Source organism: Streptomyces sp. NPDC059861 (assembly GCF_042731435.1).
Classification (GTDB): domain Bacteria; phylum Actinomycetota; class Actinomycetes; order Streptomycetales; family Streptomycetaceae; genus Streptomyces.
This window is the reverse complement of the sequence record NZ_JBHWJQ010000010.1, coordinates 57,544-115,214: the sequence shown is the minus strand read 5'-3', so window position 1 is coordinate 115,214 and position 57,671 is coordinate 57,544. Positions and strand designations below refer to the sequence as shown.

General features: G+C 71.2%; 45 protein-coding genes, 1 tRNA gene and 2 pseudogenes (2 of these 48 only partly in view). 24 read left to right on the top strand and 24 right to left on the bottom strand.

The features are described 5' to 3' along the window. On the bottom strand, nt 1-2,590 hold the 5' portion of the coding sequence (polA, locus tag ACFV6X_RS11820; RefSeq protein ID WP_385381199.1) for a DNA polymerase I. 137 nt of this gene lie to the left of the window's left edge; only the first 2,590 of its 2,727 coding nucleotides appear in the window; the start codon lies at nt 2,588-2,590; the stop codon falls past the left edge of the window. 250 nt (nt 2,591-2,840) lie between these two features. On the opposite strand from polA, the gene ACFV6X_RS11815 reads away from it, so the two are divergent. The 7 genes from ACFV6X_RS11815 (at nt 2,841) to ACFV6X_RS11785 (ending at nt 12,177) form a co-directional block, all read left to right on the top strand. Continuing rightward, on the top strand, nt 2,841-5,120 hold the full coding sequence (locus ACFV6X_RS11815) for an FdhF/YdeP family oxidoreductase (protein ID WP_385381196.1): 2,280 nt from the start codon (nt 2,841-2,843) through the stop codon (nt 5,118-5,120). A gap of 92 nt (nt 5,121-5,212) precedes the next feature. Continuing rightward, nucleotides 5,213-5,701, top strand: coding sequence for a PaaI family thioesterase (locus tag ACFV6X_RS11810; protein WP_385381193.1), 489 nt, complete (start codon nt 5,213-5,215; stop codon nt 5,699-5,701). 784 nt (nt 5,702-6,485) lie between these two features. Then, nucleotides 6,486-7,715, top strand: a complete 1,230-nt coding sequence (locus ACFV6X_RS11805; RefSeq protein ID WP_385381190.1) for a branched-chain amino acid ABC transporter substrate-binding protein — start codon at nt 6,486-6,488, stop codon at nt 7,713-7,715. Nucleotides 7,716-7,830: 115 nt separating this feature from the next. Next, nucleotides 7,831-8,760: a branched-chain amino acid ABC transporter permease gene (locus ACFV6X_RS11800; RefSeq protein ID WP_365451781.1), complete on the top strand. Its 930-nt coding sequence runs from the start codon at nt 7,831-7,833 to the stop codon at nt 8,758-8,760. A 23-nt stretch (nt 8,761-8,783) separates the two neighbouring features. Further along, nucleotides 8,784-10,595: a branched-chain amino acid ABC transporter permease gene (locus tag ACFV6X_RS11795; protein WP_385381395.1), complete on the top strand. Its 1,812-nt coding sequence runs from the start codon at nt 8,784-8,786 to the stop codon at nt 10,593-10,595. A 5-nt stretch (nt 10,596-10,600) separates the two neighbouring features. Continuing rightward, nucleotides 10,601-11,464, top strand: a complete 864-nt coding sequence (locus ACFV6X_RS11790) for an ABC transporter ATP-binding protein (RefSeq protein WP_385381188.1) — start codon at nt 10,601-10,603, stop codon at nt 11,462-11,464. Then, the gene (locus tag ACFV6X_RS11785) at nt 11,461-12,177 is read left to right on the top strand and encodes an ABC transporter ATP-binding protein (RefSeq protein WP_385381185.1); all 717 of its coding nucleotides are present in this window, start codon (nt 11,461-11,463) and stop codon (nt 12,175-12,177) included. Before ACFV6X_RS11790 ends, ACFV6X_RS11785 begins: the two co-directional genes overlap by 4 nt. Nucleotides 12,178-12,324: 147 nt before the next feature. On the opposite strand, the gene ACFV6X_RS11780 is transcribed toward ACFV6X_RS11785, so the two are convergent. Then, nucleotides 12,325-12,993 carry an ANTAR domain-containing response regulator gene (locus tag ACFV6X_RS11780; RefSeq protein ID WP_385381182.1) on the bottom strand — a complete coding sequence of 223 codons (669 nt, stop codon included), beginning with the start codon at nt 12,991-12,993 and terminating at the stop codon, nt 12,325-12,327. Between the two features lie 99 nt (nt 12,994-13,092). On the opposite strand from ACFV6X_RS11780, the gene ACFV6X_RS11775 reads away from it, so the two are divergent. Beyond that, a tRNA-Leu gene (locus ACFV6X_RS11775) sits at nt 13,093-13,167 on the top strand. Between the two features lie 106 nt (nt 13,168-13,273). Beyond that, nucleotides 13,274-14,017, top strand: a pseudogene (locus ACFV6X_RS11770) (helix-turn-helix domain-containing protein); the annotation flags it as partial. Between the two features lie 52 nt (nt 14,018-14,069). On the opposite strand, the gene pyk reads toward ACFV6X_RS11770, so the two are convergent. Together pyk and ACFV6X_RS11760 are read right to left on the bottom strand one after the other, a co-directional pair. Further along, complete coding sequence (gene pyk / locus ACFV6X_RS11765) at nt 14,070-15,497, bottom strand: pyruvate kinase (RefSeq protein WP_385381179.1); 1,428 nt, start codon at nt 15,495-15,497, stop codon at nt 14,070-14,072. A 202-nt stretch (nt 15,498-15,699) separates the two neighbouring features. Beyond that, entirely contained in the window at nt 15,700-16,419 is a 720-nt protein-coding gene (locus ACFV6X_RS11760) for an SIMPL domain-containing protein (RefSeq protein ID WP_385381178.1), read from the bottom strand. Nucleotides 16,420-16,563: 144 nt separating this feature from the next. On the opposite strand from ACFV6X_RS11760, the gene ACFV6X_RS11755 reads away from it, so the two are divergent. Next, nucleotides 16,564-18,360: a bifunctional metallophosphatase/5'-nucleotidase gene (locus tag ACFV6X_RS11755; RefSeq protein ID WP_385381175.1), complete on the top strand. Its 1,797-nt coding sequence runs from the start codon at nt 16,564-16,566 to the stop codon at nt 18,358-18,360. A gap of 38 nt (nt 18,361-18,398) precedes the next feature. Here the strand turns inward: ACFV6X_RS11755 and ACFV6X_RS11750 are convergent, their stop codons facing one another. From ACFV6X_RS11750 to ACFV6X_RS11720, 7 genes are all read right to left on the bottom strand, one after another. After that, the gene (locus ACFV6X_RS11750; protein ID WP_385381174.1) at nt 18,399-19,874 is read right to left on the bottom strand and encodes a lysine N(6)-hydroxylase/L-ornithine N(5)-oxygenase family protein; all 1,476 of its coding nucleotides are present in this window, start codon (nt 19,872-19,874) and stop codon (nt 18,399-18,401) included. Beyond that, a complete protein-coding gene (locus ACFV6X_RS11745; protein ID WP_385381171.1) occupies nt 19,871-21,229 on the bottom strand; it encodes a pyridoxal phosphate-dependent decarboxylase family protein in 1,359 nt (452 codons plus the stop codon). Before ACFV6X_RS11745 ends, ACFV6X_RS11750 begins: the two co-directional genes overlap by 4 nt. Nucleotides 21,230-21,413: 184 nt before the next feature. After that, a complete protein-coding gene (pepN, locus tag ACFV6X_RS11740; protein WP_385381168.1) occupies nt 21,414-23,897 on the bottom strand; it encodes an aminopeptidase N in 2,484 nt (827 codons plus the stop codon). 119 nt (nt 23,898-24,016) lie between these two features. Beyond that, a complete protein-coding gene (locus ACFV6X_RS11735; RefSeq protein WP_385381165.1) occupies nt 24,017-24,553 on the bottom strand; it encodes a two-component system response regulator in 537 nt (178 codons plus the stop codon). A gap of 138 nt (nt 24,554-24,691) precedes the next feature. Beyond that, nucleotides 24,692-25,042: a chorismate mutase gene (locus ACFV6X_RS11730; RefSeq protein WP_385381163.1), complete on the bottom strand. Its 351-nt coding sequence runs from the start codon at nt 25,040-25,042 to the stop codon at nt 24,692-24,694. A gap of 58 nt (nt 25,043-25,100) precedes the next feature. Then, the gene (locus ACFV6X_RS11725; protein ID WP_385381160.1) at nt 25,101-25,544 is read right to left on the bottom strand and encodes a GNAT family N-acetyltransferase; all 444 of its coding nucleotides are present in this window, start codon (nt 25,542-25,544) and stop codon (nt 25,101-25,103) included. 95 nt (nt 25,545-25,639) lie between these two features. Next, nucleotides 25,640-26,434: a S1 family peptidase gene (locus tag ACFV6X_RS11720; RefSeq protein WP_385381157.1), complete on the bottom strand. Its 795-nt coding sequence runs from the start codon at nt 26,432-26,434 to the stop codon at nt 25,640-25,642. A 164-nt stretch (nt 26,435-26,598) separates the two neighbouring features. Here ACFV6X_RS11720 and ACFV6X_RS11715 point away from each other — a divergent pair, with 164 nt between their 5' ends. Continuing rightward, the gene (locus tag ACFV6X_RS11715; RefSeq protein ID WP_385381154.1) at nt 26,599-27,516 is read left to right on the top strand and encodes a hypothetical protein; all 918 of its coding nucleotides are present in this window, start codon (nt 26,599-26,601) and stop codon (nt 27,514-27,516) included. 274 nt (nt 27,517-27,790) lie between these two features. After that, nucleotides 27,791-27,969, top strand: a pseudogene (locus tag ACFV6X_RS11710) (hydroxyacid dehydrogenase); the annotation flags it as partial. Nucleotides 27,970-27,972: 3 nt separating this feature from the next. On the opposite strand, the gene ACFV6X_RS11705 reads toward ACFV6X_RS11710, so the two are convergent. Together ACFV6X_RS11705 and ACFV6X_RS11700 are read right to left on the bottom strand one after the other, a co-directional pair. Further along, nucleotides 27,973-28,890 carry an SDR family oxidoreductase gene (locus ACFV6X_RS11705; RefSeq protein ID WP_385381152.1) on the bottom strand — a complete coding sequence of 306 codons (918 nt, stop codon included), beginning with the start codon at nt 28,888-28,890 and terminating at the stop codon, nt 27,973-27,975. Between the two features lies 1 nt (nt 28,891). Then, on the bottom strand, nt 28,892-29,677 hold the full coding sequence (locus ACFV6X_RS11700) for an SDR family oxidoreductase (RefSeq protein ID WP_385381149.1): 786 nt from the start codon (nt 29,675-29,677) through the stop codon (nt 28,892-28,894). A gap of 87 nt (nt 29,678-29,764) precedes the next feature. Here ACFV6X_RS11700 and ACFV6X_RS11695 point away from each other — a divergent pair, with 87 nt between their 5' ends. The 4 genes from ACFV6X_RS11695 (at nt 29,765) to ACFV6X_RS11680 (ending at nt 33,346) form a co-directional block, all read left to right on the top strand. Continuing rightward, nucleotides 29,765-30,520, top strand: coding sequence for an enoyl-CoA hydratase family protein (locus ACFV6X_RS11695; RefSeq protein ID WP_385381146.1), 756 nt, complete (start codon nt 29,765-29,767; stop codon nt 30,518-30,520). A 71-nt stretch (nt 30,521-30,591) separates the two neighbouring features. Further along, a complete protein-coding gene (locus tag ACFV6X_RS11690; RefSeq protein WP_385381392.1) occupies nt 30,592-31,452 on the top strand; it encodes a CoA transferase subunit A in 861 nt (286 codons plus the stop codon). Next, complete coding sequence (locus tag ACFV6X_RS11685; protein ID WP_385381144.1) at nt 31,449-32,288, top strand: CoA-transferase; 840 nt, start codon at nt 31,449-31,451, stop codon at nt 32,286-32,288. Before ACFV6X_RS11690 ends, ACFV6X_RS11685 begins: the two co-directional genes overlap by 4 nt. Then, a complete protein-coding gene (locus tag ACFV6X_RS11680) occupies nt 32,288-33,346 on the top strand; it encodes an NAD(P)H-dependent flavin oxidoreductase (protein ID WP_385381141.1) in 1,059 nt (352 codons plus the stop codon). The genes ACFV6X_RS11685 and ACFV6X_RS11680 overlap by 1 nt, the downstream gene beginning before the upstream one ends. Nucleotides 33,347-33,402: 56 nt before the next feature. On the opposite strand, the gene ACFV6X_RS11675 is transcribed toward ACFV6X_RS11680, so the two are convergent. Genes ACFV6X_RS11675 through ACFV6X_RS11665 form a run of 3 tightly spaced genes read right to left on the bottom strand, consistent with a single transcriptional unit; the run spans nt 33,403 to nt 36,015 of the window. Then, complete coding sequence (locus ACFV6X_RS11675; protein ID WP_385381138.1) at nt 33,403-34,560, bottom strand: acetyl-CoA C-acetyltransferase; 1,158 nt, start codon at nt 34,558-34,560, stop codon at nt 33,403-33,405. Nucleotides 34,561-34,595: 35 nt separating this feature from the next. Beyond that, nucleotides 34,596-35,210, bottom strand: a complete 615-nt coding sequence (locus tag ACFV6X_RS11670; RefSeq protein WP_385381135.1) for a TetR/AcrR family transcriptional regulator — start codon at nt 35,208-35,210, stop codon at nt 34,596-34,598. A gap of 16 nt (nt 35,211-35,226) precedes the next feature. Beyond that, the gene (locus ACFV6X_RS11665) at nt 35,227-36,015 is read right to left on the bottom strand and encodes an SDR family oxidoreductase (RefSeq protein ID WP_385381132.1); all 789 of its coding nucleotides are present in this window, start codon (nt 36,013-36,015) and stop codon (nt 35,227-35,229) included. A 72-nt stretch (nt 36,016-36,087) separates the two neighbouring features. Between ACFV6X_RS11665 and ACFV6X_RS11660 the strand changes: the two genes are divergently transcribed. Together ACFV6X_RS11660 and ACFV6X_RS11655 are read left to right on the top strand one after the other, a co-directional pair. Beyond that, entirely contained in the window at nt 36,088-37,227 is a 1,140-nt protein-coding gene (locus tag ACFV6X_RS11660; RefSeq protein ID WP_385381129.1) for an acyl-CoA dehydrogenase family protein, read from the top strand. After that, nucleotides 37,227-38,183: an acyl-CoA dehydrogenase family protein gene (locus ACFV6X_RS11655; protein ID WP_385381126.1), complete on the top strand. Its 957-nt coding sequence runs from the start codon at nt 37,227-37,229 to the stop codon at nt 38,181-38,183. Before ACFV6X_RS11660 ends, ACFV6X_RS11655 begins: the two co-directional genes overlap by 1 nt. Here the strand turns inward: ACFV6X_RS11655 and ACFV6X_RS11650 are convergent. The 5 genes from ACFV6X_RS11650 to ACFV6X_RS11630 form a co-directional block, all read right to left on the bottom strand. Further along, the gene (locus ACFV6X_RS11650) at nt 38,167-39,801 is read right to left on the bottom strand and encodes a cytochrome bc complex cytochrome b subunit (RefSeq protein ID WP_385381123.1); all 1,635 of its coding nucleotides are present in this window, start codon (nt 39,799-39,801) and stop codon (nt 38,167-38,169) included. The two genes, ACFV6X_RS11655 and ACFV6X_RS11650, sit on opposite strands and share 17 nt — an antisense overlap. A 141-nt stretch (nt 39,802-39,942) precedes the next feature. Beyond that, nucleotides 39,943-40,668: a vWA domain-containing protein gene (locus ACFV6X_RS11645; RefSeq protein ID WP_385381120.1), complete on the bottom strand. Its 726-nt coding sequence runs from the start codon at nt 40,666-40,668 to the stop codon at nt 39,943-39,945. Nucleotides 40,669-40,814: 146 nt separating this feature from the next. Further along, nucleotides 40,815-42,278, bottom strand: a complete 1,464-nt coding sequence (locus tag ACFV6X_RS11640; protein ID WP_385381117.1) for a glutamate synthase subunit beta — start codon at nt 42,276-42,278, stop codon at nt 40,815-40,817. Continuing rightward, nucleotides 42,271-46,866: a glutamate synthase large subunit gene (gene gltB, locus ACFV6X_RS11635; protein ID WP_385381114.1), complete on the bottom strand. Its 4,596-nt coding sequence runs from the start codon at nt 46,864-46,866 to the stop codon at nt 42,271-42,273. Before gltB ends, ACFV6X_RS11640 begins: the two co-directional genes overlap by 8 nt. Before the next feature lie 372 nt (nt 46,867-47,238). After that, a complete protein-coding gene (locus ACFV6X_RS11630) occupies nt 47,239-47,970 on the bottom strand; it encodes a VIT1/CCC1 transporter family protein (protein ID WP_365455198.1) in 732 nt (243 codons plus the stop codon). Nucleotides 47,971-48,217: 247 nt separating this feature from the next. Between ACFV6X_RS11630 and ACFV6X_RS11625 the strand changes: the two genes are divergently transcribed. Genes ACFV6X_RS11625 through ACFV6X_RS11600 form a run of 6 tightly spaced genes read left to right on the top strand, consistent with a single transcriptional unit; the run spans nt 48,218 to nt 55,189 of the window. Beyond that, nucleotides 48,218-49,270: an ADP-ribosylglycohydrolase family protein gene (locus ACFV6X_RS11625; protein WP_385381111.1), complete on the top strand. Its 1,053-nt coding sequence runs from the start codon at nt 48,218-48,220 to the stop codon at nt 49,268-49,270. Then, on the top strand, nt 49,267-50,610 hold the full coding sequence (locus tag ACFV6X_RS11620) for an ADP-ribosylglycohydrolase family protein (RefSeq protein ID WP_385381109.1): 1,344 nt from the start codon (nt 49,267-49,269) through the stop codon (nt 50,608-50,610). The genes ACFV6X_RS11625 and ACFV6X_RS11620 overlap by 4 nt, the downstream gene beginning before the upstream one ends. 8 nt (nt 50,611-50,618) lie before the next feature. Next, nucleotides 50,619-51,794 carry an ADP-ribosylglycohydrolase family protein gene (locus tag ACFV6X_RS11615; protein ID WP_385381106.1) on the top strand — a complete coding sequence of 392 codons (1,176 nt, stop codon included), beginning with the start codon at nt 50,619-50,621 and terminating at the stop codon, nt 51,792-51,794. Beyond that, nucleotides 51,782-53,149 (top strand): ADP-ribosylglycohydrolase family protein, encoded by a 1,368-nt coding sequence (locus tag ACFV6X_RS11610; RefSeq protein ID WP_385381103.1) that lies wholly within the window; start codon nt 51,782-51,784, stop codon nt 53,147-53,149. The genes ACFV6X_RS11615 and ACFV6X_RS11610 overlap by 13 nt, the downstream gene beginning before the upstream one ends. Nucleotides 53,150-53,168: 19 nt before the next feature. Beyond that, nucleotides 53,169-54,365, top strand: a complete 1,197-nt coding sequence (locus ACFV6X_RS11605; RefSeq protein WP_385381101.1) for a CaiB/BaiF CoA transferase family protein — start codon at nt 53,169-53,171, stop codon at nt 54,363-54,365. Continuing rightward, nucleotides 54,362-55,189 (top strand): HpcH/HpaI aldolase/citrate lyase family protein, encoded by an 828-nt coding sequence (locus tag ACFV6X_RS11600; RefSeq protein WP_385381099.1) that lies wholly within the window; start codon nt 54,362-54,364, stop codon nt 55,187-55,189. The genes ACFV6X_RS11605 and ACFV6X_RS11600 overlap by 4 nt, the downstream gene beginning before the upstream one ends. 66 nt (nt 55,190-55,255) lie before the next feature. On the opposite strand, the gene lgt is transcribed toward ACFV6X_RS11600, so the two are convergent. From lgt to trpA, 3 genes are all read right to left on the bottom strand, one after another. After that, on the bottom strand, nt 55,256-56,287 hold the full coding sequence (gene lgt, locus ACFV6X_RS11595; protein WP_385381097.1) for a prolipoprotein diacylglyceryl transferase: 1,032 nt from the start codon (nt 56,285-56,287) through the stop codon (nt 55,256-55,258). An 85-nt stretch (nt 56,288-56,372) separates the two neighbouring features. After that, a complete protein-coding gene (locus ACFV6X_RS11590) occupies nt 56,373-57,146 on the bottom strand; it encodes a DsbA family protein (RefSeq protein WP_385381094.1) in 774 nt (257 codons plus the stop codon). A gap of 109 nt (nt 57,147-57,255) precedes the next feature. Continuing rightward, a protein-coding gene (gene trpA / locus ACFV6X_RS11585) for a tryptophan synthase subunit alpha (protein WP_385381091.1) crosses the window boundary here: on the bottom strand, nt 57,256-57,671 show its 3' portion. The gene runs 403 nt beyond the window's last position; 416 of the gene's 819 nt are visible here — the last part of the coding sequence; its start codon lies off the right edge, out of view; it ends in the stop codon at nt 57,256-57,258.

Sequence of the window (57,671 nt, the reverse complement as noted above, 5' to 3'; positions counted from 1 at the left end):
CGACTTCGTCGTGCACCTGGAGGAGCAGACGGGATCTGAGGCCCGACTCGCGCAGGGCCCCGTCCACCTTGAGCATGGCGATCTTGACGATGTCTGCCGCCGTGCCCTGGATGGGCGCGTTGAGGGCCATCCGCTCGGCCGCCTCGCGCCGCTGGCGGTTGTCGCTGTTGAGGTCGGGGAGGTGACGCCGGCGCCCGAAGAGCGTCGCCGTGTACCCCGTCGCCCGTGCCTCGTCGACGGCGCGGCGCAGGTAGTCCCGCACGCCGCCGAACCGCTCGAAGTACGCGTCCATCAGGGCGCGGGCCTCCGCCGCCTCGATGTTCAGCTGCTGGGAGAGCCCGAAGGCCGACAGCCCGTACGCCAGGCCGTACGACATCGCCTTGATCTTGCGGCGCATCTCCGCGTCCACGGCCGTCCGCTCGACCGCGAACACCTGCGAGGCCGCCGTGGTGTGCAGGTCCTCGCCGGACGTGAACGCCTCGATCAGACCGGCGTCCTCGGACAGGTGGGCCATGACGCGCAGCTCGATCTGGCTGTAGTCGGCCGTCATCAGCGACTCGTACCCCTCGCCGACGACGAAGCCGCGCCGGATGGCCCGGCCCTCGTCCGTGCGGACCGGGATGTTCTGCAGGTTGGGGTCCGTCGACGACAGGCGGCCGGTCGCGGCGACCGTCTGGTTGAACGTCGTGTGGATCCGGCCGTCCGTCGCGACGGTCTTGATCAGGCCCTCGACCGTGACCCGCAGCTTCGCCTGCTCACGGTGCCGGAGCATGATCACCGGCAGTTCGTTGTCGGTCTGGGTCGCCAGCCAGGCCAGCGCGTCGGCGTCGGTGGTGTAGCCGGTCTTGGTCTTCTTCGTCCTGGGGAGCGCCAGCTCGCCGAAGAGGACCTCCTGGAGCTGCTTGGGCGAGCCGAGGTTGAACTCGTGCCCGGCCGCCGCGTGCGCCTCCTTCACGGCCTGCTGCACGGCACCGGCGAACATCTGTTCCATGGCTTCCAGGTGGATGCGGTCGGCCGCGATGCCGTTGCGCTCCATCCGGGCCAGCAGGGCGGAGGTCGGCAGCTCCATGTCGCGCAGCAGGTCCGCCGCGCCGACCTCCTCCAGCCGGCCCTCGAAGACCTCGCCCAGGTCGAGGATCGCCCGGGCCTGGATCATCAGCGCCTCGGCCTCGGCACCGTCGTCCGCGCCGAAGGCGAGCTGCCCGTCGGCCGCGGCGGCGGGGGAGAGCTCACGGTGCAGGTACTCCAGGGACAGCGCGTCCAGGTCGAAGGAGCGGCGGCCCGGCTTGACCAGGTACGCGGCGAGCGCGGTGTCCATGGCGACGCCCTCGATGGTCCAGCCGTGCTCGGCGAAGACCCGCATCGCGCCCTTGGCGTTGTGGAAGACCTTGGACCGGCCGGCGTCGGCCAGCCAGGCCGCGAAGGCCTTCTCGTCGGCCTCGTCCAGCTCGGCCGGGTCGAACCAGGCGGCCGCTCCCCCGGGCGCGGCGAGCGCGACCTCGGCGACCGAGCCCGTGCCCAGGGCCCAGGTGTCGACGGTGGCGACGCCGAGCGCGCCCGTGCCGTGTTCGGTGAGCCACGGCGCCAGCTCGCCCGTGCCCAGCACCGCGCCGTCCAGTTCCACGCCCTCCGTGACGACCGGCGTCGTCTCGGCCTCCTCGGCACCCGGGTCGACGCCGAAGAGCCGCTCGCGCAGCGAGGGGTTCCTGATCTCCAGGGTGTCCAGCACCATCGCGACGGTCTTGCGGTCGTACGGCACGCGCGCGAGGTCGGTGACCGCCCTGGGCAGCTCCACCTGCCGCTCCAGCTCGGTGAGCCGGCGGTTCAGCTTCACCGCCTCCAGGTGGTCGCGCAGGTTCTGCCCGGCCTTGCCCTTGACCTCGTCGACGCGCTCGACCAGCTCCGCGAACGAGCCGAACTGGTTGATCCACTTCGCGGCCGTCTTCTCGCCGACGCCGGGAATGCCGGGCAGGTTGTCCGACGGGTCGCCGCGCAGCGCCGCGAAGTCGGGGTACTGCGCGGGCGTCAACCCGTACTTCTCGAAGACCTTCTCCGGGGTGAACCGGGTCAGCTCCGAGACGCCCTTCGTCGGGTAGAGGACCGTCGTGTGCTCGGAGACGAGTTGGAAGGAGTCGCGGTCGCCGGTGACGATCAGCACCTCGAAGCCCTCGGCCTCGGCCTGCGTGGCGAGCGTGGCGATGACGTCGTCCGCCTCGTACCCCTCGATCGCGAAGCGCGGGGCGTGCATCGCGTCCAGCAGCTCGCCGATCAGCTCGACCTGGCCCTTGAACTCGTCCGGGGTCTTGGAGCGGTTCGCCTTGTACTCGGTGAACTCCTCGGAGCGCCACGTCTTGCGGGAGACGTCGAAGGCCACCGCGAAGTGCGTGGGCGCCTCGTCGCGCAGCGTGTTGGCCAGCATGGACGCGAAGCCGTAGATCGCGTTCGTCGGCTGGCCCGTCGCGGTCGTGAAGTTCTCCGCGGGCAGCGCGAAGAACGCGCGGTAGGCCAGTGAGTGCCCGTCCATGAGCATCAGGCGCGGGCGGCTGCCGCCGGGGTTGCTGTCGGTCTGCTTCGCTGCTGTCTCTGCCACGTCCCCGATCCTGCCACGCCGCACCGACAGTCGGCCCCGGCCTCCCGGCGTGACCCGGGCGCCGGGGAGCGCGCTCCCCGGGCGGACGGGCACCGTCCGGTTCCGCCCTCGTGGTCACCCGGCGCCGCGGTGGGCAGTGGTCGCGCGAGCCGTGCCGTTGCCCTCGGCCCGGACCGGCCTCCCCCGTCGTCACTGCCCCGTGCGAGGATCGGAGACGTAGCTCACACGTGTAGGCGAAGGAGAGCGGGCGATGGCAACGAAGCCGCCCAAGGCCGACCCGGTTCAGGATGCGCCGCAGGTCGCCGGGCCGCAGCACGCGGCGGCCGGGCTCCCGGCCATCGGGCACACCCTGCGCATCGCCCAGCAGCAGATGGGCGTCCGTCGGACCGCGCTGACGCTCCTCAGCGTCAATCAGAAGGACGGCTTCGACTGCCCCGGCTGTGCCTGGCCGGAGCCGGACCACCGGCACAAGGCGGAGTTCTGCGAGAACGGCGCGAAGGCGGTCGCCGAGGAGGCCACCCTGCGCCGCGTCACCCCGGAGTTCTTCGCCGCGCACCCGGTGACGGACCTCGCGACCCGCAGCGGCTACTGGCTCGGCCAGCAGGGCCGGCTCACGCACCCCATGTACCTCCCCGAGGGTGCGGACCACTACGAGCCGGTCTCCTGGGAGCGCGCCTTCGACATCGTCGCCGACGAGGTCACCGCCCTCGGCTCCCCCGATGAGGCGGTCTTCTACACCTCTGGACGCACCAGCAACGAGGCCGCGTTCCTCTACCAGCTCTTCGCGCGCGAGCTCGGCACGAACAACCTGCCCGACTGCTCGAACATGTGCCACGAGTCGTCCGGCTCGGCCCTGTCGGAGACCATCGGCATCGGCAAGGGCAGCGTCCTGCTGGACGACCTGTACAAGGCCGACCTGATCATCGTGGCCGGCCAGAACCCCGGCACGAACCACCCGCGCATGCTCTCCGCCCTGGAGCGGGCGAAGGCGAACGGCGCGCGGATCATCAGCGTCAACCCGCTGCCCGAGGCCGGCCTGGAGCGGTTCAAGAACCCGCAGACGCCCAAGGGGCTGACCAGCGGATCCTCGCTCACGGACCTGTTCCTGCAGATCCGCATCGGTGGCGACCAGGCCCTGTTCCGCCTCCTCAACAAGCTGATCGTCCAGACCGAGGGCGCCGTCGACGAGGAGTTCGTCCGCGAACACACCCACGGCTACGAGGAGTTCGCCGCCGCCGCCCGCGCCGCCGACTGGGACGAGACGCTCAGCGCGACCGGCCTCGAACCGCGGCGGATCCAAGAGGCTCTCGACATGGTGCTCGCCTCCGAGCGCACCATCGTCTGCTGGGCCATGGGCCTGACCCAGCACAAGCACTCCGTGCCCACCATCCGCGAGGTGGTCAACTTCCTGCTGTTGCGGGGCAACATCGGCCGCCCCGGCGCCGGCGTGTGCCCGGTGCGCGGCCACTCGAACGTGCAGGGCGACCGCACGATGGGCATCTTCGAACGCCCGGCGCCCGCCTTCCTGGACGCCCTGGAGCGGGAGTTCGGCTTCGCTCCCCCGCGCGAGCACGGTTTCGACGTCGTACGGGCGATCCGCGCCCTGCGCGACGGCGAGGCCAAGGTCTTCTTCGCCATGGGCGGCAACTTCGTCTCCGCCTCCCCCGACACCGACGTCACCGAGGCGGCGATGCGACGCGCCCGGCTCACGGTGCACGTGTCGACGAAGCTCAACCGCAGCCATGTCGTCACCGGCGCGCGGGCCCTGATCCTGCCCACCCTGGGCCGCACCGAGCGCGACCTCCAGGGCGGCGGCGAGCAGTTCGTGACCGTCGAGGACTCCATGGGCATGGTGCACGCCTCCCGCGGCCGCCTGGAGCCCGCGAGCGCCCATCTGCTGTCCGAGCCGGCGATCGTCTGCCGTCTGGCCCGCCGGGTGCTGGGCGAGGACAGCGCCACGCCGTGGGAGGAGTTCGAGAAGGACTACGCCACGATCCGCGACCGAATCGCGCGCGTGATCCCCGGCTTCGACGACTTCAACGCGCGCGTGGCCCGCCCCGGCGGCTTCGCCCTGCCGCACGCCCCGCGCGACGAGCGCCGCTTCCCGACGGCCACCGGCAAGGCCAACTTCACCGCCGCGCCCGTGGAGTACCCGAAGCTGCCCGAGGGCCGGCTGCTGCTGCAGACGCTGCGCTCGCACGACCAGTACAACACCACGATCTACGGCCTCGACGACCGCTACCGCGGCATCAGGAACGGCCGCCGGATCGTCCTCGTGAACCCGGAGGACGCGCGCGAACTCCAGGTCGCCGACGGGTCGTACGTCGACCTGGTCGGCGAGTGGAGGGACGGCGTGGAGCGGCGGGCGCCCGGCTTCCGGGTCGTGCACTACCCGACCGCGCGGGGCTGCGCCGCCGCCTACTACCCCGAGACCAACGTCCTCGTCCCGCTGGACGCCACGGCCGACGTCAGCAACACCCCGGCCAGCAAGTCGGTCGTCGTCCGTCTGGAACAATCGGCGACCGACTGAGCGTTTGCTCAGCAGGGCGCGTCCGGTCACGACGCGCCCGACCGAGGCGCGTCCGACAACGAGGACGACGAGACGAAACGGAGCCGGTCCCGATGGGCGAGCAGCACCAGGTGAAGTTCCCGCAAGAGGTCATCGACGAGTACGCGGCACTCGGCGTGGACCTGCCCGCCCTGTTCTCCGCCGGGCATCTGGGCACGCGGATGGGCGTGCAGATCGTGGAGGCCTCGGCGGACCGCGTCGTCGGCACGATGCCGGTCGAGGGCAACACGCAGCCGTACGGCCTGCTGCACGGCGGCGCGTCAGCCGTGCTGGCCGAGACCCTCGGCTCGGTCGGCTCCATGTTGCACGGCGGCATCACCAAGATCGCCGTGGGCGTCGACCTGAACTGCACCCACCACCGGGGCGTCCGCTCCGGCCTGGTGACCGGCGTGGCCACGCCCGTGCACCGGGGCCGCTCCACGGCCACGTACGAAGTCGTGATCAGCGACGAGGACGGCCGCCGGGTGTGCACCGCCCGGCTGACGTGCCTTCTGCGGGATGTCAGGCCGGGGGATGGCGAGCACATCCGCGCTGCGGACTGACCCCACATCCGCTCCGGGCCGTCCCTCCTGAGGCACACCGCCCTCGCGGCGGAGAATCCGGCCAAGCAGGAACGTCAAAGTGACCCCCCGGCCGATGAGTTGATGGACCGTCAGCATCACGAGGGCCGCGCGAGAGGTAGCGCGACGGCGCGACGGCCGGGGGCCGCGCCGTCGAGCAGCGTCGAGCCGGGCCAGGACAAGCGCGCGGGATCCCCTCCCAGACCGGCCGCGCCACCGACCGACACCCCAGGCCCATCGGTGGCATTTTCCCCGCACGCTTCCCCCAACCGGGCAGGAATGCGCATCAGAACAAGATCACTGCGAGGGTCACCGACCGCGGAAAGCGCTGCGGAATGTCGGACTCCCTTTCACGGATGTAACGCTGCGTAATACGCACGCAATCAACGGACAGCCCTTCACCCTCACCCACGACTACGGGCACGACCCTTTCAGGCATCGCCCAAGTAGCCTGCAGCAACGAGTTGTTGCCATGACCAAAACCCGTAAACACTCCTGATAGAGGACGGGGGAGTCCTGCGCGTCTCAGAATGCGGACAGGGCGAATCGGCCAGAATTCCGCGCATCTACCCGCTCAGTACCGCTCTGCATCACGTCGTGTCATAACAAGAGCGTCACAGCCTTGGTCAGGCACTCCTCCATGTTCCCCGCACGCGCTTAGAGTCACCGCCAGTCACCGAGCTACAGGATTCGAAGTCACTTCGACCCAGCGCTCGACTCGGCGCGTTCCATGGGGGGCCGCCGTGCCAGGGAAAGGACCTGATTCGTGCGTCAACGTTCGATCATTGCCATAACCGCCGCAATCGCGGCGGGATCGCTGACACTCACGGCTTGTGGGTCGCGTGACGACGACGGCGGCAGCAGCAACGGCGACAAGACCACAGTTGTGATCGGCCTCGACGCCCCGCTGACCGGCGACCTGTCCGCACTGGGCCTCGGCATGAAGAACTCCGCCGATCTGGCCGCCAAGACGGCCAACAAGCAGGAGTTCGTCAAGGGCGTCGAGTTCAAGATCGAGGCGCTCGACGACCAGGCACAGCCCTCCGTCGGCCAGCAGAACGCCCAGAAGTTCATCAGCAACAAAGAGGTCCTCGGCGTCGTCGGCCCGCTGAACTCCAGCGTCTCGCAGCAGATGCAGAAGCCGTTCAACGACGCCGGTCTGACCCAGGTCTCCCCGGCCAACACCGGCACCGAACTGACCCAGGGCGACGGCTGGAAGACCGGTGACTCGGTCCGCCAGTTCAAGACCTTCTTCCGCACCGCCACCACGGACGAGATCCAGGGCGCCTTCGCGGCCGACTACCTCTACAACAAGGCCAAGCTCAAGAAGGTCTACCTGATCGACGACCAGAAGACCTATGGCGCCGGCCTCGCCGCCTCCTTCAAGGCGAACTTCACCAAGTTCGGTGGCCAGATCGTCGGAACCGACCACATCAACCCCGACGACCGTGACTTCAACGCCGTGGTCGCCAAGATCAAGAAGACCGGCGCCCAGGCCCTCTACTACGGCGGCGAGTACCCGGCCGCCGGCCCGCTGAGCCAGCAGCTCAAGGACAGCGGCCAGAACATCCCGCTCATGGGAGGCGACGGCATCTACTCCGGCGAATTCCCGAAGCTGAACAAGAAGGCCGAGGGCGACCTCGCCACCTCCGTGGGCAAGCCGGTCGAGCAGCTCGACTCCGCCAAGACGTTCATCAAGGACTACGAGGCGGCAGGCTACGAGGACGCCTACGAGGCCTACGGCGGCCTCACCTACGACGCCACCTGGTCGATCATCGAGGCCGTCAAGCTGGCGGTCGAGGGCAACGACGGCAAGGTCCCGTCCGACGGCCGCAAGGCAGTCCTGGACGCCATGGCCAAGGTCAAGTTCGACGGCGTCACCGGCACCATCTCCTTCGACGAGTTCGGTGACACCACGAACCACACGATGACCGCGTACAAGGTCAAGAGCAACGCCTGGGCGCCGGAGTTCAGCGGCGAACCCAAGCTCGGCTGACGAAGGACGAGTCAGAGAACCCTTCACACTCACACATTGATCCAGGCCGCGCGGGAAGTGCCTACCAGCGCTCCCGCGCGGCGCCATATCCGAACCACTCCACGGAGGCCCTGCGGTGAACGAACTGCCGCAACAGCTGGCCAATGGACTCATCCTCGGCGCGATGTACGGACTCATCGCGATCGGCTACACGATGGTCTACGGCATCGTCCAGCTCATCAACTTCGCCCACGGCGAGATCTTCATGGTCGGGGGCTTCGGGGCCCTCACCGTCTGGTTGGTACTCCCCGACGGCTTCGGCCTCGGGGCCGCAGTCCCGCTCATGATCATCGGCGGTGTCCTCGTATCGGTCGCCGTCGGCACGGCGGCGGAACGCTTCGCCTACCGACCGCTGCGTACTGCGCCACGGCTGGCACCCCTCATCACCGCCATCGGCCTGTCCATCGCCCTCCAGCAGGCCGTGTGGATGTGGTACCCGGACGCGAAGAAGGACGTCCCCTTCCCGCAGTTCCACGGCGGCCCCATCGACATCCTCGGCGCCAACATCCAGCGCGGCGACCTCTTCGTGGTCATAGCCGCCCCGCTGTGCATGCTCGCCCTCGGCCTGTTCGTCACCAAGACGCGCTCCGGGCGCGGCATGCAGGCCACCGCCCAGGATCCCGACACTGCCAAGCTGATGGGCATCAACACCGACCGCATCATCGTCATGGCGTTCGCCATCGGCGCCGCGTTCGCCGCCATCGCGGCCGTCGCCTACGGCCTCAAGAACGGTCAGGTCGGCTTCCGCATGGGCTTCCTGATGGGCCTGAAGGCATTCACCGCGGCCGTGCTCGGCGGTATCGGCAACATCTACGGCGCCATGCTCGGCGGCATCGTCCTCGGCGTCGCCGAGGCCCTGGCCACCGGTTACGTCGGCGACATCCCCGGCATGGAACTCTTCGGCGGCGGTGCCTGGAAGGACGTGTGGGCGTTCAGCCTCCTCATCCTCGTCCTGCTGTTCAGGCCACAGGGTCTGCTCGGCGAACGCGTCGCGGATCGGGCGTGATACCCATGACCACCGAGATCCCCATGGACAAGGCCACCGACACCGACAAGGTGTCCACCGCGGATGCCACCCCGATCATCCCGCTGCCGCAGGCCGCGGCACGCGGACTGACCGTCGTCGGCTCCGCCGTCGCCCTCATCGGCACCTTCCTCGCCTGGACCTGGACCGAGGAGTTCCCGGGCAACCTGACCGTCACCGGCTACCCGGGCGGCCTTCAGGTCCTCACCCTCGTCGGCTCCCTGCTGACCCTGCTGTTCGCCCTCTCCGGCTACGGCATCCGCGGCCTGGGATGGCTCACCCCCGGCGGCAAGAACAGCCCCGTCCTGCTCGCCGCCTTCGGCGTGTTCGGCACCACCGGCTACTCGATGGGCGCGATCAGCCAGGAGCTCGGCGGCCTGGTCAACCTGGAGCCAGGCGCCTGGATCGCCGGCATCGGCGCGCTCGTCGCCGTGATCGGCGCTCTCGGTCTCCCGGTCGACCAGCCCTACGGCCCCGGCGAGCCGACCCCGAACCTCTGGGGCCGGATCCGTCACTCCATCACCGCCCCCGACCCCCGCCGAGCCAAGGAACTGCCCTCCTGGGTGGAGATCCTGATCATCGCCGCGGGCTTCGGCGTCGGCCTGTACGTCTTCGCGTACGGCATCAGCACCGAATACTCCGAGCTGTTCATCGGCTTCCTGATCGTCGCGGCGTTCGGCTTCACCGCCGTCACCCGCGCGGGCCTGCTCAAGCGGCTGTCGGCACTCACCGCCAAACACCGCAACGTCACCCTCGCGGCAGCGTTCGCCGCGGCGATCTGCTTCCCCTTCACCCAGTCCAACGATCAGTTCGCCCTCATCGGCGCGAACATCCTGATCTTCGCCACGGTCGCCCTGGGCCTCAACGTCGTCGTCGGCCTCGCCGGCCTCCTCGACCTCGGATACGTCGCCTTCCTCGGCGTCGGCGCCTACGCCGCCGCCCTGGTCTCCGGCTCCCCCGCGTCGACGATCGGTGTGAAGTTCCCCTTCTGGGCGGCCGTTCTCACCGGTGCCCTCGTCTCGCTGATCTTCGGCGTGGTGATCGGTGCCCCGACCCTGCGACTGCGCGGCGACTACCTCGCCATCGTGACGCTCGGTTTCGGTGAGATCTTCCGCATCACCATGAACAACCTGAACGGCAACAGCGGCCCGGACGTCACCAACGGCTCCAACGGCATCCCCCAGATCCCCGACCTGGAGATCTTCGGATTCAACCTCGGAGTCCCGCACAACGTCCTCGGCCACGAACTGACCCGCTCGGCCAACTACTACCTGCTGATGCTGCTGTTCACGGCGATCGTCGTGATGGTCTTCCGCCGCTCCGCGGAATCCCGCATCGGCCGCGCGTGGGTCGCCATCCGCGAGGACGAGACCGCCGCCACCGCGATGGGCATCAACGGCTTCCGCCTGAAGCTCCTGGCGTTCGCGCTGGGCGCCGCCCTCGCCGGTCTCGCGGGCACCGTCCAGGCGCACGTGTCGTACAGCGTCACACCCGAGCAGTACCAGTTCGCCGGCTCCGTGCCGCCGAACTCGGCCTTCCTGCTCGCCGCCGTCATCCTCGGCGGTATGGGCACCATCAGCGGCCCACTGATCGGCGCCGCGCTGCTCTACCTGATCCCGGCCAAGCTCCAGTTCATGGCGGAGTACCAGCTGCTGCTCTTCGGCATCGCGCTGATGCTGCTGATGCGCTTCCGTCCTGAGGGCCTGGTCGCCGACCGCAGGAAGCAACTCGAATTCCACGAGACCGGACAGCTCGACGTACCGGAGGACAAGCCATTGCCCGAAGGCGCGACCGGCGTCGCGAAGGCAGGGGCGTGACCGCCATGACCACCACCACGACCGCACCCACCACCACGGTGCTCGACGCGAGCGGTGTCACCATGCGCTTCGGCGGTCTGACCGCCGTACGCGACGTGGACCTGACAGTGAACACCGGAGAGATCGTCGGACTCATCGGCCCCAACGGCGCCGGCAAGACGACCTTCTTCAACTGCCTGACCGGCCTGTACATACCGACCGAGGGCAAGGTCGCGTACAAAGGCACGGTCCTACCGCCCAAGCCCCATCTGGTCACCCAGGCCGGCATCGCCCGTACGTTCCAGAACATCCGGCTCTTCGCCAACATGACCGTTCTGGAGAACGTGCTGGTCGGGCGGCACACCCGAACCAAGGAAGGCCTCTGGTCGGCCCTCCTGCGCCTGCCCCGCTTCAAAAAGGCCGAGCAGGAGTCCCGGGCCCGGGCCATGGAGCTCCTGGAGTTCACAGGTCTCGCCGCCAAGGCCGACCACCTCGCCCGCAACCTGCCCTACGGCGAGCAGCGAAAGCTGGAGATTGCCCGGGCGCTGGCGAGCGAGCCCGGCCTGCTCCTCCTGGACGAGCCGACCGCCGGCATGAACCCGCAGGAGACCCGGGCGGCCGAGGAGCTCATCTTCGCGATCAGGGACATGGGCATCGCCGTCCTCGTCATCGAACACGACATCCGGTTCATCATGAACCTCTGCGACCGGGTGGCCGTGCTGGTCCAGGGCGAGAAGATCGTCGAGGGCCCCGCCGAGGTCGTCCAGGCCGACGAGCGTGTCATCGCCGCCTACCTGGGCACGCCCTTCGAGGGCGCGCCCGGCGAAGCAGAGGCCGCCGAGGTAGAGGCCGCCGAGGCGTCGAGCAGCACGGAAGGGGACGACAAGTGACCGCATTGCTCGAGGTCGAGGACCTCAGGGTCGCTTACGGCAAGATCGAGGCCGTCAAGGGCATCTCGTTCAAGGTGGACGCGGGCGAGGTCGTCACCCTTATCGGCACGAACGGCGCCGGCAAGACGACGACCCTGCGGACCCTGTCGGGTCTCCTCCAGCCACTGTCGGGCCAGATCAAGTTCGACGGCAAGTCGCTGAAGAAGGTCCCCGCACACAAAGTCGTCTCGCTGGGGCTCGCCCACTCCCCCGAGGGGCGGCACATCTTCCCCCGCATGACGATCGAGGACAACCTCCGCCTCGGTGCGTTCCTGCGCACCGACAAGGAAGGCATCGAGAAGGACATCCAACGCGCCTACGACCTCTTCCCCATCCTCGGGGAGCGCCGGAGGCAGGCGGCGGGCACCCTCTCCGGCGGTGAGCAGCAAATGCTCGCCATGGGGCGGGCACTGATGTCCCGACCGAAGCTGCTCATGCTCGACGAGCCGTCCATGGGTCTGTCGCCGATCATGATGCAGAAGATCATGTCCACCATCAAGGAGCTCAAGTCCCAGGGCACCACCATCCTGCTCATCGAGCAGAACGCCCAGGCCGCGCTCTCCCTGGCCGACCACGGACACGTCATGGAGGTCGGCAAGATCGTCCTGTCCGGGACAGGGCGGGACCTGCTGCACGACGAGTCCGTACGAAAGGCGTACCTCGGCGAGGACTGACCCGCCCGATGCCGCCGTCCCAGGCGCAGACAGTGATGCGGCCCTGCCGGTTGACCGGCAGGGCCGCATCACTGTCTCCAGGTCCCCGCGGCGCATCGCTGATGTCGTGCGCCACCACGTCGCCGCGCCTCATGCCGTCTCGGGCGCTCAGCCCTTCTCGGGGGACTTGGCCGCCTTCTTCTCGGCGGCGTCCTCGATGACCGCCTCGGCGACCTGCTGCATGGACATCCGCCGGTCCATGGACGTCTTCTGGATCCACCGGAACGCGGCCGGCTCGGTCAGCCCGTACTCGGTCTGGAGGACCGACTTCGCACGGTCGACCAGCTTGCGCGTCTCCAGCCGCTGGCTGAGGTCGGCGACCTCCTTCTCCAGCTCCTTCAGCTGCGTGTACCGCGAGACGGCCATCTCGATCGCCGGTACGACGTCACTCTTGCTGAACGGCTTCACCAGGTACGCCATGGCGCCGGCGTCCCGGGCGCGCTCGACGAGGTCGCGCTGCGAGAAGGCGGTGAGCATGAGGACGGGCGCGATGGACTCCTCGGTGATCTTCTCCGCCGCGGAGATGCCGTCCAGCTTGGGCATCTTCACATCGAGGATCACCAGATCGGGGCGGTGCTCCCGGGCCAGCTCCACGGCCTGCTCACCGTCACCGGCCTCGCCGACCACCGTGTAGCCCTCCTCCTCCAGCATCTCTTTGAGGTCGAGCCGGATCAGGGCCTCGTCCTCGGCGATGACGACACGGGTCGTCAGCGGAGGCACGTGCGACTTGTCGTCGTCGGGCACGTCAACGGGCTGGGGCGACTCGGGGGCGGTCACGGGGGCTCCTTGTCGAGGGCAGGGTGCTGCTCCCAAGAGCCTACCTAGCTGCGGTATGGTGGACGCGCTGAGGGTCGAGGGAAACCTTCGATTCTGCGAGCCCCGGTAGCCCAACTGGCAGCAGGCAATGGATTCAAAACCCATACAGTGTCGGTTCGAATCCGACCCGGGGCACTTTTCCTTCGATTTCAAGGTCACTACTCGAAAGCGGATGTCCACATTCTCGTGAACATCCGCTTTTTGCTGCATCTGGTGACGTGCGGTCGCGCAGAGTGGCCACATGTACGACATGGGCACACGTAAGCGGGCACTCGCTCTCGTGGCACAGGGCCGCAGTCTCAACTCGGTAAGCCGTGAGACGGGCATCTCCCGCGCGGCGATCCGCTCTTGGCAGGACCGCTTGGAGCCACTGCCCCGCATGGTGCCACCGGACCCGGGACCGCCCGCCGACGAACGCGCATACGCATACCTCCTCGGCCTCTATCTCGGCGACGGCTGCATCAGCGCCCACCCGAAAGGCGGTTACTACCTCCGCATCGTGTGTGCGAACGCATGGCCCGGACTTGTCCAGGAGTGCCGGGAGGTCATTCCGAAGGTACGGCCCGGGGTCGGCGTATACACCGTCCCCAAGCAGGGTTGCGTGACGGTGACCAGCTACCACCGGCACTGGCCCACACTCTTTCCCCAGCATGGCCCTGGCGAGAAGCACAAGCGCCCCATCGTCCTCGCGGCCTGGCAGCAGGGAATCGTCGATATCCATCCCTGGGAATTCGTCCGCGGCCTCATTCACTCGGACGGCTGTCGCGTCACCAACTGGACGACGCGCATCGTCGGCGGCGAGCGCAAGCGCTACGAGTATCCGCGCTACTTCTTCACCAACGTCTCCGACGACATCCGCCGGCTGTACACCGACACCCTCGACAAGCTGGGCGTCGCATGGACCTACTGCGCCCGGCACGGGACGCCGTACAACATCTCCGTCGCCCGCAGGGCCTCCGTCGCGCTGCTCGACGTCCACGTGGGCCGGGCCCCAAGCACTGACCGTCAGATGCGCGCAGGGTCCCGTACGGCGCCGTCTAGGAGGTCTCGCCGATGTGGTGCACCCGGACGAGGTTCGTGGTTCCCGGCATTCCAGGGGGCGAGCCGGCCGTGATGACGACCGTGTCGCCGGGCTCGCAGCGGGCGTACTTGGTCAGCAGTTCGTCCACCTGGGCGATCATCGCGTCCGTCGAGTTGGCGTGCGGGCCGAGGAACGTCTCCACTCCCCATGTCAGGCTCAGCTGCGAGCGCGTCGCGGGCTCCGGGGTGAAGGCGAGGAGCGGGATCGGGGAGCGGTAGCGGGAGAGGCGGCGGGCGGTGTCGCCGGACTGGGTGAACGCGACCAGGAACCGGGCGCCGAGGAAATCTCCCATCTCGGCCGCCGCGCGAGCGACCGCTCCGCCCTGGGTGCGGGGCTTGTTCAGCTCGGTCAGGGGGGAGAGCCCCTTGGCGAGGATGACCTCCTCGGCCGCCTCGACGATCTTCGCCATCGTCCGGACCGTCTCGATGGCGTACTTCCCGACGCTGGTCTCCCCGGAGAGCATCACCGCGTCCGTACCGTCGATGACGGCGTTGGCGACGTCGCTGGCCTCGGCGCGCGTCGGCCGGGAGTTCTCGATCATCGAGTCCAGCATCTGGGTCGCCACGATCACCGGCTTGGCGTTGCGCTTGGCCAGCTTGATCGCGCGCTTCTGGACGATCGGGACCTGTTCGAGCGGCATCTCGACGCCGAGGTCGCCGCGGGCCACCATGATGCCGTCGAACGCCGCCACGATGTCGTCGATGGCGTCCACCGCCTGCGGCTTCTCCACCTTGGCGATCACGGGGAGGCGGCGCCCCTCCTCGTCCATGATGCGGTGGACGGCCTCGATGTCCCGGCCGCTGCGGACGAAGGAGAGGGCGATGACGTCGAAGCCGGTGCGCAGGGCCCAGCGCAGGTCGGCCTCGTCCTTGTCGGAGAGCGCGGGGACGGAGACCGCGACGCCGGGGAGGTTCAGCCCCTTGTTGTCGGAGACCATGCCACCTTCGACGACCTCGGTGTGCACGCGGGGCCCGTCGACGTCAGTGACCTGCAGGCACACCTTGCCGTCGTCGACGAGGATGCGCTCGCCGGGGCTGACGTCGCCGGCCAGGCCTTTGTAGGTCGTTCCGCAGGACTGCCGGTCGCCCCGTGCGCCGTCCTCGACGGTGATGGTGAAGGAGTCGCCGCGTTCAAGGAGTACAGGCCCCTCGGTGAAGCGGCCGAGCCGGATCTTCGGGCCCTGAAGGTCGGCGAGCAGCCCGACGCTGCGCCCCGTCTCGTCGGAGGCCTTGCGTACGCGCTGGTAGCGCTCCTCGTGCTCGGCGTGTCCGCCGTGGCTGAGGTTGAATCGGGCGACGTCCATTCCGGCGTCGACCAGTGCCTTGATCTGGTCGTACGAGTCGGTGGCGGGGCCCAGGGTACAGACGATCTTTGCTCGGCGCATGATTCGAGCCTAGGCCTTACCGGCGGGTAGACAATTGGCCGAGCATGACTACTCAACCACCTTTGCGTGAAGGGGTGTTGACAAGTGTTGAATTGTGCAAGGCGGCGCTCCGATGAGCATTTCGCAGCCCATGCCCCGTTCGCGGTCGTGCATTGACCATGCACCGGTCAGGTATTCACTCGGGTCGATTTTCCGAATCGCCTCACAGTTGTGGCGGCACCATGGTGAATCGGGCGTTGACCTGGGCGTGCACGTGTTGCCGCTGGGGTTCGAGGTCCAGGGGTGCCGCGCCGGTGTCCTCGGCGGCCGCGGCGTAGGCCACGGAACGCATACGTCCGTTGGGTGCCGCCGGATATGGCTGCGGGTTCTCGGCGCCGATGTCGGCGAGTTCCACGAGGGCCGACAGGGTCGTACCGAGCGCGTCGGCGTATTCGCGGGCGCGTTGCACCGCCTCGCGGACGGCCTGTCGACGGGCCTCGCGGTGGGCGGGCGAGTCGGGGCGCAGCGCCCACCAGGGGCCGTCGACGCGGGTGAGGTCGAGGTCGGCGAGGCGGGAGGTGAGTTCGCCGAGGGCGGTGAAGTCGGTGAGTTCGGCGGTGACGTGGACGACGCCGTGGTAGGTGCGGATGCGTTCGCCGCGGCCGTGCTTGGTGAGTTCCGGGGTGATGGAGAAGGCGCCGGTCTCCACGCGTTCGACGGCGTCGCCGTAGGACTTGACCAGGTCGAGGGCGCCGGCGTTGCGGCGGGTGAGGTCGTCGAGCGCGGAACGCCGGTCGCGGCCGCGGGCGGTCACGGTGATGCCGATGCGGGCGATCTCGGGGTCGACCTCGAGGCGCGCCTCGCCACGGACGGCGATGCGGGGGGCGTCGGGGGTCCCGTAGGGGACGGCGGGGTGCTGGGGTTCCTCGGTGGGTGAGGTCATACGTCCCACTCTGTCATCGCGCGTGGGGGGTGTGGCCCTGGCCGGTCATCAGATCGCAACGTCCGGGGTCTGTCGGTGGTGGTCATGTCCGGGTCAGAATCTACGCGCGTTGTTGTCGTTCCACGCCGACTGGGAGTTCTGCACATGCCGTTGAACCGCCGGAAGTTCCTGAGGAAGTCCGCCGTGGCCGGGGCGGGGGTGGCGGTCGCCGGCGCGGCGACGGCACCCGCGCAGGCGGCACCGGCTCACGGGAAGCGCCCCAGGCGGTACTCCTTCACCGTCATGGGCACCACCGACCTGCACGGCCACATCTTCCACTGGGACTACTTCAAGAACGCCGAGTACTCCGACACCGCGGGCAACGTCCAGGGCCTGGCCCGGGTCTCGACGCTGGTGAACCAGGTGCGTGAGGAGAAGGGCCGCCGCAACACGCTGCTGCTGGACGCCGGCGACACGATCCAGGGCACCCCGCTGACGTACTACTACGCGAAGGTCGACCCGATCACCGCCAAGGGCGGCCCCGTGCACCCCATGGCACAGGCGATGAACGCCATCGGCTATGACGCGGTGGCGCTCGGCAACCATGAGTTCAACTACGGCATCGAGACGCTGCGCCGGTTCGAGCAGCAGTGCCGCTTCCCGCTGCTCGGCGCCAACGCCGTCGACGCGAAGACGCTGCGGCCCGCCTTCCCGCCGTACTTCATGAAGACGTTCCGCGTACCGGGCGCCCCGCCGGTCAAGGTCGCCGTGCTCGGGCTGACGAACCCGGGCATCGCCATCTGGGACAGGGCGTACGTTCAGGGCAGGCTGGTCTTCCCCGGCCTGGAGGAGCAGGCGGCGAAGTGGGTGCCGAAGCTGCGTTCGATGGGCGCCGACGTGGTGGTCGTCTCCGCGCACAGCGGCTCCTCGGGCACGTCGTCGTACGGCGACCAGCTGCCGCACGTGGAGAACGCCGCAGCCGACGTGGCCCGGCAGGTGCCCGGCATCGACGCGATCCTGGTCGGCCACGCGCACGTGGAGATCGAGGAACTGCTGGTCACGAACGAGAAGACCGGCAGGACGGTCGTCCTGTCCGAACCGCTGTGCTACGCCGAGCGGCTCACGCTGTTCGACTTCGAGCTGGTCCTCGACAAGGGCGGGTGGCAGGTCGAGTCGGTCAAGGCGTCGCTGCGGAACTCCAACACGGTCGAGGACGACCCGAGGATCACCCGCCTGCTGTCGGACGAGCACGCGAAGGTCGTGGAGTACGTCAACCAGGTCGTCGGCACCGCGACCGAGACCCTGACGACGGTCGACGCCCGCTACAAGGACGCCCCGATCATCGACCTGATCACCAAGGTGCAGGAGGACGTGGTCAAGGCGGCGCTGGCGGGCACCGCCCACGCGTCGCTGCCGGTGCTCGCGCAGGCGTCGCCGTTCTCCCGGACGTCCCAGATCCCGGCCGGCGAGGTGACGATCCGGGACCTGTCGAGCCTCTACGTCTACGACAACACGCTGGTCGCCAAGCTGATGACGGGGGCGCAGCTGCGGGCGTACCTGGAGTACTCGGCGGAGTACTACGTGCAGACGGCGGCCGGCGCGCCGGTCGACGTGGACAAGCTGACCAACGCGGGCGGCCGCCCGGACTACAACTACGACTACGTGTCGGGGCTGACGTACGAGATCGACATCGCCCGGCCGGCCGGGTCGCGGATCCGGAACCTGGCGTTCGGCGGTGCCGCGCTGGACGACGCCCAGCAGTTCGTGCTGGCGGTGAACAACTACCGCGCCAACGGCGGCGGCGCATTCCCGCACGTGGCGTCGGCGCAGGAGCTGTGGTCGGAGTCGACGGAGATCCGCACCCGGATCGCGGAGTGGGTGACCGCCAAGGGCGTACTGGACCCGAAGGACTTCGCGTCGGTGGACTGGAAGCTCACCCGGGACGGCACGCCGGTGCTCTAGGCCCTGACGACGACAGGGCCCAGACCTTTCCGGGAACGTCAGGTCCCGTCCCGCAGGGGGGTGAGCGTGCCCGGGTGCCGGGCGGGCGGGACCTGGGAGCGCTGCTGCTCCAGGCCGAAGCTGGTGAACGCGGTGCGGTGCGGCAGCGGGTACGGCTCCTTGCCGGTCAGCGCGTTGAGGATGGTGGCGCTGCGCCAGGCGGCGAGGCCCAGATCGGGGCTGCCGACGCCGTGGGTGTGCAGCGAGGCGTTCTGGACGAAGGCCGTGCCGGTGACGGAGGGGTCGAGGACCAGGCGGAACTCCTCGTCGATCCGCGGGCGCTCGTGGCTGTCGCGGCGCAGATAGGGGTCGAGGCCGGCGAGGAGCCGGCTCAGGGGGCGTTCGCGGTATCCGGTGGCCAGGACGACGGCATGGGTGGTGAGCCGGGAGCGGGTGCCCTGCTGGACGTGTTCCAGGTGCAGTTCGACCTGGGTGGTGGCGATCCGGCCGGCGGTACGGACGCGGACGCCGGGGGTGAGGACGGCGTCCGGCCAGCCGCCGCCCAGGTTGCGCCGGTAGAGCTCGTCGTGGATGGCGGCGATGGTGCCCGAGTCGATGCCCTTGTGGAGCTGCCACTGGGAGGTGACGAGCTGCTCGCGGACCGGCTCGGACAGGGCGTGGAAGTAGCGCGAGTAGTCGGGGGTGAAGTGCTCCAGGCCGAGCTTGGAGTACTCCATGGGTGCGAACGCCTCGCTGCGGCCGATCCAGTGCAGCCGCTCGCGGCCGGCGGGGCGGTGCCGCAGCAGGTCGAGGAAGACCTCGGCGCCGGACTGTCCCGACCCGACGACGGTGATGTGCTCGGCGGCGAGCAGGGCGGCGCGGTGGTCGAGGTAGTCGGCGGCGTGGATCACGGGCACGCCGGGTGCCTCGACGAGGGGCGCGAGCGGGTCGGGGACGTAGGGCTCGGTGCCGATGCCGAGGACGATGTTCCTCGTGTAGGTGCGGCCGAGGGACTCGGCCTCTCCGTCGGTGTCGAGCCGGGTGAAGTCGACCTCGAAGACGTCGCGGTCGGTGTTCCAGCGCACGGCGTCGACCTGGTGGCGGAAGTGCAGTCCGGGGAGGCTCTCGCTGACCCAGCGGCAGTAGGCGTCGTACTCGCTGCGCCGGATGTGGAAGCGCTCGGCGAAGTAGAAGGGGAAGAGCCGCTCACGGGTCCTGAGGTAGCTGAGGAAGGACCAGGGGCTGGCGGGGTCGGCGAGGGTGACCAGATCGGCGAGGAACGGGACCTGGACGGTGGCGCCGTCGACGAGCAGGCCGGGGTGCCAGTCGAAGGCGGGGCGCTGTTCGTAGAAGACGGCGTCGAGTTCGGCGAGGGGGTGGGCGAGTGCGGCGAGGGAGAGGTTGAACGGGCCGATGCCGATGCCGACCACGTCACGCGGGGCCTGGGCTTCGTGGGATGCCGCATGGGCGGCGGCGTACGGGCTCACGTGTGCGGTGGCCTGTGGTGTGGTCGGCGGGTTCGTCGGGCGGGTCATCGGGGGGTGTGTCCTTCCACCAGAGACAGGAGGGCGGCCAGGTCGGCCGGCCGGGTACGGGGGTTGAGAAGGGTGGCCTTGAGCCAGAGCCGGCCGTTCAGCCGGGCGCGGCCGAGGACCGAGTGTCCGTGGCCGAGGAGATCTCGGCGTACGGCGGCCACGGCGTCGTCGGTGGCGCCGGTGGGCCGGAACAGGACCGTGCTGATGGTGGGCCGGTCGTACAGCTCGAAGCCCGGGTGCGCGGCGATCAGCCGCGCCAGCTCGTCGGCGCACTCGCACACCTGGTCGACGAGCGCTCCGAGCCCGCTCCGGCCGAGACCGCGCAGCGTGACGGCGATCTTGAGGATGTCGGGCCGGCGGGTCGTGTGCAGGGAGCGGCCCAGCAGGTCGGGGAGGCCGGCCTCGGTGTCGTCGTCGGCGTTCAGGTACTCGGCGCGCTGGTGCAGGCCGGCGAGGTCGCGGGCGTCCCGGACGGTGAGCAGGCCGGCGGCGATCGGCTGCCAGCCGAGTTTGTGCAGGTCGAGGGTGACGGTGTCGGCGGCGTCGAGCCCGCTGAGCCGGTGGCGGTGCCGCTCGCTGAACAGCAGCCCGCCCCCGTAGGCGGCGTCGATGTGCAGCCGGGCCCCGTGCGCCCGGCACAGGGCGGCGATCTCGGGCAGCGGGTCGATGAGCCCGGCGTCGGTGGTGCCCGCGGTGGCGGCGACGAGCACCGGGCCGGACAGATGTGCGAGGGTCTCGTCCAGGGCGGCCGGATCGAAGGTGCCGGCCGGGGCCGGGACGGTGACGGGTGCGGGCAGGCCGAGCAGCCAGGCGGCGCGGGGGAGCGAGTGGTGGGCGCCTGCCGCGGTGACGAGCTGGACGGTACCGCCGTGTGCCTCGCGGGCGAGCAGCAGGGCGAGCTGGTTGGACTCGGTGCCGCCGGTCGTGACGAGGCAGTCGGCGGCGCCGGTCTGCGCGGCGAGCGCCCGTGTGACCAGGGCCTCCAGGGCGGAGGCGGCCGGGGCCTGGTCCCAGGAGTCCAGGGAGGGGTTGAGGACACTGGCGGCGAGGTCGGCGGCGGTGGCGAGGGCGAGCGGCGGGCAGTGCAGATGGCCCGCGCACAGCGGGTCGGCCGGGTCGGCGGCGCCCTCGGCGAGCGCGTGCACGAGGGCGCGCAGGGCGTCCGGGTCGCCCTTGTCCGGCAGTACGTCCCCCAGCGTGTCCCGCATCCGCGCGGTGACCGCCTCCGGGCCGCCCGCGGGGAGCGGGCCGCCGCGTGCCCGGCCGCCGGCGGACAGCGCGTCGAGCACGGTGTCGAGCAACGGCCGCAGGGCGCCCGGGCCGTCGGGGCCTGAGGCGAGGGGCGGCGTGGGCATGTACCCAGCTTGTACGTGGATGGGGCGACGCGCCCGAAACGTACTGGCAGAACGACCCGAAAGAGGGTACGTACGAGGCGTGTGCGTGTTCCCCCGCGGCGCGGGACCGCCCCTGTCCCGCGCGGCCGGGCCGGCTGTCGCCGCCGGCCGGCGCGGGGGGTGCTGGATGGCCGGCGCCGGGGGGCTAGATGGCCTCCCTCACCCGCAACGCGCGTGCCAGGTCGTCGAGTTGGTCGGCGAGCCTCCGGCGCAGCGCCGGCACCGGCTCCGCGTCGCGCAGGCACTCCTCGCCCAGGCGCAGGGTCTCGGTGTCGACGGCGTGGGCGGGGAAGGCCCAGTTGCCCACGGCCTCGGCGATGGCGGGGCCGCGGCGGGCCGCGAGGGCGACGGCGTCCTCGTAGTAGCGCGGCACGTACTCCCGTACGAGGTCGGCCTGTTCGGGCTGCCAGAAGCCCTGGGCGGTGGCCGTGAAAAGGTAGTTGGACAGCTCGTCCCGCGCGAACATCGCCTCCCACGCCGTCCGCTTGGCCTGCGGGTCGGGCAGGGCGGCGCGGCAGCGGGCGGCGCCCTCCTGCCCGGTGGCGCTGGGGTCGCGGTCGAGCTCGGCGGCGATGGCGGCCTCGTCCGTCGCACCGAGCGCGGCGAGCCGGCCGAGGATGCGCCAGCGCAGCTCGGGGTCGAGCTCGGGTCCGCCGGGGACGATGCCGTCGTCGAGCCAGGCGGCGATGGTGTCGGGGTGCGCGGCGACGTCCACGAAGTGGCGTACGGCGAGCAGGCGCAGGCCGGGGTTGTCGCCGTCCTCGGTGCGGCGCAGCAGGTCGCGGCAGAGGGAGGAGAGGGCGCTCTGGGCGGCGGGGCGGCTCTCGGGGGTGAGGTAGCGGCCGGCGATCTGGCGGGTGGCGAAGCCGAGGACACCCTGGACGAGGGCGAGGTCGGTCTCGTGCGGGAGGTGGGCGCGGGCCGTCTCCAGGTAGGTGGTGGGTGGGAGTTCGGCGTCGCGTACGGCGTCCCTGAGGGCGTTCCACACCACCGCCCGGGTGAGGGGGCCCGGCAGGCCGGACAGTTCGTCGCGCACCGTCCGGAAGGACCGCGGGTCGAAGCGGACCTTGGCGTAGGTGAGGTCGTCGTCGTTGAGGAGGAGCAGCGCGGGGCGCTTGCCGATGGGGTGGCCGTCGGGGTGCGGGACGTCGAGGTCGAGGCGTTCGCGCAGGACGAGGCGGCCCTCGTCGCCCAGATCGTGGTCGTAGAGGCCGACGGCGATGCGGTGCGGGCGGCTGCCGGTGTGGTCGACGGTGAGGGTGCAGATGCCGTTGTCGCCGGTGGTGACCCGCGGGGTGAGGGTGTCGACGCCGGTGGTGCGCAGCCAGGACCCGGCCCAGGCGTGCACGTCGCGTTCGGTGGTGGCGGCGAGGGAGTCGATGAAGTCGGCGAGGGTCGCGTTGCCGAACCGGTGCCGGGCGAAGTGGGTGTTGATGCCGGCGAGGAAGTCCTTCTCGCCGAGCCAGGTGACGAGCTGGCGCAGGGCGGAGGCGCCCTTGGCGTAGGAGATGCCGTCGAAGTTGAGCAGGGCGGAGGCGGTGTCGGTGACGGACTCGGGGGCCACGGGGTGGGTGGAGGGGCGCTGGTCGGCGTCGTAGCCCCAGCCCTTGCGGGCGACGCCGAACTCGGTCCAGGTGCCGCAGAAGCGGGTGGCCTCGCCGAGAGTCTGGTAGCCCATGTACTCGGCGAAGGACTCGTTCAGCCAGATGTCGTCCCACCACCTGAGGGTGACGAGGTCGCCGAACCACATGTGGGCCATCTCGTGGGCGATGACCGTCGCGCGGTTCTGCCGCTCGGTGTCGGTGACGGCGGACCGGTAGACGTACTCGTCGCGGAAGGTGACCAGGCCGGGGTTCTCCATGGCGCCGACGTTGAACTCGGGGACGAACGCCTGGTCGTAGGAGTCGAAGGGGTACGGCTCCTCGAACTTCTCGTGGTAGCGGTCGAAGCAGGCGCGCGTGACGTCGAGGATCTCCTCGGCGTCCGCGTCGAGGTGGGGCGCGAGGCTGCGACGGCAGTGGATGCCGAAGGGCAGGCCGCGGTGTTCGGTGCGCACCGAGTGCCAGGGGCCGGCGGCGACGGCGACGAGGTAGGTGGAGATCGGCGGGGTCGGCGCAGCCCTCCACACGCCGCCGGTGTGTGCGGTGATGCCGTTGGCGAGGACGGTCCAGCCCGCCGGTGCCTTCACCGTCACCTCGAAGACGGCCTTGAGGTCGGGCTGGTCGAACGCGGCGAAGACGCGCTGCACGTCGTCCAGGAACAGCTGGGTGTAGACGTACGTCTCGCCGTCGGTGGGGTCGGTGAAGCGGTGCATGCCCTCGCCGGTGCGGGAGTAGCGCATGACGGCGTCGACGCGCAGTTCGTGGTCGCCCGCGGTGAGGTTCTTCAGGGGCAGGCGGTTGCCGTCGAGGGTCTCGGGGTCCAGGGGCTGTCCGTCGAGGGTCACCGAGCGCAGTTCGGCCGGCTTCAGCTCGACGAAGGTGTCGGCGTCCGTACGTGCGGTGAACCCGATCACCGTGAGGGAGTCGAAGGTCTCGTCACCGGTGGTCAGGTCGAGGTCGACCCCGTAGTGACGGACGTCGATGAGCTGGGCACGGGCTTGCGCTTCGTCGCGCGTGAGTACGGACATGGATCACATGCTGCCTGATGCCGGTGACAGCAGGACAGGGGCGGGCGGTTTCGCCGGGCTGTGCGCGGTCCTGCGTGCCGGCGGGCGGCGGGTCCACGGCGGTCCCCCGCGTACGAGGCCTATGTGCGGTCCTGCGCCGGTGCGGGCCCGCGCCGGTCTCGCTGCACGGGCAGGCGGGCGCCCGGTTTCCCCGGGTCGGCGCGGGTCTCCGTCTCCACCCGCGGCTCCCTGAGGGCGCGCAGCTCGCGCACCTCGCGTTCCAGTGCCTGGTGGCGCTGGTGGGCGTCGTACAGGTAGCGGACCTTGGTGCGCAGCGCCCAGGGGTCGACCGGCTTCATGAGCAGGTCGGCGACGCCGAGTCCGAAAGCGGTGGAGGTCAGTTCGTGGTCCGGGCCGTAGCCGGTGAGCAGGACGACCGGGATGTGCTGGGTCTGTTCCAGGCGGCGCAGGTAGCGCACCACGTCCAGCCCGCTGACGCCGGGCATGCGCACATCGAGCAGCAGCAGGCCGACGTGGCCGCGGAGCACCTGTTTCAGGGCCTCGTCGCCGCTGGTGGCGCGGCCCAGGTCGTAACCGAGCGGGGCCAGGGCGCTCTCCAGCGCGTACAGCGTGTCCTCGTGGTCGTCCACGATGAGGATCTTGGTGTCCGATCCCATGCCCGAACTCCCTCCGGCGTGGACACCAGAGTATGCGAGGCACTGACGGACAGTGGCCGCCCGTTGACGATCAGTGCACGGCGCGGAGCGGGCAGCCGGGACCGCGCACTGGTCCGTACCAGGAGGTGTTCGCCGAGGTCAATCGGTTGCCGGGGCGGCGCCGTTCACGGTGTCCTCGGCGATGCGCTCGTGGTGCCTGATCACTTCGCCGATGATGAAATTGAGAAACTTTTCAGCGAATCCAGGGTCCAGCTTGGCGCTCTCGGCGAGAGAGCGGAGCCGGTCGATCTGCCGCGCCTCGCGGGCCGGGTCGGCGGGCGGCAGCCGGTGCAGGGCCTTGAGCCGGCCGACCTGCATGGTGCACTTGAAGCGCTCGGCGAGCATGTGGACGACGGCCGCGTCGATGTTGTCGATGCTGTCGCGCAGGCGGGAGAGTTCCTGGCGGACGGCCGGATCGACGTCGTCGGGGGTGGTGTTGCGCGTGCTCATGGGCGTCCACCCTACGCGGCGGGCGGCTGTTCGGCCTCGATGAAGCAGGCGTCCCGCCTCAGGCTCCGATGACCTTGTGCAGATACACGTCCGCGTGCCCGCCGGGAACGCCGGGCAGCCGCCCCGCCTCGCGAAAGCCGAGCTTCTGGTAGAACGCCGGGGCCTGGAAGGTGTACGAGGAGACGATCATGTCGGTGCAGCCGCGCCGTACGGCCTCCTCCTCGGCGGCCCGCATCAGCTTGCTCCCCCACCCCGCGTGCCGCAGGTCCTCGCCGACCCACAGCAGTTCCACGCCGCACAGGCCGCCCCAGGTCCACCCGGTCAGTCCGCCGAGCAGTTCGCCGTCGCCCGCGGTGACCCGGACGCTGAACTCCTCGGGCTGCGCGGCGCCGGTCGCCGCCGTGTTGAACGCGGTGAGCTCCGCTTCGAGGCGCCGCTCCAGGGCGTCGTCCTTGCCGCCGACCTGGAGGGACGCGGCGGCGGAGGGCTGTTCGGTGGTCACGTCCCGGATTCTGCCAGGGGGCGGACCCGCCGACGACCGGACGACCGGCGTCCGCGGGAACCCCGGCAGGGGCCGCCGCGCCACCGAACCGCCTCCTACAGCGCGTTCGCCGCCCGGGCTATGTCCTTCGCGAAGTGGCTGACCTCGGTGTAGACACCGGGAACGCCGGTGCGGGCGCAGCCGTCGCCCCAGCTGACGATGCCGACCTGGATCCACTTGCCGGCGTCGTCCTTGCGGAACATGGGGCCGCCGGAGTCACCCTGGCAGGTGTCCACGCCGCCGCTCTGGTAGCCGGCGCACAGCTCTTCCGCGCTCACCAGCCGGTTGCCGTAGTGCCACTTGCAGGCTCGGTCGGTGATGAAGGGCACCGAGGCCTTCTGGAGCTTGGTGGTGCCGGTGCCCGCGCCCTCGCGGGTGTCGCCCCAGCCCGCGATGGTGAAGGTGCCGCGGTTGTAGCGGTTGGTGGTGGCTATCTTCAGCGTGGGCTTGTCGATGGGCCGGGCGAGCTTGATCAGCGCCCAGTCCTTGCCCACGCCGTTGTAGCCCGGCGCCACCCTGACCTTGGTCGACTTGACCTTGATGGCGGCGGAGGAGTTGAGGTCGGCGACGCCCGCGGTGACCGTGATGCGGGTGTTGTTGCCGGAGCCCTCCATGCAGTGGGCGGCCGTCAGGACGACGTCCTTCTTGTAGAGCGCACCGCCACAGCCCATCGAGAGGTGGACCATGAACGGGAACTCGTTCTGTACGGCGGGCTTGCCTCCGATGACGCGCGTGTCCGCGGCATGCGCGCTGACGGGCTGGAGGCTGGCGACCGTGAGAGCGACGGCACCGGCCGCCGCGGCTCTTCTGGCCAGGGTCAGACCGCTTCTCGTCGTCGCGTTATGGGTCAACGTACTTCCCTTCGTGGCGGATTGGGCGGCTCGCCAGTATGAAGATCGGGCGGCGTCCATGACAAGGACTGATCTCACGCCGGCACAGCGCAACCCGCCGAGCGAAATTCCGCTCTCTCCCTCGTAGAGTGGAAACGGGTTCACGGCGTCTTGGGGGTACGGGCGTGGCGAACGACGGACCGGTCGAGCACGGCTACCCACACCTGGAGACGGTGCGGGCCGCCGTCACGGCGCTGTACAGGCGGTTGTCGCACGACACGATCCAGACGTTCGCGGCCAGCGTGCCCCCGGCCGACGTGGCGTTCTGCGACACCGACGACCTCTATCTGGGCGCCCAGCGCGTGGCCCGGGAGCTGGTGCGGCACTACCGGCTGCCGGACGCCCGTCTGGTCGTCAGCTTCCGCGAGATGCAGCACGCGGCCAACGTCGAACTCACCACCGGTCCCGAGTACTTCGTGGAGCTGAACGACCGGTTCCGCACCCACCGCCGGGACATCGGCGCGGCGCTCGCGCACGAGATCATGCATGTCTATCTGCACCGCCTGGACCTGTCGTTCCCCGGCACGCGCGACAACGAGATCCTCACGGACACGGCGACGACGTACCTGGGCGCCGGCTGGCTGCTCCTGGACGCCTACCGGGAGGACGCGGCGTCCAGCCAGAAGCTCGGCTATCTGACGCCCGAGGAGTTCGGGTACGTCCTCGCCAAGCGCGCCCTGGTGTTCGGTGAGGACCCCTCGACGTGGTTCACCAGCCCGCAGGCGTACACGGCGTACGTCAAGGGCATGACGCTGGCCCGTCACGACGAGCAGCAGCCACCGCTCACCGCGGCGGGCTGGGCGGGCCGCCGCCGCTACGCCCGCGACCGCCGCCACGCCCAGAGCCACCACGCCCCCGTCGGTATGCCGGGCACGGCGAGCACGCCGTACGCCTTCTCCCCCGACGCCGACGGCCCGCTGCGGGTGTCGTTCCCCTGCCCCACCTGTCACCAGCGGATCAGGGTGCCGGTGCGGGGGCGGGTGCGGGGGCGGGTGCGGGCGCGGTGCGCGCTGTGCCGGACGGTGCTGGAATGCGACACCTAGGCGCGCCGCCGCCCCAGGTCAGCCCGAGGTCACCGTCGCCCTGCGCACACGCCAAGCTTCCCGGTGTCACCCGTGGACTCAACCGGTCCCTCGTCACCAGCACCCGGACCGCCGGGTCGCTCGACGTCACCGCGGACACGGCCCGCCGCCAGGTCAGGCCGATGGTCGCGCCGTCGCGCAGCGGGCCGGAGACGCGGATCATGGCCGTGCGGCCGGTCTTGCCGGCGCGCTCACCCCTATGTCCCCGACAGCGGCGGCGAATCAGAGGTCGACGCCGTACAGCTCCCTCCTGTACGACCTGCCCAACGTCCTGCTCACTCCGCACATGGCCGGTTGCCTCGGCGGCGAACTGCACCGCTTGACCCATGCGGCGCTCGACGAACCGCGGCGTTACGCCCGGGTCTGCCGTACCCGGCCCCGGTCCGCGCGGAGGACCTCACGCACCCCGCGTGACGCTCACTCCCGGCTGCCGTACACCGGCCCCGGCGTCCGGGAGCCGGCCAGCAGTCCTCGTACCACCTCGTCGAGTTCGGCCACGTCCCACCGGGCCCCCTTGTCCGCGGTGGGTCCGGCGCGCCATCCCTCCATCACGGTGATGCGGCCGCCCTCCGTCTCGAACACCCGGCCGGTGACGCCCGCGCTCGCGGCGGACCCGAGCCAGACGACCAGCGGGGAGACGTTCTCCGGCGCCATGGCGTCGAAGCCGCTGCCCGGCGCCGCCATGGTTTCGGCGAACGTCCGCTCCGTCATACGGGTACGCGCCGCCGGGGCGATGGCGTTGACCTGGACGCCGTACCGGCCCAGTTCGGCCGCCGCGACCAGGGTCAGCCCGACGATCCCGGCCTTGGCGGCGCTGTAGTTGCCCTGCCCGACCGAGCCCAGCAGCCCGGCCCCGCTGCTGGTGTGGACGATCCGGGCCTCGGGCGTGCGGCCCGCCCTGGCCTCGGCCCGCCAGTGCGCGGCGGCGTGCTTCAGCGGCAGGAAGTGCCCCTTGAGGTGGACGCGCAGGACGGCGTCCCAGTCGTCCTCGTCGAGGTTGACGAGCATCCGGTCGCGCAGGAAGCCCGCGTTGCTGACCAGCGTGTCGAGCCGGCCGTACGCCTCCAGCGCGGTCCGGATCAGCGAGGCGGCGCCCTCGGTGGTGGCGATGTCGCCGGCGTGCGCGACGGCCTCGCCGCCCGCCTCACGGATCTCGGCGGCCACCTGGGCGGCCGGGCTGTCGGCGCCGGGCCGGCCGTCCGGCCCGACGCCGAGGTCGTTGACGACGACCCGTGCCCCCTCGGCTGCGAAGGCGCGCGCGTGTGCCCGCCCGAGCCCCCGGCCGGCCCCGGTGACGACGACGACACGCCCTTCGCGGCTGCGTCTCGCGCTCATCTCATCCCTCCTGAGGGCTCTGTTGAGCGGTGGCGGCGTCCAGGAACGCGGGGCGCTCACCGCCCCCGTGCACGTGCAGGCTGGCGCCGCTGACGTACGAGGCGGCGTCGGATGCCAGGAACACAGCGGCCGCCCCCACGTCGGCCGGTGCGGCGAGCCGCCCGAGCGGGACCGTGCGGGAGACGGCGGCGACGCCGTCCTCGCCGCCGTAGTGCAGATGCGACAACTCGGTGCGGACCAGGCCGACGACGAGCGTGTTCACGCGTACGTCGGGCGCCCACTCGACCGCCATCGAGCGGGCGAGGCTCTCCAGGCCGGCCTTGGCGGCGCCGTACGCGGCCGACCCGGGTGACGGCCGGCCACCGCTGACACTGCCGATCATCACCACGCATCCCCGCGTCCGCCGCAACCGCTCGTACGCGGCCAGGGACGCGGTCAGCGGAGCCACGAGGTTCAGCTCGACGACCCGGGCGTGCCGCTCGGCGTCGACGTCGGTCAGCAGCCGGTACGGCGTGCCTCCGGCGTTGTTGACGAGGACGTCCAGCCGGGGCAGCCCCGCGAAGAAGTCCCGCACGGCGGTGGGCTCCCGCAGATCGAGGGGGACGAACCGGGCGCCCTCGACGGTGACTTCGGGCGGCCGCCGGGCGCAGGTCACGACCTCGGCACCGGCCTCGGCGAAGGCCCGTGCGATCCCGGCGCCCACCCCTCGCGTGCCGCCGGTGACGACGACGGTCCGGCCGTGGAGATGGGGCGACCGCGAGTTGTCCACAGGGGCTGCGTTGTCCACAGGGGCTCCCACGCTGATTCGGCGGCTGCTAGCTTCGAAGCCTCGAACACCTAACAAACGTTTGGTGGAAAGGTAGCTGATGCGGCCATGGGTGTCTCCACCTCGTCCCCGGAGAAGGGGATCTGCGTCGTCACGGTCGACTTCCCACCGGTGAACGCGCTGCCGGTGCACGGCTGGTACGCCCTGGCGGACGCCGTGCGCGCGGCCGGGCGGGACCCCGGCGTCCGCTGTGTCGTGCTGACCGCCGAGGGGCGCGGCTTCAACGCTGGGGTGGACGTCAAGGAGATACAGGCGCGGGGACCCGGCGCCCTGCTCGGCGCCAACTCCGGCTGCGCGGACGCCTTCGCGGCGGTCTACGAGTGCGAGGTCCCGGTCGTGGCGGCCGTGCGGGGCTTCTGTCTCGGCGGCGGCATCGGGCTCGTCGGCAACGCGGACGCGATCGTGGCGAGCGAGGACGCCACCTTCGGCCTGCCGGAGCTGGACCGGGGCGCCCTCGGCGCGGCCACGCACCTGGCCCGCCTGGTCCCGCAGCACCTCATGCGCGCGCTGTACTACACCTCCCGCACGGCGAGCGCCGCCGAGCTGCACGCGCACGGCTCGGTGTGGCGGGTGGTGCCCGGTGGGGAACTGGGCGGTGCGGCCCTGGAGCTGGCCCGCGAGATCGCCGCCAAGGACGGCCGGCTGCTGCGCCTGGCCAAGGCGGCGATCAACGGCATCGACCCCGTCGACGTACGCCGCAGCTACCGCTTCGAACAGGGCTTCACCTTCGAGGCCAACCTCAGCGGGGTCGCGGACCAGGTGCGGAGCACGTTCGGAACGGCAGGGAAGGAGGGACCGGAGTGACGGCGGAGACGGAAGCGGACAGGGCGGAGACCGAGGCGACGGCGGCCCGGGCGACAGCTGCCGACAAGACGATGAGCGCCGACGAGGCCGTGGGCCGGCTGGAGAGCGGCATGACCCTCGGCATCGGCGGCTGGGGCTCACGACGGAAACCGATGGCCCTGGTGAGAGCACTGCTGCGCACCGCTGTCACCGACCTCACCGTGGTCTCCTACGGCGGCCCGGACGTCGGCATGCTCGCCGCCGCCGGCCGGATCCGGAAGCTGGTCGCCGCCTTCACCACCCTCGACTCCATCCCGCTCGAACCGCACTACCGCGCGGCACGCGAGCGCGGGGCGTTCGAGCTGATGGAGATCGACGAGGCGATGTTCCTGTGGGGGCTGCAGGCGGCGGCGAACCGGCTGCCGTTCCTGCCGGTGCGGGCCGGGGTCGGATCGGACGTCATGCGGGTCAACCCCGGTCTGCGCACGGTCGCGTCGCCGTACGACGACGGGGAGACGTTCGTCGCCATGCCCGCCCTGCGCCTGGACGCGGCCCTGGTCCATGTGAACCGCGCCGACCGGCGGGGCAACGGGCAGTACCTGGGCCCCGATCCGTACTTCGACGACCTGTTCTGCGCGGCGGCCGGCACGGCGTACGTCTCGTGCGAGCGGATCGTGGACACGGCCGAGCTGACGAAGGAGGCGGCGCCCCAGACACTGCTCGTCCCACGGCACACGGTCACCGGCGTCGTGGAGGCCCCGAACGGCGCTCACTTCACGTCGTGCGCACCTGACCACACGCGGGACGAGGCCTTCCAGAGGCACTACGCGACCACGCCCTGGCCGGAGTTCGCCGCGCGGTTCCTCACCGGGGACGAGCACGCGTACCGGTCCGCCGTCCGCGTCTGGCACGAGGAGAGCGGCAGGCGTCCGCAGAAAGAGGAGCGGTCATGACCCCGGCGACACCCGAACCCGGCCCCGCCCCGACTCGCGCACCCATCCCCGGACGGACCCCCGAACGCGGCCCCGGACCGACCCCCGCACCGATCCGCGCGCCCTCCCCCGCAGCGACCCGCGCCGAGTACTGCGTGATCGCCTGCGCCGAAGCCTGGCGCGGTGCCGGTGAGATCCTGGCGAGCCCGATGGGCCTGATCCCCTCCCTCGGCGCCCGGCTCGCCCGGCACACCTTCGCCCCCGACCTGCTGCTCACCGACGGCGAGGCGACGCTGGTGGACGCCGACGGCAACGCCGAGGGCTGGCTGCCCTACCGCCGGCATCTCACCCTCGTCACCGGCGGCCGGCGGCACGTGATGATGGGCGCCAGCCAGATCGACCGCTTCGGCAACCAGAACATCTCCTGCATCGGCGACTGGGCCAAACCGGCCCGGCAGTTGCTCGGCGTGCGCGGCGCGCCGGTCAACACGTTGAACAACCCGACGAGTTACTGGATCCCGCGGCACTCCCGCCGGGTGTTCGTGGAGCGTGTCGACATGGTGTGCGGGGTCGGCCACGACCGTGCCGCCCGCCATCCGGGAACGGCCCGCTTCCACCAGCTGGGCCGGGTCGTCTCGGATCTCGCCGTCTTCGACTTCGCGACGCCGGACCACTCGATGCGGGTCGCCTCCCTGCATCCGGGGGTGACCGTCGAGGAGGTCGTGCGGGCGACCGGCTTCGAGCTGACGATCCCCGCCGAGGTACCGCAGACCCGCTCCCCCACCCCGGCGGAGCTGCGTCTGATCCGCGAGGCGCTCGACCCGGCGAACGGCCGGGACAGGGAGGTGCGTTCCTGATGGAGACGGCGCTCACCAGGCTGGTCGGCGTACGGCACCCGATCGTGCAGACCGGGATGGGCTGGGTGGCGGGCCCCCGCCTGGTCTCGGCGGCGGCGGACGCGGGGGCGCTGGGCATCCTGGCGTCGGCCACGATGACGCCCGACCGCTTGCGCGAGGCGATACGCGAGGTCGGGGCCCGGACGACGGCACCTTTCGGGGTCAACCTGCGCGCGGACGCGCGGGACGCTGCCGACCGGGTGCAGATCATGATCGAGGAGGGGGTGCGGGTCGCGTCCTTCGCCCTGGCCCCCTCGCCTGAACTCATCATCGCGCTCAAGGAGTCGGGCGTCGTCGTCATCCCGTCGGTCGGCGCGCGGCGGCATGCGGAGAAGGTCGCGGCGTGGGGCGCGGACGCGGTGATCGTGCAGGGCGGCGAGGGCGGCGGGCACACCGGGGAGGTGGCGACGACGGTGCTGCTGCCGCAGGTGGTGGACGCCGTGGACATCCCGGTGGTGGCGGCGGGCGGCTTCTTCGACGGGCGCGGGCTGGTCGCGGCGCTGGCGTACGGGGCGGCGGGCGTGGCCATGGGGACGCGGTTCTTGCTGACGTCGGACTCGACGGTGCCGGAGGCGGTGAAGGCGAGGTATCTGGCGGCGGCGGTCGGGGACGTCACGGTCACGACGACGATCGACGGCCTGCCCCACCGCATGCTGCGCACCGAGCTGGTCGACGCCCTGGAGAGATCCGGCCGGGCCGCCAGGCTCCTGCGGGCCATGCGCCGGGCGGCGGGCTTCCGGCGTATCTCGGGGCTCACCTGGCGCCGTATGGTCCAGGACGGCCTCGCCATGAAGCACGGCAAGGACCTGACCTGGAGCCAGGTCCTGCTGGCCGCGAACACGCCGATGCTGCAGAAGGCGTCCATGGTGGACGGCCGGACGGATCTCGGGGTCATGGCCTCCGGCCAGGTCGCCGGGGTCATCGACGACCTGCCGTCGTGCGCGGAGCTGGTGGAGCGGATCACCGAGGAGGCGGAGACGGTACTGAAGTCGTTGGAGGCACTCGGAGCCGACCGGTGACGCGGCGGTCCTCGCAACCCTGGGGCCACAGATCCGGCTCCCGGGGCCGGGGGGTCTCAGACCCGCTCGATGATCGTCACGTTGGCCTGTCCGCCGCCCTCGCACATCGTCTGCAGCCCGAACCGCCCGCCCGTACGCTCCAGTTCGTGCAGCAGCGTCGTCATCAGCTTGGCGCCGGTCGCGCCGAGCGGATGCCCGAGGGCTATCGCACCGCCGTTGACATTGACCTTGCCGGGGTCGGCGCCGGTCTCCTTCAGCCAGGCCAGGACGACCGGCGCGAAGGCCTCGTTGATCTCGACGAGGTCGATGGCGTCGAGGGTGAGTCCGGTCTTCTTCAGGGCGTGGGCGGTGGCCGGGATGGGCGCGGTCAGCATGCGGATCGGGTCCTCGCCGCGCACCGACAGATGATGGACGCGGGCCCGCGGCGTCAGCCCGTGCTCGCGCACCGCCCGCTCCGAGGCCAGCAGCAGCGCCGCCGCGCCGTCGGACACCTGCGACGAGCAGGCGGCGGTCACCGTGCCGCCCTCGACGACCGGCTTCAGCGCGGCCATCTTCTCCGACGAGGTGTCTCGCCGCGGTCCCTCGTCGACGGACACGTCCCCGTACGGCGCGGTCTCGCGGGCGAAGCGCCCCTCGTCGATCGCCCGCACCGCACGCCGGTGCGAGCGCAGCGCGAACTCCTCCTGGTCCGAGCGGCTGATCCCCCACTTCGCGGCGATCGTCTCGGCCCCGGCGAACTGGTTCACGGGCCGGTCCCCGTACCGCGCCCGCCAGCCCTGGCTGCCCGCGAACGGCCCCTGGGCGAAGCCCAGCGGCTCGGCGGCCTGCCGGGTGGCGTAGGCGATGGGGATCTGCGACATGTTCTGCACGCCCCCGGCGACCACCAGGTCCTGGGTCCCGGACAGCACGGCCTGCGCGGCGAAGTGCACGGCCTGCTGCGAGGACCCGCACTGCCGGTCGACGGTCACGCCCGGCACCTCCTCGGGCAGTCCGGCCGCCAGCCAGCAGGTCCGCGCGATGTCCCCGGCCTGCGGCCCCACCGCGTCCAGGCACCCGAAGACGACGTCCTCGACGGCCGCCGGATCCACGCCGGCCCGCTTGACCAGCTCCTTGAGCACATGCGCGCCCAGGTCGGCCGGATGGACCCCGCTGAGTCCTCCCCCGCGTCGCCCCACGGGCGTGCGGACCGCTTCGACGATGTAGGCCTCGACCATGGCGACTCCCCAGCGAGTGGTGTGCGTACGGCGACTTATGTGCGTACGGCGATCCCGTCCAGCACCATCGACAGGTACTGCCGGGCGATCTCCTCCGGACTGTGCTGTCCGCCCGGCCGGTACCAGGACGCGGCGACCCACACGGTGTCCCGCACGAACCGGTAGGTGAGCCGGACGTCGAGGTCGTCCCGGAAGACCCGGTCGGCGACCCCGCCTTCCAGCGTGGACAGCCACGCCTTCTCGAACTTGCGCTGCGACTCGGCGAGGAACGCGAACCGCTCCTGCGCCGCCAGTTGCCTGGACTCCTTCTGGTAGATCGCGACGGCCGCGCGGTGCCGGTCGATCTCCCGGAACGACTCCGTGACCAGCGCCTGAAGCGTCTCCCGCGGCCCGAGCCCGGCGTCCAGGACGGCGTCGTAGCCGTCCCAGAGCTCGTCGAGGAAGGTGCGCAGGATCTCCTCCAGCATCGACTCCTTGGAGTCGAAGTGGTAGTAGAGGCTGCCCGCGAGCATGCCCGCGTGGTCGGCGATGGTCCGGACGGTCGTGGCGTTGTACCCCTGCTCGGCGAAGACCTCGGCGGCGGTGCGCAGGAGTTCGTGGCGGCGCGCCGGTGGGGAGGCGGTCACCTGGGGGTTCTTCTTGGTCGGCACGGCACCCATTGTGGGCCTAGGGGTGCTGGCTGCTGACGGAGACGACCTCTCCGGTCAGGTACGAGGAGTAGCCGGACGCCAGGAACACGATCACGTTGGCCACCTCCCAGGGCTGCGCGTACCGCCCGAAGGCCTCGCGCTCGGTGAGTTCCGCGAGCAGTTCGGGGGTGGTCACCTTCGCCAGGTGCGGATGCATGGCGAGGCTCGGCGCCACGGCGTTGACCCGCACCCCGAACGCCGCGGCCTCGACCGCCGCGCACCGGGTCAGCGCCATCACGCCGGCCTTCGCGGCGGCGTAGTGCGCCTGCCCGGCCTGGGCCCGCCAGCCGACGACGGAGGCGTTGTTGACGATCACGCCGGCGCCGGAAGTCCTCATGGAGCGCAGGGCGGCCCGCGTGCACCGGAACGTGCCGTTCAGCGTCACGTCCAGCACGCGGGACCACTGCTCGTCGGTCATGTCGACGAGGGCCGACGTGCCGCCGAGACCGGCGTTGTTGACGACGACGTCCAGCCGCCCGTGCTCCGCCACGGCCGTGGCGAACAGCGCCCGCACCTGCGTCTCGTCGGTGACGTCACAGGGCAGCGCGGCGACCGACCCCGCGCCGAACTCCGCGGTGAGCGCCGCCTCGTGCTCCTTCAGGCGGCGCGGGTGGGCGTCGCTGATCAGCACGCGCGCGCCCTCCTCCAGGAACCGGCGCGCGGTCGCGCCGCCGATCCCGGCGCCCGCCGCCGCGGTGATGACGGCGCTGCGCCCGCGGAGCAGACCGTGCCCGGGCTCGTAGGCCGGACCCTCGACGTCTGTCATGGGCTCACGCTAACCTACCAAACAATTGTTAGGGAAGAATTCGGGGCCGGACAAGCAGGGAGGGAGGCGACCGTGGACCTCACGCACTCCGCCGCCGACGAGGCCTTCCGCGCCGAGGCGCGCGCCTGGCTCGACGCCCATGCACCGCGCACACCGCTGCCGTCCCTGGAGACCGCCGAGGGCTTCGCGGCGCACCGCGCGTGGGAGGCGGAGCTGGCCGCGGACCGCTGGTCGGTCGTCGACTGGTCGCAGGAGTACGGCGGCCGGGACAGCGGGCTCGTCCGCTGGCTGGTCTTCGAGGAGGAGTACTACGCGGCCGCCGCCCCGGCGCGCGTGAGCCAGAACGGCATCCACCTTCTGGCCCCCACCCTCTTCGCCCACGGCACCGCGGAGCAGCGGGCCCGTGTCCTGCCTCCCATGGCCTCGGGCCGCACCGTCTGGGCGCAGGCGTGGTCGGAGCCGGAGGCGGGCTCGGACCTCGCGTCGCTCACGTCGAGGGCGGTCCGCGCCGACGGCGGCTGGCTGCTGTCCGGTCAGAAGACGTGGTCCTCCCGCGCGCCCTTCGCGGACCGCGCCTTCGGCCTGTTCCGCAGCGAGCGGGACACCCGGAAACCCCATCAGGGCCTGACGTACCTGATGTTCGACCTGCGCGCGCCCGGCGTCACCGTCCGCCCGATCGCCCGGCTGGACGGCAAGCCGGCCTTCGCCGAGCTGTTCCTGGACGAGGTCTTCGTCCCCGACGAGGACGTCATCGGCGAGCCCGGCCAGGGCTGGCATGTCGCCATGTCGACAGCGGCCAACGAACGCGGCCTCACGCTCCGTTCCCCGGGCCGCTTCCTGGCCGCCGCGGACCGCCTGCACCGGCTGTGGCAGGCCCACGGCAGCCCGCCCGCCACGCGCGCCCGCGTGGCCGACGCGCTGATCGGCGCCCGCGCCTACCAGCTCTTCACCTACGCCGCCGCCTCCCGCTTCCTCGACGGCGAGCCGCTCGGCGCGGAGTCCAGCCTGAACAAGGTGTTCTGGTCGGAGTACGACATCGCGCTGCACGAGACCGCCCTCGACGTGCTCGGCCCCGAGGGCGAGCTGTCCGGCACGCCCTGGTCCGAGCCGTACGTCTTCGCCCTGGCCGGCCCGATCTACGCCGGCACCAACGAGATCCAGCGCGACATCGTCGCCGAACGCCTGCTGGGCCTGCCGAAGGGACGCCGCTGATGCGCTTCCTCCTCGCCCCCGAGCAACGCGCCTTCGCAGCCTCCCTGGACGCCCTGCTCACCTCCGCCGGCACCCCCTCCGTGGTGCGGGACTGGAGCCGCGGCGACCCCACCGGCGGGCGCGCGCTGTGGTCCCGGATCGCCGAGGCGGGCGTCTTCGCGCTGGCGGTGCCGCAGGAGTACGACGGGCTGGGCCCCCGTCCCGTGGAACTGGCCGTCGCCTTCGTCGAATTGGGCCGGCACGCCGTCCCGGGCCCGTTGGTGGAGACGGTCGCGGCGGCCGCGTTGCTCACGGAACCGGCCCTCGCCAAGCGCTTCCTCCCGCCCCTCGCGGCGGGCGCGACGATGGCGACGGTGACGCCGGCGGCCTCCCCGTACGCCCTCGACGGCGACGCGGCCACCACGCATCTGTCCCTCACCACCGAGGGCCTGCGCCTCTCCCCCGGCCCGGCCGCTCCCGCCCGCCCCTCCCTGGACCCGGCCCGCCGCCTCACCCCCCTCCTCCCCGGTGGCGAACTGCTCTCCCCCGCCCCGCCCACCGAACAGGCCCTCACCTGGGCGCGGCTCGCCACCGCCGCCCAGGCCCTCGGCGTGGGTTCCGCCCTGCTCGACAGGACCGTCGCCCACGTCCGGCGGCGCACCCAGTTCGGTGTCGCCATCGGGTCGTTCCAGGCGGTCAAGCACCGGCTGGCCGACGCGAGGATCGCCCTGGACTTCGCGCGCCCGCTGCTGTTCGGCGCCGCGCTGACCATGAGCCCCGCCGACGTGGCCGCCGCCAAGGTCACGGCGTGCGAGGCGGCGTACGCGACGGCCCGTACGGCGCTCCAGCTGCACGGCGCGATCGGCTACACGGCGGAGTACGACCTGTCCCTGTGGCTGACCAAGGCCCGCGGCCTGCTGGGTGCCTGGGGCAGCCCTGACGAGTGCCGGGACACCGTCCTCAGTGCCCGCGCGTGATCTCCCGGCACTCCTCCGGCGTCGGCTTCGGGATGCGGCTGGCCGGCCCGAACATGGCCCGGGCCAGCCGCGCGCGCACCCGCTGGGAGACGGTGACCGGACGCCGGACGCCGTTGGCGTCGACACGCGGCCCGATCTCGTACGGCGGCTGCTGCTCGTGCTGGGTGAGGGTGAATCGCTGCGCCTGGCTGAGGGGTTCGTGGACCTCGACGTACTCGCCGTGCGGCAGCCGCTTGATGGTGCCGGTCTCCCGGCCGTGCAGCACCTTCTCGCGGTCCCGGCGCTGCAGGCCCAGACAGATCCGTTTGGTGACGACGAACGCCAGCACCGGCGCGGCGAAGAACGCGATCCGTACGAACCACGTGATGGCGTTGATCGACAGATGCAGATGGGTGGCGACGATGTCGTTGCCGCCACCGATCAGGCACACCACGTACAGGGTGAGCCAGGCGACGCCGAGGCCGGTGCGGACGGGGGCGTTGCGCGGCCGCTCCAGGAGGTGGTGCTCGCGTCTGTCGCCGGTGATCCAGGTCTCGACGAAGGGATAGACGCCGATGGCGGCCAGGATCAGCGGGAAGAGCGCGAAGGGGATGAAGACGCCCAGGACGAGGGTGTGCCCCCCGAGGTCGATCTCCCATCCCGGCATCACCCGGATCAGTCCCTCGGAGAAGCCGAGGTACCAGTCGGGCTGGGCGCCGGTGGTGACGAGGTCGGCGCGGTACGGGCCGAACGCCCACACGGGGTTGATCTGCGCGAGCCCGCCCATCATCGCGAGGGCGCCGAAGACCAGGAAGAAGAAGCCGCCGGCCTTGGCCATGTAGACCGGCAGGAAGGGCATGCCGACCACGGACTTCTCGTCACGGCCGGGGCCGGGGTACTGGGTGTGCTTGTGGTAGAAGACCAGGATCAGATGGGCCACCACCAGGCCCAGCATGATCCCGGGCAGCAGCAGCACATGGATCGGGAACAGCCGCGAGATGATGTCGTGGCCCGGGAACTCACCACCGAACAGGAAGAACGCCACGTAGGTGCCCACGACCGGGATGGACAGGATGGCGCCCTGGGCGAAGCGCAGGCCGGTGCCGGAGAGCAGGTCGTCGGGGAGCGAGTAGCCGGTGAGGCCGGTGATGATGCCGAGCAGCAACAGGGTCCAGCCGAACACCCAGTTGATCTCGCGGGGCTTGCGGTAGGCGCCGGTGAAGAACACCCGCATCATGTGCACGAGCATCCCGGCGACGAAGACCAGCGCCGCCCAGTGATGGATCTGCCGGATCAGCAGCCCGCCGCGCACATCGAAACTGATCTCCAGGGTGGACTCGAACGCCCGGGTCATCACGATGCCGTTGAGCGGTGTGTACGACCCCTCGTACACCACCTCGACGCTGCTGGGCTCGAAGAACAGCGTGAGGTAGACGCCGGTGAGGATGAGGACCAGGAAGCTGTAGAGGCAGACCTCTCCCAGCATGAAGGACCAGTGGTCCGGGAAGACCTTGCGCATGTTGGCCTTGGCGAGCGAGTAGAGCCCGAGGCGCCCGTCGGCCCAGTCAGCCAGCTTCTCGCCCCGCGCCGGGGAACTCGCCCTGCGCGTCGCCGTGTTCACCGATCCCGCGCCGTCCATGCGTTCGCCGCCCTCCCCGTCGGACCACCCTCAGGGTGACAGTGACACGGTGGAGAGCTCAAGCCAAAGGTGCGCGAAAGATCTCAGCCGACCGAGGCCATCCGGAGCGACTGGAGCCGACCCGGCAGGTCTCGACCTGCCTCAGCCGTTCGTCACGATTCCCCGCGCCCGCGCGGCCGCCAGCCACTGGGGGAACTCGCCCACGAGACGGTCGTACAGCTCGGCGTCGGACATCTGCCGCGGATTCTCACCGGCGTGGAAGAACCCGGCGTTGTCGACCACCCGCCGCTCCGGCACGGGCAGGTCGTCGAGCTTGCGCAGGAAGTCGAACTGCTTGCTGTGCGGATCGCCGAAGCCTATGAACTGCCAGAAGAGTGGCAGTTTCGCCGCCTTGCACAGGAACTTCTCGGCGGCGGGCCGGTTGATGGGGCCGCCGTCGGTCTGGAAGACGACGAGGGCCGGCTCCCGGGAGCCGCTGTCGAAGTAGTGGTCGATGACGGCGTCCATGGCCAGGTGGTAGCTGGTCCTGCCCATGTGCCCCAGGCCCGCCACGATCCGTTCGATCCGGCCCTGGTGGTCGGCGAGGGCGATCTCGGTGACGGCGTCGATGTCCGTGGAGAAGAACACCACGGGCACCCTGCCGTCGTCGTCCAGATGCGCCGAGAGCCCGAGCACCCGGTCGGCCAGTGCCTGCACGCTGCCGTCCTGGTAGTACGGCTTCATCGACCCCGAGTAGTCGACGACGAGGTACACGGCGGCCCGTTGTCCCTCCAGGCCGTGCTTGGCCAGCGAGACCGCGGCGCTCTTGTACAGGTTCACGAGCGCCGGAGCGCTCTGTTCGACCTTGGTGAGACTGATGGCTGCCACGCCGCGAGGTTACGGCACGAGCGACGGCGCCTGCCCAGTCGTCCGGTCGGGGACTGGCGGGCAGGCGCCGTCTCGGGGGGAGTCTGGGGAACCCCCCAGACAACCAGCCCGTACGTCGTTGTACGGGACGTCTCTTTCGGTGGCCGTCAGACCATCAGCGCGCGGTCCGTCGGGCGGATCGGGGCCGGGAGGTCGCTGGCGCCCGTGAGGAAGCGGTCGACGCCACGGGCGGCCGAGCGGCCCTCCGCGATCGCCCACACGATGAGGGACTGGCCGCGGCCGGCGTCACCGGCGACGTAGACGCCCGGCACGTTGGTGCGGTAGTCGGCGTCGCGGGCGATGTTGCCGCGCTCGTCGAGCTCCAGGCCGAACTGGTCGACCAGGCCGTTCTCGCGGTCGGTGCCGGTGAAGCCCATCGCCAGCGTCACCAGCTGGGCGGGGATCTTGCGCTCCGTGCCCGGCTGCGGGGTCAGCTTGCCGTCGACGAACTCGACCTCGACGAGGTGCAGCCACTGGACGTTGCCGTCCTCGTCGCCCTCGAAGTGGGTGGTCGAGACGGCGTAGACCCGCTCGCCGCCCTCCTCGTGCGCGGACGTGACCTTGTACAGCATGGGGAAGGTCGGCCACGGCTGGCGGACGGCGTCCCGCTCGTCGCCCGGGCGGGGCATGATCTCCAACTGGGTGACCGAGGCCGCGCCCTGACGGTGGGCGGTGCCCACGCAGTCGGCGCCCGTGTCACCGCCGCCGATGACGACGACGTGCTTGCCCTCGGCCGAGACCGGGGTGGTGACGTAGTCGCCCTCCTGGACCTTGTTGGCCAGCGGCAGGTAGTCCATCGCCTGGTAGACGCCCTTGAGTTCCCGGCCGGGGACCGGGAGGTCACGGGCGGTCGTGGCCCCGGCGGCGATGACGATGGCGTCGTACCGCTTCTTCAGGTCCGTCGCCTTCATGTCGCGGCCGATCTCGACGCCGGTGCGAAAGCGGGTGCCCTCCGCGCGCATCTGCTCGATACGGCGGTTGATGTGCCGCTTCTCCATCTTGAACTCGGGGATGCCGTAGCGCAGGAGGCCGCCGACGCGGTCCGCCCGCTCGTACACCGCCACGGTGTGGCCGGCGCGGGTCAGCTGCTGGGCCGCCGCCAGGCCCGCCGGGCCCGAGCCGATCACCGCGACCGTCTTGCCGGACAGCCGCTCCGGGATCTGCGGGGCGACCTCGCCGGTCTCCCACGCCTTGTCGATGATCGAGACCTCGACGTTCTTGATGGTGACCGCCGGCTGGTTGATGCCCAGCACACACGCCGACTCGCACGGGGCCGGGCACAGACGGCCCGTGAACTCCGGGAAGTTGTTCGTGGCGTGCAGGCGCTCCGACGCGGCGCCCCAGTCCTCGCGGTAGGCGTAGTCGTTCCACTCCGGGATCAGGTTGCCGAGCGGACAGCCGTTGTGGCAGAACGGGATGCCGCAGTCCATGCAGCGGCTGGCCTGCTTGCTGATGATCGGCAGCAGGGAGCCGGGAACGTAGACCTCGTTCCAGTCCCTGACGCGCTCGTCGACCGGGCGGGACCTGGCGACCTCGCGGCCGTGGTTCAGAAAGCCCTTCGGGTCAGCCATTGATCGCCGCCTCCATCATCTTCTCGGTGATCTCGGACTCGGAGAGACCGTCTCGCTCGGCGGCGTCCTTGGCGGCGAGCACTGCCTTGTACGTGCTGGGGATGATCTTGCTGAAGCGGTCGACCGCGGTGTCCCACTCGGCCAGGAGCTTCTCGGCGACCGTGGAGCCGGTCTCCTCCTGGTGGCGGCGCACCACGTCGTGCAGCCACTGCCTGTCGGTGTCGTCGAGGGCCTCGACGGCCTCCACGTTGCCGATGTTGACGTTGTCCCGGTCGAGGTCGATGACGTACGCGACGCCACCGGACATACCGGCCGCGAAGTTGCGGCCCGTCTCGCCGAGCACCACCGCGTGACCGCCGGTCATGTACTCGCAGCCGTGGTCGCCCACGCCCTCGGAGACCACCAGCGCGCCGGAGTTACGGACGCAGAAGCGCTCGCCGACCTTGCCGCGCAGGAACATCTCGCCGCCGGTCGCGCCGTACGCGAGGGTGTTGCCCGCGATGACGCTGAACTCGGCGAGGTGGTCCGCGCCGCGGTCCGGGCGGACGATCACACGGCCACCCGACAGGCCCTTGCCGACGTAGTCGTTGGCGTCGCCCTCCAGGCGCAGCGTGATGCCGCGCGGGACGAAGGCGCCGAAGGACTGGCCGGCCGAGCCGGTGAAGGTGATGTCGATGGTGTCGTCGGGCAGGCCCGCCCCGCCGAACTTCTTCGTCACCTCATGGCCGAGCATGGTGCCGACCGTGCGGTTGATGTTGCGGATGGCGACCTGGGCGCGCACCGGCTGGGCGTCGGTGGCACCGGCCGCGGCCAGGGCGTCGGCGGCGAGCTTGATCAGCTCGTTGTCGAGCGCCTTCTCCAGGCCGTGGTCCTGGGCGACGAGCTGGTGGCGCACCGCGCCTTCGGGCAGGTCGGGCACGTGGAACAGCGGCTGCAGCTCCAGGCCCTGCGCCTTCCAGTGGTCGACGGCCCGCGTGACGTCGAGGGCCTCGGCGTGGCCGACGGCCTCCTCGATGGAGCGGAAGCCCAGCTCGGCCAGCAGCTCGCGGACCTCCTCGGCGATGAACCGGAAGAAGTTCACCACGTGCTCGGCCTTGCCGGTGAAGCGCTCGCGCAGCGTCGGGTTCTGGGTGGCGATGCCGACCGGGCAGGTGTCCAGGTGGCAGACGCGCATCATGACGCAGCCGGAGACGACGAGCGGCGCGGTCGCGAAACCGAACTCCTCGGCGCCGAGCAGCGCGGCGATGACGACGTCCCGGCCGGTCTTCAGCTGGCCGTCGGTCTGGACGACGATCCGGTCGCGCAGGCCGTTGAGCAGCAGCGTCTGCTGGGTCTCGGCGAGGCCGAGCTCCCAGGGGCCACCGGCGTGCTTCAGCGAGGTCAGCGGAGAGGCACCGGTGCCACCGTCGTGACCGGAGATGAGCACCACGTCGGCGTGCGCCTTGGACACACCGGCGGCGACCGTGCCGACGCCGACCTCGGAGACCAGCTTCACGTGGATCCGCGCCTGCGGGTTCGCGTTCTTCAGGTCGTGGATCAGCTGGGCCAGATCCTCGATGGAGTAGATGTCGTGGTGCGGCGGCGGGGAGATGAGCCCCACGCCCGGCGTGGAGTGCCGGGTCCTGGCCACCCACGGGTACACCTTGTGGCCGGGCAGCTGACCGCCCTCGCCGGGCTTGGCGCCCTGGGCCATCTTGATCTGGATGTCGTCGGAGTTGACCAGGTACTCGCTGGTCACGCCGAAGCGGCCGGAGGCCACCTGCTTGATCGACGACCGGCGTGCCGGGTCGTACAGACGGTCCGGGTCCTCGCCGCCCTCACCGGTGTTGGACTTTCCGCCCAGCTGGTTCATGGCGATGGCGAGCGTCTCGTGCGCCTCGCGCGAGATCGAGCCGTAGGACATGGCGCCGGTGGAGAACCGCTTGACGATCTCACTGGCCGGCTCGACCTCGTCGACGGAGATCGGCCGGCGACCGGACCTGAAGCCGAACAGGCCGCGCAGCGTCATCAGGCGCTCGGACTGCTCGTTCACCCGCTCGGTGTACTTCTTGAAGATGTCGTAGCGGCCGGTGCGCGTGGAGTGCTGGAGGCGGAAGATCGTCTCCGGGTCGAACAGGTGCGGTTCGCCCTCGCGGCGCCACTGGTACTCGCCGCCTATCTCCAGCGCGCGGTGCGCCGGGGCGATGCCCGAGGCGGGGTACGCCTTGGCGTGCCGGGCGGCGACCTCCTTGGCGATGACGTCGATGCCGACGCCGCCGATCTTGGTGGCGGTGCCGTTGAAGTACTTCTCCACGAATGCCTCTTCGAGACCGACGGCCTCGAAGACCTGGGCGCCGCGGTAGGAGGCGACGGTGGAGATGCCCATCTTGGACATGACCTTCAGCACGCCCTTGCCGAGGGCGTAGATCAGGTTGCGGATGGCCTTCTCGGCCTCGATGCCCGGCAGGAAGGTACCCGCGCGGACCAGGTCCTCGACGGACTCCATCGCCAGGTACGGGTTGACGGCGGCCGCGCCGTAGCCGATGAGCAGGGCGACGTGGTGGACCTCGCGGACGTCACCGGCCTCGACCAGCAGGCCCACGTGGGTGCGCTGCTTGGTGCGGATGAGGTGGTGGTGGACGGCCGCGGTGAGCAGCAGCGAGGGGATCGGCGCGTGCTCGGCGTCCGAGTGCCGGTCGGACAGCACGATCAGCCGGGCGCCGTTCTCGATCGCGCCGTCGGCCTCGGCGCAGATCTCCTCTATCCGCGCGGCGAGGGAGTCACCGCCACCGCTGACGCGGTAGAGGCCGGAGAGCGTGGCGGCCTTCATGCCGGGCATGTCGCCGTCGGCGTTGATGTGGATGAGCTTGGCCAGCTCGTCGTTGTCGATCACCGGGAAGGGCAGCACGACACTGCGGCAGGAGGCGGCCGTCGGCTCCAGCAGGTTGCCCTGCGGGCCCAGCGAGCTGCGCAGCGAGGTGACCAGTTCCTCGCGGATCGCGTCCAGCGGCGGGTTGGTGACCTGCGCGAACAGCTGCGTGAAGTAGTCGAAGAGCAGACGCGGGCGGTCGGACAGCGCGGCGATCGGCGAGTCGGTGCCCATCGAGCCGATCGGCTCGGCGCCGGCCTTGGCCATCGGCGCCAGGATGACGCGCAGCTCTTCCTCGGTGTAGCCGAAGGTCTGCTGGCGGCGGGTGACCGAGGCGTGGGTGTGCACGATGTGCTCACGCTCGGGCAGGTCGCTCAGCTCGATCTCGCCGGCCTCCAGCCAGTCGGCGTAGGGGTTCTCGCCGGCGAGCTGCGCCTTGATCTCGTCGTCCTCGATGATGCGGTGCTCGGCGGTGTCCACGAGGAACATGCGGCCGGGCTGGAGGCGGCCCTTGCGGACGACCTTCGCGGGGTCGATGTCGAGGACGCCGACCTCGGAGCCGAGGACGACGAGGCCGTCGTCGGTGACCCAGTAGCGGCCGGGGCGCAGACCGTTGCGGTCGAGAACGGCGCCGACCTGGGTGCCGTCGGTGAAGGTGACGCAGGCCGGGCCGTCCCAGGGCTCCATCATCGTGGAGTGGAACTGGTAGAAGGCGCGCCGGGTCGGATCCATGGAGTCGTGGTTCTCCCACGCCTCGGGGATCATCATCAGCACCGAGTGGGGCAGCGAACGCCCGCCGAGGTGCAGCAGTTCGAGCACCTCGTCGAAGGACGCCGAGTCGGAGGCGTCGGGCGTGCAGACCGGGAAGACCTTGGCCAGCTTCTCCGGGGCGCCGAACAGCTCGGAGTACAGCTGGGACTCGCGGGCCCGCATCCAGTTGCGGTTGCCCTTGACGGTGTTGATCTCACCGTTGTGCGCGACGAAGCGGTACGGGTGCGCCAGCGGCCACGACGGGAAGGTGTTCGTGGAGAACCGGGAGTGCACGAGCGCGATCGCGGATGCGAATCGGCGGTCGGACAGGTCCGGGAAGAACGGCTCCAGCTGGCCCGTGGTCAGCATGCCCTTGTAGACGATCGTCCGGGCGGACAGCGACGGGAAGTAGACGCCGGCCTCGCGCTCGGCGCGCTTGCGCAGCACGAAGGCCTTGCGGTCGAGGGCGATGCCCTCCGAAGCGCCGTCGGTGACGAAGACCTGCCGGAAGGCGGGCATCGTCGAACGGGCGGTGGCGCCGAGCAGCTCGGGCGCGACGGGGACCTCGCGCCAGCCGAGGACGGTCAGGCCCTCGTCGGCCGCGATCGTCTCAATACGTGAGACGGCCTCGTCGGCGCCGTCCTCCGGCAGGAAGGCGATACCGACGGCGTAACCGCCGGCCTTCGGCAGATCGAATCCGGCCACCTCACGGAAGAAGGCGTCCGGCACCTGGGCGAGGATGCCCGCGCCGTCACCGGAGTCCGGCTCGGAGCCGGTGGCCCCGCGGTGCTCCAGGTTGCGCAGCACCGTGAGCGCCTGTTCGACCAGCGCATGGCTCGCCTCACCGGTGAGGGTGGCCACGAAGCCGACGCCGCAGGCGTCGTGCTCGTTGCGGGGGTCGTACATACCCTGCGCAGCAGGGCGAGCATCCATGAAGGACCAGTTCTGGCCATTCGCGGAATGCTGGGACGGCTGGCGCGGCGTACGCATCGGCTCTCCCGTCGTCAAGTGGCATGTTCAAGTGCCGAGGGACGACGCTGGCCCTCGCGTGAGATCAAAATTTCGTGCAGGTTACATGATGGAGCGGTTCTCGGGAAGCGGATACACCGTTCCAACATGCGGACTTCTCGCAAGGGTGCGCGACGAAGACACCGCGGCCCGCGGCAGCGATTCATGGGGGGCCGGGGAGGACAGATCCTTGTCCGTCGGCCCGGTGGGCAGGGCGAGCAGCGTCGCTCACCCCGCGAGTGCGCCGGAGGCCTCATTGCCCACAGCGCTTACGGCTCATGCCCGGCGATTACGCACTCGAAACCAGGCAGTAACGGCTACTTATGCGGTCCTCCGCATAAAGCCCGAGCCGCCCTATCCTACGGCCGTTCCGAACAGACTGCCCAGGGCGTAGGTCACACCGGCCGCGGCGCCACCGAGGGCGAGCTGCCGCAACCCGCTGAACCACCAGGTCCGCGCCGTCACCTTGGCCACCACGGCACCACACCCGAACAGACCGAGCAACGCGAGCAGCACGGCCGGCCACAGCACGGTCGCACCGAGCAGGTACGGCAGCACCGGAAGCAGGGCGCCGAGCGCGAAGGAGCCGAAGCTCGACACCGCGGCGACCAGCGGCGACGGCAGATCGCCGGGATCGACGCCGAGCTCCTCGCGGGCATGGATCTCCAGCGCCTGCTCGGGATCCTTCGACAGCTGCCGGGCCACCTCACGGGCCAGACCCGGCTCGACGCCACGCGTCTCGTAGAGCCGGGCGAGCTCGGCCTCCTCGTCCTTCGGATGCTTCCGCAGCTCGCGGCGCTCGACGTCCAGCTCGGCCTCGACCAGCTCACGCTGGGAGGCCACCGACGTGTACTCACCGGCGGCCATGGAGAAGGCGCCGGCGGCGAGGCCCGCGAGCCCGGTCAGCACGATGGTCTGCTGACCGACCGCACCGCCCGCGACACCGGTCATCAGAGCGAGGTTGGAGACCAGGCCGTCCATCGCGCCGAACACGGCGGGGCGCAGCCAGCCGCCGTTGACGTCCCGGTGCGTGTGGTTGTCGCGATGCGCCTCATGGAGCGCCGCCTCGGTCTCGATGATGGCCATACCGGTCCCCCAACAAAAGCTAACTTGGACTCATTCCACTTTTCGACAACGCCCAGCCTACGTCGGGGATTCCGTCCCCGCCAGGAAGGAAAGGCTGGGCTAACCTGCGGTTTTACCTTTTTTGCTCATTCGATTACAGAGTCGCTCAGATGTCGACCGGGTGACACTGCGGCTCGTGAGGCTGCGCCGCACACCGCACCGGGGACAGTTCCGCAAAGGGTCACCCGCCCTGAGAGGAGAGGCCGCGATGCCATCGATCGCCCGCGTTCCCTCGGTACCGGCCCCCGGGGACGCCGCGGAACTCCGTTCCCGGGCCCGCGGCGCCCTGCTCGGCCTCGCCGTCGGCGACGCCCTGGGCGCCCCCGCCGAGAACATGAAGCCGTCCGAGATCCGCGCCCGCTGGGGCCGCATCACCGGCTACGTCGCCGACCGCCCCTCCGGCACCGACGACACCGAGTACGCGATCTTCTCGGGCCTGCTGCTCGCCCGGCACGGCTCCGCCCTTACCCCCGCCCATGTGGAGGCGGCCTGGCACGCCTGGATCGCGGACCGTGCCGAGGGCCAGTTCCGGGGCGCGGGCTTCAGCGAACGCGGCACCCTGGAGAACCTCCGCCGCGGCCTCGCCGCCCCGATCTCCGCCCAGCACCGGCACGCCTGGAGCGACGGCCTCGCGATGCGCGCCGCGCCCTTCGGGGTGTTCGCCGCGGGCCGCCCCGCCGAGGCGGCCCGCCTGGTGGCGATCGACGGCTCCGTCAGCCACGAGGGGGAGGGCATCTACGGCGGTCAGGCGGTCGCGGCCGGGGTCGCGGCGGCGATGGCGGGCGCCCCGGCCACCGCAGTGGTCGCCTCCGCGCTCGCCGTCGTGCCGGACGACTCCTGGACCGCGCGTTCCCTGCGCCGTGCCGTGGTCGTCGCCCACCGCGGCGAACGCGCGGTGCGCTCCGCCGTGGTCATCGGCGGCTACCCGTGGACCGACCTCGCTCCCGAGGCGGTCGCCCTGGCCTTCGGCGCGTACGCGGCGGCGGACGGCGACTTCAAGGAGGCGGTGCTCACGGCCGTCAACATGGGCCGGGACGCCGACACCACGGCCGCGGTCGCGGGCGCCCTGGCCGGCGCGCAGCAGGGCGAGTCCGCGATCCCGCGGGAGTGGGCGACGGCGATCGGCCCGGCGCGGGGAAGCTGCCTGCCGTCGATGGCCGGCCACCACGTACTGGACGTGGCGGACCTGCTGACCCCGGAGGACGACCGCCCCTACCGGGCCGGCCGTGCAGCGGCGGCACCAGGCGAGGCGATCCGATGAAACCCCCGGCCCCGTGGGACGAGACAGGCCCCCTGACCCTGCACACCCCGCCGACGTCGACAGACCTCGACGAAGCCCTGACAAGCGACCCCGAACCCGCGCCCGCCGACGGCGAGGACCCCCCTCAGGGGCCCCGCCCACCCGAGCACGAGATCGGTGCGGGTGACGCGGGTGGGAAACACCGAGTCGAAGGCGAAGCCGAGGCCACAACCCCCGGCACCACCACCGGCAGCAGAATCGAGGGCCTCCTCCTGGGCCTCGCCGCGGGCGACGCAGCCGGCTGGCCCGCCGCCCGCCACCGAGCCGCCCGCATGCCCGAATGGACCCGCCGCCTCACCCGCGAACTGGACACCTTCGCCGAGCACAACGCGACGACCACCCTCCCCGTCCCCATCGCCCTCAACCAGCCCCCCGAACCCCTCCGTCTCGGCCCCTCCGACGACGCCGAGTGGGCGGCCTTCGCCGCGGAGGCCGTGCTGCGCGCCGGCGACGACACCGTCCTCGGCGACCTCAGCCGGGAACGCCGCGTACGCGCGGCCATCGACCTGACCTGGAACTCCGTGGCCAGTGAGGTAGCGGCGGCAGCCGAACGCGCCCCCGAGATCGAGTCCGCCGTGCTCCCGCTGCGCGCCCGCATCTCCGTCCGGGCCGGCCTCGGCAACCTCGCCGCCGGCCTGCGCCCACCCGCGACCGGCCACGACAACCCGCACTACTTCGACGACGCGGCCTGCGTCCGGGCCTGCGTGCTCGCCGTCGCCCACCCCGGCGACCCCGCGCTCGCCGCGTCCCTCGCCGAGTTCGACGCCCGCTACACCCAGGACGGCGACGGCGTGCACGGCGCCCGCGCGATGGCCGCCGCCGTCTCACTCGCCATCACCGGCGCGACCCCGCACACCTGCGTGACGGCGGCGCTCGCCGAACTGCCCGAGGGGACGGAGATCGGCCGCAACGCCCGCCACGCCCTGAAGCTGGCGGCGGACGCGGTCAGCGCCTTCGCGCTGATCCCCCTCCTGGAACACCAGATCGTGGACCACGTCTACAGCTACGGCATCGCCGCCGCCGAGACGGTCCCGGTCGCCCTCGCCCTCACCATGGCCTCCCAGGGCCGGATCGCGGAGGCGGTACCCGCCGCGGCCTGTCTCTCCCGCGTCGCGGACTCGGCCCCGGCCCTCGCGGGCGCCCTCACCGGCGCACTCGGCGGCGGCGCGGCGATCCCCGGCACCTGGCGCGACACCTGCCGGCACCTCTCCGGCTGCGTACTCCCCCGCCTCACCGGCACCGACCTGGTGGAACTCGCCGAACTCCTGGAAGCGGCACAACCGGCCCCGCCAGGGGGATGATTCGGCTCATGACCCCCAAAGGAGCAGAAAGCCGAGCAGACTCCCTCAGTGAGCGGATCACCGGCGCCCTCGTCGGCGCGGCCGTCGGCGACGCTCTCGGCGGCCCCGTCGAGGGCTACTCCCCCGACCAGATCACCGAGCGCCACGGCGGCCGCGTCCACGGCATCGTCGGCCCCTGGAACGGCGGCGCCTGGCGCACCGCCCGCCCCATCGCGCCGTACCACAAGGGCGACGGCCACGTCACCGACGACACCTTGATGACCCACGCGCTGGTACGGGTCTACGCCGAGGTCCGCGACCACCTCGACGCCTATGCCGTCGCCGACCACCTGGTCCCCGACCTGATCACCACCCCGCGCTGGATCCCGGAGCTGGAGGCGCAGGCCCTCCCCCTGCAGCGGATCTTCCTGGCGGAGAAGTGGCTGGTGGCGCGGATCCACTACGGTCACGTCGACCCCCGGGAGGCCGGCGTCGGCAACATCGTGAACTGCGGTGCCGCGATGTACATGGCCCCGGTCGGCCTGGTCAACGCGGCCAACCCGGCGGGTGCCTACGCCGAGGCGCTGGACGTCGCGGGCGCCCACCAGTCGTCGTACGGCCGCGAGGCGGCGGGCGTCTTCGCTGCGGCGGTGGCGGCGGCCTGCTCCCCCGGGGCGACACCGGAATCGGTGGTGACGACATGCCTGGAGCACGCGAAGGACGGCACGCGGGCGGCGATCGCGGCGGTGTGCGAAGTGGCGTCCGGACACTCGGACTTCGAGTCGGCGCTGACTCCGCTGCGTGAGGCGGTGGCCCCGTACGACACGGTGGGTCCCGACTACCGCACCCCCTCGCTCGGCGCCCGCCGTCCCTCCCGCCTGCACGCCATCGAGGAACTCCCCGTCGCGCTGGGAATGTTGCTGGTCGCGGGCGGCGACTACCGCCAAGCGGTCCTGGGCTCGGTGAACTACGGCCGCGACTGCGACTCGATCGCCACGATGGCGGGCGCGCTGGCCGGGGCCCTGGGCTCCCCGGTCCCGGACGAGTGGTCGAAGACGGTGGCCGAGGCCAGCCGCCTCGACCTGTGGGAACCGGCGCGCGCGCTCAGCGAGGTCACGGCGGAGATCTTCCGGCGGGACGTGAGCCGGCGCCGTACCCACGAGGAGTCGTTCACCGCGCTGGGAGGCACCGGATGCTCCGACTGACCTGGGTCCAGCCAGAGGACCTGCTCGGCCACGAACTCCGCCAGGCACACCAGGACGGCCGCCGGCCGACCGCCGTCGAAAGGCGCTGGAACACGGCGGGCGGTCCCGACGCCCCGGTCCGGGCGGGCGCCTCCCCGCAACCGGCCTCCCGCTACCTGCGGCAACTGGCCGAGGACCTGCTGGACGAACTGGCGGACCTGCCCAGCCGGCTCCAGGACCGGGAGCCGACGGGCCTGGCGAGGATCAAATCCCTGTGCCCCGACTGGCCGTCGCCGGACCGCGCCGCAGGCCCCCCGGCAGACCTGGAGGCACGCCTGCACGCCGCCTGGCTGGGCCGGGCCGTCGGCTGCCTGCTGGGCAAACCGGTCGAGAAGCTCCCCCTCACCGGAATCCGCCAACTCGCCCGCGCCACCGGCAACTGGCCCCTGGCCACCTACTTCACCGCCCGGGGAGTCCCCCAGCCGCTTCTCGACACCCACCCCTGGAACCGCCGCTCGGCCGGCACCTCGCTCGCCGAGAACATCGACGGCATGCCCGAGGACGACGACCTCAACTACCCCCTCCTCAACCTCCTCCTGCTCCAGCGCCGCACCCGGAACTTCACCACTGCGGACGTGGCCGGCCTCTGGCTCGACGAACTCCCCGCCGGCCGCGCCTTCACCGCGGAACGTGTCGCCTACCGCAATCTCCTCAGCGGCATCGAGCCCCCGCACACCGCCCGCCACCGCAACCCGTTCCGTGAATGGATCGGCGCCCTGATCCGCGCCGACCTCCACGGCTGGACCAACGCCGGCGACCCCGCCGCCGCGGCCGAGCAGGCGTACCGGGACGCCACCCTCAGCCACACCGCGAACGGCGTCTACGCCGCGATGTTCACCGCCGCCACCATCGCCACCGCGGCCACCGGCACCGCCGACGTCCACACCAGCCTGCGCACCGGACTCGGCGTCGTCCCCCCGCACTCCCGCCTGGCCGAGGCCGTCCGGCACGCCGTCCGACTCGCCCGGTGCCACGAGGACTTCGACACGGTCGTGGACGAACTCCACACCCGGCACTCCGCCTACCACTGGGTCCACGCCGTCCCCAACACCGCCCTGGTCGCCGCCGCCCTCACCCACGCGGACGGCGACTTCACCGGCAGCATCTGCCGCGCGGTCTCCGGCGGCTGGGACACCGACTCGAACGGGGCCACCGCCGGCAGCGTCGCCGCCCTCGTCGCCGGCACCCCGACCGCGCTCCCGGACCACTGGACGGCACCCCTCAAGAACCGCCTCGCCACCTCCATCGCGGACTTCGACGGCACCGGCTTCGACACGCTGGCCCACCTCACCCTCCTGGAGGCGACCCGCCCATGACCCGTACCGAGTGCACGACATGACCACGCCCACCCCGCCCCTCGGCGGCCTCCGCGTCCTCGACATGGCCACCCTCTTCGCCGGCCCGCTCGCCGCCACCCTCCTCGGCGACTTCGGCGCGGAGGTCATCAAGATCGAGCACCCCAGGAAACCGGATCCCTCCCGGGGCCACGGCCCCGCCAAGGACGGCATCGGCCTGTGGTGGAAACACCTCGGCCGCAACAAGCGCACCATCACCCTCGACCTCTCCAAGACCGGCGGCCAGGCCACCCTGCGCCGTCTGGCCGCCGACGCGGACGTCGTCATCGAGAACTTCCGCCCGGGCACCCTGGAGAAGTGGGACCTCGGCTGGCCGGAGCTGTCCGCCGTCAACCCCCGCCTGATCCTCACCCGCGTCACCGCCTTCGGCCAGTTCGGGCCCTACGCGCACCGCCCGGGCTTCGGCACCCTCGCCGAGGCGATGAGCGGCTTCGCCGCGATCACCGGCGAACCCGACGCGCCCCCGACGCTCCCGCCGTTCGGCCTCGCCGACTCCATCGCCGGCCTGGCCACGGCGTACGGAGTGATGGCCGCCCTCGCCGCCCGCGACCGCAGCGGCGAGGGACAGGTCGTCGACATGGCGATCATCGAGCCGATCCTCACGGTCCTCGGCCCGCACCCCCTCTGGTTCGACCAGCTCGGCCACGTCCAGCCCCGGACCGGCAACCGCTCCCAGAACAACGCCCCGCGCAACACCTACCGCACGGCCGACGGCAGCTGGGTCGCCGTCTCGACCTCGGCCCAGTCCATCGCCGAACGCGTGATGCGCCTGGTCGGCCGTCCCGAGCTGATCGACGAGCCGTGGTTCGCCACGGGCGCCGACCGCGCCCGGCACGCCGACGTCCTCGACGAGGCGGTCGGCGGCTGGATCGCCGAACGCCCCCGCGACGAGGTCCTCGCGGCCTTCGAGAAGGCCGAGGCGGCGGTGGCCCCGATCCAGGACATCCGCGACGTGATGACCGACCCGCAGTACGCGGCCCTGGACACCGTCACCACCGTCGACGACCCCGACCTGGGCCCTCTCCGCATGCAGAACGTCCTCTTCCGCCTCTCCGCCACGCCCGGCTCCATCCGCTGGGCGGGCCGCCCGCACGGCGCGGACACCGACGAGGTACTCACCGAACTGGGTCTTACCGCCGAGGAACTGATCGCCCTCCGCGCGGAGGGCGCCCTGTGACCACCCCCCTGACCTGGCTGTACGCCCCCGGCGACCGCCCCGACGTGGTCCACAAGGCTCTCGCCGCGGGCGCCGACGTCGTCGTGGTCGACCTGGAGGACGCCGTCGCGCCCGAGCGCAAGGACTACGCCCGCGCCGCCACCGCGGAACTCCTCTCCGAGACCCGTCACCCCACGCCGGTGCACGTCCGCGTCAACGCCCTGCACACCCCGTGGGCCGACAAGGACCTGAAGTCGCTCGCCGCCCTCCCCGGCGTCTCGGGCCTGCGCCTGCCGAAGGTGGCGTCCCCCCGCCACATCACCCTGACGGCGGACCGGACGGGCGCCGACGGCAGCCGGCCACCCCTGTACGCGCTGCTGGAATCCGCCCTCGCCATCGAGCACGCCTACGCCATCGCCTGCGCCCACCCCGCGCTGCGAGGCATCTCCCTGGGCGAGGCCGACCTGCGGGCCGACCTCGGCGTGCGGTGCGACAGCGGCCTCGACTGGCCCCGCTCCCGCATCGTCAACGCGGCGCGGGCGGCGGCCCTCGCCCCGCCACCCCAGTCGGTGCACCCCGACGTCCGTGACCTGGACGGGCTGGCGGCGACCTGCGCCCACGGCCGGGCCCTGGGCTTCCTGGGCCGGGCCGCCATCCACCCCCGCCAGCTCCCGATCATCGAACGGGCCTACCTCCCCACCCCGGAGGAGATCGAGAAGGCCGAGACCATCCTCAAGGCGGCGGCCGTCAACAGCTCCGCGCAGGCCCTCCCGGACGGCACGTTCATCGACGCGGCGGTGGTCGGCGAGGCGACCAGGACCCTGGCGCTGGCCCACCGCGACTGACGCGCAGGAACACGACGAGGGCGCCCGGAAGAATTCCGGGCGCCCTCGTCCGCGTACGACAGACCGTCAGCTCTTCTTCGTCGCCGTCCCGGCCTCGTCCCCGACCGCCTCGTCCTCGCCCGCCTCGTCCTCCACCGCTTCGGACTTGGCTTCCTCGGACTCGGCCTCCCCGGACGCGCTGTCACCGTCGGCCCTCTCGGCATCGCCGGACTCGTCGGCGTCGTCGGTCTTGTCGGCGTCGTCGGTCCTGTCGGCGCCCTCGGCCTCGTCGCCGGAGGCGGCGGGATCCGGCTCGACCACGGCCTCACGGCCCGGCCGCTTCCTCGCGGAGATCACGATGTAGACCACGGCCAGCACGAACACCAGCAGCGCGGTCCAGTTGTTCAGCCGCAGCCCGAGGATGTGGTGGGCGTCGTCGACCCGCATGTACTCGATCCAGAACCGGCCCGCGCAGTAGGTGGCGACATACAGCGCGAACGCCCGGCCGTGGCCGAGCTTGAACCGCCGGTCGGCCCAGATCACCAGCACCGCGACACCGATGCACCACAGGGACTCGTACAGGAACGTCGGGTGGTAGTACCCCGGCACCCGGCCGTCCGCCGTGGACGTGATGTGCAGCGCCCAGGGGAGGTCGGTCTCCCGCCCGTACAGCTCCTGGTTGAACCAGTTGCCCCAGCGCCCGATGCCCTGCGCCAGTGCGATACCGGGGGCGACGGCGTCGGCGTACGCGGGCAGCGGGATGCCCCGCCGGCGGCAGCCGATCCACGCGCCGACCGCGCCCAGCGCGATCGCGCCCCAGATGCCGAGGCCGCCCTCCCAGATCTTGAGGGCGTCCACCCAGTCACGGCCCTCGCTGAAGTACAGCTCGTAGTCCGTGATCACGTGGTAAAGGCGGCCGCCGACCAGGCCGAACGGCACCGCCCAGACCGCGATGTCGGCCACAGTGCCGGTGCGCCCACCACGGGCGATCCAACGCTTGTTGCCGTACCACACGGCCACGAAGACGCCGAGGATGATGCAGAACGCGTAGCCGCGCAGCGGGATCGGGCCGATGTACAGCACTCCGCGCGACGGGCTGGGAATGTAGGCAAGTTCCATGGCAGGGTCGACGCTACCGTGCCGGGCAGGCCCGATGTCGAGCAGCCCGGCTACGGCTCCATAACAGGCCCGGTGGCCGCGTGCCTCAGCCGCGCGCGGCCTCCTGCACCTGCTGCTTCAGCTTCGCGGGCGTCATCGTCTGGTCCTGGTAGATGTTCTTGCCGTTGAGCAGCACGGTCGGCGTGCCGCTGAAGCCGCCCTTGCCGAAGGCCGCGCTGGACTTGTCGACCCAGCTGTTGTGCCGGCCGTCCTCGACGCACTTGCGGAACGCGGGCGTGTCCAGGCCCTTGACCTTCCCGGCCAGCTCGATCAGCTTCGCGTTGTCCGCGAAGGCGTCGTCCGTCTCGGGGGGCTGGTTGTCGTAGAGCACGTCGTGGTACGCCGTGAAGTGACCGGCGTCCTGGGCGCAGGCCGCGGCGTTGGCCGCGTTGCGGGAGCCGGTGCCGCCCATGTTGCCGTCGATGATCGTGGCCAGGCGGTAGTCCACCCTCAGCTGGCCGGCGTCCGTCAGCTCGTGGATCGTCGAGCGGTAGGTCTGCTCGAAGGACTGGCAGGCCGGGCAGCGGAAGTCCTCCCAGACGGTGAGCGTCGACCTGGCGTCGCCCTTGCCGACCGGGATGGCCAGGTTGTCCTCGCCGTTCGCCCCCGAGGGGGCCACGACCGGGCCCGCGCTGTCGCCGGTGTCCTTGCCGGCGTTCGCGGCGACCACGCCGATCACCGCGGCCAGGCCCAGGACGCCGACGACCGCTGCGCTGACGATCAGCGCCCGCCTGCGCTTGTCCGCGGCCCTCTGCTTGTCACGCTCGACCGCCAGCCGCTCCCGGGCGGTGCGCTTTCCGTCACGGTTCTTCTCGCTCACACCCCGCAGAACGAACCGGGGAGGCGCACCGCGCCTCCCCGGCCCCAGGTCCACCCGTACGAGGGACCCGTATGACTTGCCGCTTTGCAGCCGTATGCATCCGGGCCGGCTACGCCTGGCCGCGCACGCCCTTCGCCAGGTCGGCCGCGAGCGCGCGGACCGCCTCGACGCCGGCCGCGTCGTCCGGCGCGTCCAGCATCCGCTTGACGAAGGCCGAGCCGACGATCACCCCGTCGGCGAAGCCGGCCACCTCGGCGGCCTGCCTCGCGTCGGAGACGCCGAGCCCGACGCACACCGGCAGGGACGTGCCCGTGTCCCGGGTCCGCCGCACCAGGTCCTGGGCCTGCGCGCCGACCGTCTCGCGGGTGCCCGTGACGCCCATCAGCGAGGCGGCGTACACGAAGCCGCTGCCCGCCGCGGTGATCTGCGCGAGCCGCTCGTCCCGGCTGCTCGGCGCGACCACGAAGACCGTCGCCAGGCCGTGCTTCTCGGCGTGCTCGCGCCACAGCGCCGACTCCTGCACCG

Bases quoted from the DNA above. Each gene is read 5' to 3' on its own strand.
- ACFV6X_RS11815 (WP_385381196.1), top strand. From the start codon at position 2,841: ATGGCAACGAAGCCGCCCAAGGCCGACCCGGTTCAGGATGCGCCGCAG.
- ACFV6X_RS11810 (WP_385381193.1), top strand. From the start codon at position 5,213: ATGGGCGAGCAGCACCAGGTGAAGTTCCCGCAAGAGGTCATCGACGAG.
- ACFV6X_RS11795 (WP_385381395.1), top strand. From the start codon at position 8,784: ATGGACAAGGCCACCGACACCGACAAGGTGTCCACCGCGGATGCCACC.
- ACFV6X_RS11790 (WP_385381188.1), top strand. From the start codon at position 10,601: ATGACCACCACCACGACCGCACCCACCACCACGGTGCTCGACGCGAGC.
- pyk (WP_385381179.1), bottom strand. From the start codon at position 15,497: ATGCGCCGAGCAAAGATCGTCTGTACCCTGGGCCCCGCCACCGACTCG.
- ACFV6X_RS11760 (WP_385381178.1), bottom strand. From the start codon at position 16,419: ATGACCTCACCCACCGAGGAACCCCAGCACCCCGCCGTCCCCTACGGG.
- ACFV6X_RS11755 (WP_385381175.1), top strand. From the start codon at position 16,564: ATGCCGTTGAACCGCCGGAAGTTCCTGAGGAAGTCCGCCGTGGCCGGG.
- ACFV6X_RS11750 (WP_385381174.1), bottom strand. From the start codon at position 19,874: ATGACCCGCCCGACGAACCCGCCGACCACACCACAGGCCACCGCACAC.
- ACFV6X_RS11745 (WP_385381171.1), bottom strand. From the start codon at position 21,229: ATGCCCACGCCGCCCCTCGCCTCAGGCCCCGACGGCCCGGGCGCCCTG.
- pepN (WP_385381168.1), bottom strand. From the start codon at position 23,897: ATGTCCGTACTCACGCGCGACGAAGCGCAAGCCCGTGCCCAGCTCATC.
- ACFV6X_RS11735 (WP_385381165.1), bottom strand. From the start codon at position 24,553: ATGGGATCGGACACCAAGATCCTCATCGTGGACGACCACGAGGACACG.
- ACFV6X_RS11730 (WP_385381163.1), bottom strand. From the start codon at position 25,042: ATGAGCACGCGCAACACCACCCCCGACGACGTCGATCCGGCCGTCCGC.
- ACFV6X_RS11705 (WP_385381152.1), bottom strand. From the start codon at position 28,890: ATGAGCGCGAGACGCAGCCGCGAAGGGCGTGTCGTCGTCGTCACCGGG.
- ACFV6X_RS11695 (WP_385381146.1), top strand. From the start codon at position 29,765: ATGGGTGTCTCCACCTCGTCCCCGGAGAAGGGGATCTGCGTCGTCACG.
- ACFV6X_RS11690 (WP_385381392.1), top strand. From the start codon at position 30,592: ATGAGCGCCGACGAGGCCGTGGGCCGGCTGGAGAGCGGCATGACCCTC.
- ACFV6X_RS11685 (WP_385381144.1), top strand. From the start codon at position 31,449: ATGACCCCGGCGACACCCGAACCCGGCCCCGCCCCGACTCGCGCACCC.
- ACFV6X_RS11680 (WP_385381141.1), top strand. From the start codon at position 32,288: ATGGAGACGGCGCTCACCAGGCTGGTCGGCGTACGGCACCCGATCGTG.
- ACFV6X_RS11675 (WP_385381138.1), bottom strand. From the start codon at position 34,560: ATGGTCGAGGCCTACATCGTCGAAGCGGTCCGCACGCCCGTGGGGCGA.
- ACFV6X_RS11665 (WP_385381132.1), bottom strand. From the start codon at position 36,015: ATGACAGACGTCGAGGGTCCGGCCTACGAGCCCGGGCACGGTCTGCTC.
- ACFV6X_RS11655 (WP_385381126.1), top strand. From the start codon at position 37,227: ATGCGCTTCCTCCTCGCCCCCGAGCAACGCGCCTTCGCAGCCTCCCTG.
- ACFV6X_RS11650 (WP_385381123.1), bottom strand. From the start codon at position 39,801: ATGGACGGCGCGGGATCGGTGAACACGGCGACGCGCAGGGCGAGTTCC.
- ACFV6X_RS11640 (WP_385381117.1), bottom strand. From the start codon at position 42,278: ATGGCTGACCCGAAGGGCTTTCTGAACCACGGCCGCGAGGTCGCCAGG.
- gltB (WP_385381114.1), bottom strand. From the start codon at position 46,866: ATGCGTACGCCGCGCCAGCCGTCCCAGCATTCCGCGAATGGCCAGAAC.
- ACFV6X_RS11630 (WP_365455198.1), bottom strand. From the start codon at position 47,970: ATGGCCATCATCGAGACCGAGGCGGCGCTCCATGAGGCGCATCGCGAC.
- ACFV6X_RS11625 (WP_385381111.1), top strand. From the start codon at position 48,218: ATGCCATCGATCGCCCGCGTTCCCTCGGTACCGGCCCCCGGGGACGCC.
- ACFV6X_RS11620 (WP_385381109.1), top strand. From the start codon at position 49,267: ATGAAACCCCCGGCCCCGTGGGACGAGACAGGCCCCCTGACCCTGCAC.
- ACFV6X_RS11615 (WP_385381106.1), top strand. From the start codon at position 50,619: ATGACCCCCAAAGGAGCAGAAAGCCGAGCAGACTCCCTCAGTGAGCGG.
- ACFV6X_RS11610 (WP_385381103.1), top strand. From the start codon at position 51,782: ATGCTCCGACTGACCTGGGTCCAGCCAGAGGACCTGCTCGGCCACGAA.
- ACFV6X_RS11605 (WP_385381101.1), top strand. From the start codon at position 53,169: ATGACCACGCCCACCCCGCCCCTCGGCGGCCTCCGCGTCCTCGACATG.
- lgt (WP_385381097.1), bottom strand. From the start codon at position 56,287: ATGGAACTTGCCTACATTCCCAGCCCGTCGCGCGGAGTGCTGTACATC.